Below are 56,662 nucleotides of genomic sequence, written 5' to 3'. Positions count from 1 at the left end.
GTTGCCAGCGGTGCACGTCCCGATAGGGGTCGACGTCCTCTATCGCCAAGGTCGCGGTCAGGCCCGCGGCGGTTGCGGAACACCTGCGGTTGAGCTGTCGGCGGGCGACCGGCCGCCCGCCCGTCGACCAGTGCCGTCCGGTCAGCGCGATCCGCCCCGGGTCGCCGGCCACCCGCACCCGGCCCAGCGTGGGCAGGTGGGCCCAGCCGCCGACGGTGTGCAGTTCGACCCGGCCGGGCGGGCCGTGCTCGGGGTCGGCGCGCAGCGCGGCGGCGGCGGCGATCGCCCCCAGGTGGCCCAGGAGTCGATCCAGCTCGGCGGGCGACGCGTCGGGGTCGGCGTCACCCAGCCGCAGCAGGCAGCGCATCGCCCACGCGCCGGTGTAGGGATGCATCAGCACCGTCCTGGCCGCGTCCGGCGCGGTGCGCTGCACGTGCGCGAGCAGGTCGAGGGCGTCGGTGAGGTGCGCGGTGCGCGCGTGCGGCAACCGCTCGCGGGCGGTGGCCACCACCGCGTACACCTGGAGCAGTCGGCGGCTCTCCTGCGCCCGGGCCAGCGCGGACACCGCCTCGAAGTCGCCGTGCCCGGCGGCGAGTCGGTCGAAGGCCGCCCCACCGAGCCGATGCGTGCCGATCATCCGCGCCTCCCCGTCCCGGCCACCAGGGCCCGCACGTCGGCCCGCACCCGCGCTCCGACGTGGTCGATCAGCGCGCGCAGGTCGGCGCAGTACACGGACGGGTTGTCGAAGCCGTTGTCCGGGCGGTACCGATGCGCCCGCAGACCGCCGCCGCAGGTGCGCACCACCGGGCAGCGCCGACACGCGGCGCTCAGCCCGGCCGCACCGGCTCCCGCGCGGTCGTACGCCGGCGCGGCGAGCACCGTCGCCGGGTCGTGGTGGAAGACGTCCAGGCCGGTGGCCGCCGCACCGTCGTAGGCGGCCTTGAGCGAGTCCTCGCGCTCGAACGAGCCGTCGGTCTCGATCACCACCGAACCCGGCGGCCCCAGACCCAGGATCTCGCTCCGCACCGACCGGCCCAGGATCAGATCCACCAGGTCCTCCAGGATCCGTACGCGCGTCTCGCGCACCGGCGCCCGATACCAGCGGTCGAAGACCGCGATCAGCCAGCGCGCGTAGGGGGTTTCGTCCGCTCCGCCGCCGGGGGGTGGGAACTCCCAGGTGGCGTGCGGCAGGAGCAGGTCGATCATCGGGGGCGCGTGCGAGAGCAGTTCCTCGTAGGTGGCCACCGGATCGTTCCGCAGGTCGATCGTGCACAACAGGCCGCCGTACAGGGGCCGGTAGCGCTCGCGGCGCAGCAGGGCGACCGCCCGCACCGCCTCGGCGTGGCTGCCGCGCCCGTCGGCGTGCCGGCGGTGTCGGTCGTGGGCGCGCGCGTCGCCGTCCAACGAGACCCCGACCCGGATCCGGTGCGCCGACAACACCTCGGCGCAGCGCTCGTCCAACCGGACGCCGTTGGTCTGCATGGTGAACCGCAGTTCGGCCACGCCCGCCACCGCGGCGCGCAGGTCGCGCGCGATGGCGTCGATCCGCTCCGGCCCGGCGAGCAGCGGTTCGCCGCCGTGCAGCACGATGTCCAGGACCGGCAGGCCGAACCGCCGCGCGTGCGCGCGCAGCCGGCCGCCGAGCGCGTCCACGGTGCCGGCGGCGATCACCCGGGGGCGGTCCCGCCAACTCCGATCCCGGAGTTCGTACACGTAACAGTGATCGCACGCGAGGTCGCAGCGGGAGGCGATCTTGACCACGAATTGTCGAAACGGCGTCGCTTCGCTCATCGGCCCTCCCGTGCTCAAGCCCCGGCGGCGCCGCTCCCGCCCGCCCGGGGATCGTCGTCGCCGGCGGGCCCGCTCGCGTGGGCGGCACCGGCCGCCTCCACGGGGACGGGGTCGACCACGCTCTGGAAGCCGGCGACCACCGCCTCCGAGGGCTCCTCGGACTCGTGGATCAACCGCCGCAGCGCGGACGCGAGCACGGATGCCGGCAGGTCGTCGAGGTCGTCGAGACAGAGCCCGTCGAGGTCGGGCAGGGCCGACTCCACGTCACCGCGCTCTCCTTGCACCGCAGGTCCCCCGTTCTCCCGCGTCGCTCGGCCGTCCGATTTCCCCCCGCACGGCCGGCGTGTGCCGCTCGCGCGTGCCGTCCGGGTGAAACCCGTACATTCGAGTGCGGAACGTATCGCCACGATTACACAAGCCTTCCTATACTAGCCGGGCCGGGTCGGCCTGCGCGATGCTCTGTGTGGGCAGAGTCGTACACACGAACGGCCGGCATGGGGACGGCACTTGCCAGACCCGCCGTTCCGGCGCGTGGGTGCCACTCGGCCGTCCTTCGTACGGTGCTCGATCCCGGGGGTCGCTTGGTGGACTACGACTTCTTCACGAGTCACGTCGCCGACCGCGATCCCAAGTGGGCGGCCCGCTTTCACGACGACGTCGAGGCCGAACTGCGGCGCGGGAGGGACCGGGTGCGCGCGGCGATCCGGTTGCAGCCGACCTTCGGGCCGATCCAGGTGCCGGACGGCGACCCGCCCGCACAGGCGCGCGCGATGGTCGCGCTGTGCTCGGACGACTACTTCGAGGACCTGGACTGCGGGCGCGACTGGGCGGTGTTCACCGACCGGTTGCGTCGACACGAGTCGATCGTCGGCGTCGCGCCGCCGAATCTGATCGCCGTGCCCTGGACCACCCTCGAACAACCGCCGCCGGCCGCCGTGGGCACGATCGAGTGGCCCGCCGGGATCGCCGGACCGAGCCGCGGCCCGGGCGTGTTCGACATGCTGCGGCTGGGCGGCATCCGCGACCTGGGGTACGTGCGCGCGGTGCGCGCGGTCGCCGATCGGGTCGCCGAGGCGTTGCGCCACCGGCTGGCGCCGCTGACCGTCGTCGAGGCGGACGAGGTCGAGCCGATGTTCGGCAGCCACGAGGCCGGGACGCGCACGCTGCCCGAGGCGCCGCGCCGATTGCCGATCCTGGAGCCGGTCCCCCCGGCCCGCACCGACCTGGTGATCAGCTACGTGGGCAACGACCTGGCCTGGGCGGACTGGGTCAGCGAGGTGCTCACCTTCGAGGACTACCGGGTCTCGCTGAGCCGCTGGGACTGGAGCGCGGGCGAGAGCTTCGGCAAGGCGATGGCCCGCGCGCGCGGCCTGGGCGAACACGTGCTCGCGCTGTTCTCCGAGCACTACTTCGAGGGCAGACGGCTGGCCATGGACGAGTGGGAGGAGGCGCTGGGGGACGCGGACACCGGCGGCAGGCTGCTGCCGATCGTGATCGGTCGCACCCAGGTACCGTCGATGTTCCGCGGCGTGCGACCGGTCGACCTGACCGAGGCGGACGCGGTCCGGCAGCGTGATCTGCTCGTCGACGCGGTGCACCGGTTCGCGCCGTTGCCCGCGCGGAATCCGGGGTCCTCCTGAACGTGTCGGACCCGATACCCCCGCCACCGAGACCTGCGCGACCGCCCAGGATTCCGCCTCCGCCCCCGCCGCGCTCACCCACGGACAATCCGCCGGTGTGGCATGTCCCGGGCGCCAGAGGCCGGTTCTACGGGCGCGACGGCACCCTCGCCGACCTGCGCACGCTGATGCAGGTCGAACACCGGGTGGTGCTGCGCCCGCAGGACGACCTGCCGGGCATGGGCACCACCCACCTGGCCCGCGAGTACGCCTACCGGCACCGGCACCTGTACGACGTGGTGTGGTGGTTCGACTGTGCCGCCCGGTCCGCCGAGAGCGGCGTCGCGTTCGTGCATCGGGTGCTCGGCCAACTGGCCGACCTGGGTCGGCGGGTCGACCAGCAGGTCGGCCCCCGGCACGAACTGCACTCGCGGGAGGGCTGGTTGCTGGTCTTCGACGAGGTGGACCGGCCCGGACTGATCGGCGAGATGATCCCGACCGGTCCCGGCCACGTGCTGATCACCAGCACCGATCCGCTGGCCCGGCACCTGGGCACCACGGTCGATCTGCCGCCGCTGGACCGGGGTTCCTCGGTGCTGATGCTCTTCGACGCGCATCGCGGGTTCGAGCTGGAGATGGTCACCGCGGAGGCGATCGCCGCGTTCGTCGGCGACCGGCCGGCCGCGATCGCCCGGATCGCCGAACTGTTCGCCTCCGGCGAGGTGTCGCCGGAGGTGACGCTGGAACTGCTGCGCTTCGGCAACATGGCCAAGCTGTCCCGGACCATCCCGCAGAACCAGGTGGTCTACCTCGCCGACCTGTTCCTGGCGGTACGCGGCCTGCGCGCGCCGGACACGTGGTCGATCTGGCTGGACCTGTCCGAGGACTACCTCGAACACCAGTTGCTGCACCGGCACATGACCGACGCGCGGTCGATGCTCCTGCACATGATCCGCACCCTGGTCAACGGGCCGGAGCCGATCCATTCGCTGCAGTGCCTGTGCCGCGCGCTGCACGACGTGTTGCCCAACACCCAGGGCGTCGAGGAGGTCTGCCGGGCGATCGAGAACCTGCCCGGCTGAACGGGTGGTTCCGCCCACCCGTCCGGTCGGGGGGCCGAATCCGGCCGGCGGGTGCGCGATGCTGGTGCCCATGGCGAACGACGGGGAGCACGGGGGCGACGCGGTGCGCTACTTCATCAGCCACGCCGGTTCGGACACCGCCTGGGCGGAGTGGGTCGCGGGCCAACTCCTCCAGGACGGCCTGGAGGTCGAACTGGACGCGTGGGACTGGGCCACGGGCGAGAACCTGACCACCCTGGTCGGTCGCGCGCTGGACAACGCGGGACACATGATCGCGCTGTTCTCCCCGGCGTACTTCGTGCCGGAGCGCTGGACCACCGTCGAGTGGACCGCGATGTCGGACGCGCTGCGCGGCAGCGGTCGCCGGCTGATCCCGCTCGTGGTGCACGAGTTGGACCGCGAGGCGATCCCGTCCGTGCTGCGGCCGTTGCTGCGCAAGACGCTGTACGGCAAGTCCGAGGAGGACGCGCGCGAGGAGCTGATGGCGGCCGTCCACGGACCGTCCCGGCCGACCGCGCCACCGGCGTTCCCGGGCCCGCGCACGAGCGGCACCGGCGGCACCGGCGGCACCGGCGGCACCGGCACGGTCCCGGTGCCGCCCGAACCCCCCGCGCCGCCCGCGCCCCGGCTGCCGACCGCGCCCGTGCTCCGGCGCACGATCACGGCCGGGCGGATCCGGGCGCTGACCGACGCGATCCTGGCGGTGCCCCGGATCGCCCGCACCGACCTGTGGAACCTGTGGCTGGATCTGGCCGAGAGCTACTACGAACAGCCGTTGCCCCGCGAGCAGATCGCCGCGCCGCGGATCATGCTGCTGCGGCTGATCCACGACCTGTCCACGCTCGCCGAGCCGGCACCGGCCCGGGCGCTGGACGCGCTGGTGCGGGCGCTGGAGGACGTGCAGCCGACCGGACCGGAGATCGAACACGTCCGCGCGTTGCTGGCCGAACTGACCCGCCCGGCCGACTCGGCCGAACAGCCCTCCTGAGCAAAGGGCCGCACCCGGCCCGGGACTTGCCGGGTCGGATCCGTCGAGTCGGCGTCAATCTCCGTACGCGGCACGCCGGCGCCGCTCGTAGGCCCGCCGCCAGCCCGCCCGCCACAGCAGGGCCGCGCCGGGCGGGATCCAGCGCAGCACCCGCCGCCGCTCGGCGTCCGTGGCGTGGTGCAGGTGGAAGGCGACGAACGCGGGCAGGTCGCGGCCCCAGACCCGCACCGTGCGGGTCGGCATCCGCCCGTCGGGCGTGGCCCGTACGTGCCGGCGCATCAGCGGGAACAACTGGTGCTCCTCGGCCAGGCTGTGCCGGGCCACGAGGTCGTACAGCCGCCCGATCGCGGGCGAGCGGTCGCGCAGCGGCACGCTCACATCGGCGGCGCGGCGCATCGCGTCCTCCAGGGCCGAGTGGTCGACCTGGAACGCGGTCACGGTGCGGGCGGCGCGCGGCGAGCCGGCGCGCACCCACGGGTACAGCACGATGTGTTCCTCGCGGTGATGCGCGCGCAGGAAGCGCAGTACCAGCGCGAGATGCTCCTCGACCGCGCGCACGCGCAGGATGTCGACCGGATCGAGGTGTCGGGTCACCTCGGTCAGTCGGGCCAGTTCCTCGCGCAGGCCGCGGTGCGCGACGTAGCCGGGAGTGAGGTCGAGGGTGGGGGTGCGGGAGGGGGTTCGGGTGGGGGACGCGGGTGAAACGGTGGTCGTCGACACGGGGGCCGCCTCGGAGGCATGGAAAGGGCGAGCCTCACACCGTAAGGGCACGTGATAGGTGTTCCGCACCGATGCAAGGAGATTTCCGGCCATTCCCCTTCGACGCCCGTTTCCGGTCCGATACCGGCCGAGCCGATACCGAACCGGAACGTCGGTTGTCGTTTTTCTTGCGCCCCGTCCGCGCGCTACTTCTTCAGGTTCGGGATGGTCCAGTCGATCGGCTTGTGCCCCATGGCCTCGAGCGCGGCGTCGATCTGGGAGAACGGCTTGCTGCCGTGGAAGAGCTTCGCGGACAGCGGCGACGGGTGCGCGCCCTGCACGATGGTGTGCTTGGCGGTGTCGATCAGCGCCGCCTTCTTCTTCGCGTGCCCGCCCCACAGCACGAACACCACCGGTTCGTCCCGGTCGTTCACCGCCTTGATCACCGCGTCGGTGAACTTCTCCCAACCGCGGCCCTTGTGCGACGCGGCCTCGTGCGCACGCACGGTGAGCACGGTGTTCATCAGCAGCACGCCCTGACGCGCCCACGGCATCAGGTAACCGTTGTCCGGGATGGGCAGGCCGATGTCGGCGTGCATCTCCTTGTAGATGTTGCGCAGCGACGGCGGGATCCGCACCTCGGGCCGCACCGAGAAACACATGCCGTGCGCCTGGTTGTCGTCGTGGTACGGGTCCTGCCCGACGACGAACACCCGGACGTCCTCATACGGCGTCGCCTCCAGCGCCGCGAAGACCTCTTCGTCCGGCGGGAAGATCTGGTGTTCCTTGCGTTCCGCGTCCACGTACGCGGTCAGCTCGGCGTAGTAGGGCTTCGCCAACTCCTCCGCGAGCACGGGCTGCCAGGACTCGGGCAACGTCTGCACAGCAAGAACCTCCACACGAGGGCGCAACGCCCATGGATCCAAGTGGGATCCAACGTAGCCGCTCGCCCGGACACCCCGGCCCGCACCCAGTGGATCGGTGCGGGCCGGGCCGACCGAAGTGTGACGTGTCGACCGTCTCGTCCGCGTTGCGCTCGACGCCCACGCCCGGCGTACGGGCGGACGGCCTCGTCGCGCCTACGCCTCGACGGTCTCGTCCGGCTTCGGGTCCGGCTTGTAGCAGAGCTTCATCAGCAGCGCGGCGTTCGCGACGCCGACGCCGGCCGCGAACAGGGCCGGGCGCAGGCCCGACTTCTTGCGGCCGATCAGCGCGTCCACCGAGTACTTGCCGTTGCCCAGCGCGGCCAGCGCGACCGCGGCCCCGCCGACGACCGCGGTGTACTCCCAGCCGCCCTTGAAGACGAAGAAGCCCTTGCCCTTGTGGTCGGTCGCCGCGGCGACGCTCATCAGGCCCACCGTCGCCGCCGCCGGCAGCGGGTTGGCCACGCCGAGGGCTATGCCGACGCCGGCCGCCATCTCGGTGCCGGCCGCGAGGCGCGCGTGCACCTCGGCGGGCTTGAGCCCGAGCGATTCGAACCAACCGGTGGTGCCCGCGAGACCGCCGGGGCCGGCGACCTTGTTGTAGCCGTGCGCGAAGAGCATCGGACCGAGCGTCGCGCGCAGCACGAGCGCAGCCACATCGCGGCCCTCGGCCGCCGCCGCGACCTTATTCTTCCTGCCGAACATTGCCCACCTCATCAACTGACGCATCGTCACATTCGTGTGGGCAACCTACCCGAACACACGGCCCCGGCGAGGACCGGGCGGCCCAACGGCCGGTCGCCTCACCCGCCGGACGGACCGATCCCGGCCCGCTCGACACCCGCGACCGAAACGACCTCGGCACCGGCACCGGCACCGGCACCGGCCATCCTGGGCACCACGACGGGTGTGCCGTCGCCCGGCGCGCGCAGGATGTCCGCGTCCACGTCGTACAACGCCCGCACCAGCGCGGCGTCGACGACCTCCCGGGGCGGCCCGGAGGCGACCACCCGGCCGTCGCGCATGGCGACCAGCACGTCCGCGTACCGGGCCGCCGACGGCAGGTCGTGCAGCACCATCACCACCGTGCGCCCACCCGCGGCCACCTGCCGAACCAGGCCCAGCACCTCCACCGCGTGCCCCAGGTCCAGCGCCGAGGTCGGTTCGTCGAGGAGCATCACCGGTGCCTCCTGCGCGATCACCATGGCGACCCAGCAACGCTGCCGCTGCCCGCCGGAAAGCCGGTCCACGCGCCGATCGGCCAGGTCGAGCACCCCGGTCGCGGTCAGCGCGTCCCGGCAGACCCGCTCGTCCGCGCGCGACCACTGGCGGAACAGTCCCTGGTGCGGATGCCGGCCGTAGCGCACCAGGCCGGCCACCGTGACCGCCTCCGGCGCCGTCGGGTTCTGCGGCAACAACCCGACCCGGTGCGCGGCCTGACGCGGCTTCAGCCGCCAGATGTCGTCGCCGCCGACGGTGACCCGACCCGAATCCGGCTTGTGCAGGCGGGCGATCGAGCGCAGCAGGGTGGACTTGCCGCAACCGTTGGGCCCGACGATCGCGACGACACTGCCGGCGGCCACCGCCAGATCCACCCCCGACACGGCACGATGCCCGGGATAACCGGCGTGCAGATCTTCCACGAGCAGTTCCATGGGCGGACCTCCCGGCCGTACACAGCGAATGTAAGGCGAGGCTAACCTAAGTGATCGTGCCGTCGGCACGGCCGGCCCGGTCAGCGGGTCCCGATCTCCCGGAACCACTGGGCGCCGACCCGCCCGGTCCGGTCCGCGAACAGCAGCGCGTCCCGCCCGTGCCACGCGAGCGCGGTCACCGGCGCCGAGACGTGCCGCCGGGCCAGCGGGGTCGGCGCCTTGCGGGCCGAGCCGGCGCGCACGTCCCACACCACGAGCATGCCGTCGCCGCCCGAGGTGGCCATCAGTCCGCCGCCGCCCGGCCGCCAACTCGGCGCGCACGCGTGCGGTTGGGCGGGCAACCGGCGCGGTCGCGGGCGTACCCGGCCGCCGCGGGCGGCGAGGTCCCACACGGTCAGTCCGGCCGAGTCCTCGGCGGCGAGTCGGTGTCCGCCCGAATCCAGCGCGAGCCCGGCCACCGGCGCACTGCCGACCGCGCCGAGGTCCTCGTGCGTACCGCCCGCCCCGCGGATGTGCACACCCGGCGCGTCGCCCGCCGCGCACAACCACGCCCCGTCCGGCGCGCCCGCGAGCACCCGCACCGGGATCGGGTATGTCCACACGTTCGTCCGCCCGCGCGGCCCGTACATGTGCACCTCGCCCCCGAGCGCGACGGCGAGCCCGCCGACCGAGTCCACCCAGACCACGTCGTCCACCTGGACCGGGCCGTCCAGGGCGCGCCACGACTCGGTTCCGGTATCGCCCGCGTAGACCCGTACCGCGCCACCGAAGGACACCGCGCACCGACTGCCCGCGGACCACGCGAACCGCGCGGGCAGGCCCGGTGTGCGCATCAGCAGCGCTCCGTCGGTGACCCGCCACAGCGCGTACCCCGTGGGGCCGGCGAGCGCGACCACGGTGCCGTCGGGCGAGAATCCGGCGCGGTGCACCCCGCCGGGCAACACGATCCGGCCCTGGAGTTGCCCGGTCGCCGCGTCCAGCAGCCGAACCCCGCCGGCGGCTCCCGCGACCACGCACAATCCACCCGACAACGCGACGGCGGACGGTACGTCGTCGATCCCGTGCTCCCAGCCCAGCCCCGTACGTGTCGCCATGACAGTCATCGCGGCTCCCTTGTTCGCGGGGCGATCCTTGCGCCTTCGTGTTTCGACCAGGAAAACTCTCAGGTCGAGGCCGGTTTCCCCGGGTCCGGCGAGTCTGCTAGTAAGACGACCGGACCTGTTCGCCGATGGATCGGATCACACCGTTGAGGACCCTCGAAGGCACGGCGTCGACCGCGGCGGACATCGCGGGCGCAAGCGGGAACGAGCCGACGATCCTGGTCGCGGGCCTGATCCTGGTCGCGGCCGGCGCCCTGCTCGCGCTCGCGGGCCGCCGCCGGTTCGCGGACGACCCGGACGGGGCGGAGGACGGGTACGACGAGGACCTCGCCGACCCCGCCCCGACCCCTGCCGCGGCGGCCGCCGCCACGCCCGTGCCGATACCCGTGCCGAACGGCCGAGCGGCGGAACGACCAGCGGCGGAACCGGAGTCGACGGACACGGCCGCGGTGCGGACGGAGGGCGCTCCGCCGGCGGGATCGGCAATCGCGAAGCCGGGCACGGCGGAGGCGAGCACACCGGAGCCGGACAAGGCCGAGCCGGGTGCGGCGGCCGACGAGCCGACGGCCGCCGCGAAGCCGGAGCCGGAATCCGCACCCGAGCCCGGGTCGGAGCCGAAACCGGACCAGGACCCGGACCGGGCCCGAGGCCGGGAACCGGAGCCGGCGGCCGAGTCCGTACCGGCGCCGACGGCAAACGGCGAGTCCGTTGCCAAGACCGACCCGAAGTCCGCGCCGACGCACGCGTCCGAGCCCGACATCGACCCGAAGTCCCCATCGGCGCGGGCGTCCGAGCCCGAGGCCACCCCGAAGTCCCCACCGAGGTCCGGGACCACATCCGAGGCCGAGCCCGGGGCCGCCCCCACCGCCGAGCCGGCCTCCGCGCCCGATGCCGATCCGCGGACCGACCCCACTCCGGCGGCCGACCCCGAATCCGCGCCCGAATCCGGCCCGGACAAAGGCCCCTGACCCTTCGTCACCTCACCGCCCGGCGACCCCCGAGCGGTGAGCCGGCACGCCGCACGTCATGCCCGCGGCCCGCGCCTGTGCCCGACGCCGGGCTCGGCGACCCGCGCACCTCCCCGCCCGCGCTCACCCGCCCGCGCTCACCCGCGCGCGCTCACCCCCGCGCGACGCCGCCCGTGTGCGCCACGTCGCCCGTACGCTCCGGCGCGAGTTCGTTCCTCGGCCACTCGCGTCCCTCGACGTTCTCGACCGACCGGTTGAACCGGGTCAGCACCTCGAACAGTTCGCGCCGTTCGCCCTCGTCCCAGGACGCCAGGACACGCTCCAGACCGTGGCAGTGCGTTGCCCGCTCCCCCGCGAGCCGCTGCGCGCCGCCCTCGGTGATCCGCAGCTTGCGGGCGAGCCCGCCGTCCGGGTCCGCGATCCGCTCCGCGTCGCCGGCCCGCAGCAGCGCGGCCACCTGGCGATTCACCGTGGAGGTGTCGAGCCGAAACGCTTCCGCGAGTTGTCCGATCGACATCGGCCCCTCGACCTCCAGGCGGGTCAGCAGCAGGTAGGCGGACCGCTCCATGCCGTCACCCCGCCGCTTGCCCATGACGTGGTGCCGAGCGATCAGCATCAGCTCCCGCTCGATCCCTTCCAACACGTCCACTCCCGCCTTCACACCAATGCGCCGTCCCCACGACCCTAGCGCTCACCCCAGGCAATGTGCACGATACACATGATGTGTATCGTGCACATTCGTTGATCGCAGCAGGTCGACCACGCCGGGTCGACCACGCCGAATCGACGGCGGCAGGTCGACCCGCGGCACGTCGACCGCGACATTCACCCGGCGAACCCTGGAGGCAGTCCGTGACCGGTCCGAGCGGCATATCCGAGCCGAGCCCGGCGGGCGCTCCCGCTCACCCGCCCGGACCCGTGGACCGGGCCGGGTCGGTGGTGGCGGTGCTGGCCTTCTGCGGCGTGGTCGTGGCGCTCATGCAGACCCTGGTCGTGCCGCTGCTGCCCGAGTTGCCCGAGCTGCTCGACACCTCGCCCGCCAACGCGTCCTGGGTGGTCACCGCGACCCTGCTCTCCGGCGCGGTCTGCACCCCGGTGATGGGCAGGCTCGGCGACATGTTCGGCAAGCGCCGGATCCTGATCGTCAGCCTGGGCCTGATGGTCGTCGGCTCCGTGTTGTGCGCGCTGTCGGACTCGCTGCTCCCGATGGTGATCGGCCGCCTCCTCCAGGGCGCGTCGTTCGGCGTGATCCCGCTCGGCATCAGCATCATGCGCGACGAACTCCCGCCCGCGAAGCTGGGCTCCTCGATCGCGCTGATGAGCGCGACGCTGGGGATCGGCGGCGCGATCGGGCTGCCGGTGGCCGCGCTGATCGCGCAGCACGCCGACTGGCACATGATGTTCTGGGCGGCCGGCGCGATCGGCGCGCTGGACGTCGTGCTGGTGCTGCTCCTGGTGCCCGAGTCGCCGGTCCGCCTGCCGGGCCGCTTCGACTTCGCCGGCGCCGCGGGCCTGTCCGTCGGGTTGGTCGCGCTCCTGCTCGTGATCACCAAGGGCGCCGACTGGGGCTGGGGTGGTGCGACCACACTGGGCCTGCTCGCGGTCGCGGTCGTCGTACTGCTCGGCTGGGGATGGCTCGAACTGCGCACCGCGCAACCGCTGGTGGACCTGCGCATCTCGGTAAGGCCGCAGGTGTTGTTCACCAACCTCGCCTCGGTCGTGGTCGGCTTCGCGATGTTCGCCCAGTCGCTGGTGTTCCCGCAGGTGCTGATGAACCCGGAGAACACCGGTTACGGGTTGGGCAGGAGCATGGTCGTCGCGGGTCTGTGCATGGCGCCGTCCGGCATCGTGATGATGCTGGTGTCCCCGCTGTCAGCGCGGCTGTCCGCCGCCTACGGACCGAAGGTATCGCTGCTGGTGGGCACCCTGGTGATCGCGATCGGCTACGCGCTCTCGGTGTTCATGCTCGACGCCCTGTGGAAGATCGTCGCGATGACGGTGGTCTCGGCGCTCGGCGTCGCGCTGGCGTACGCGGCGATGCCGTCGCTGATCATGCAGGCCGTACCGATCGGCGAGACCGGCTCGGCGACCGGCCTGAACACGCTGATGCGATCGATCGGCACCTCGACCTCCAGCGCGGTGATCGGCGTCGTGCTGGCGAACATGACGATGCGCGCGGGCGGGCGCGAATTCCCCTCGCACGACGCGTTCGTGACCGCGCTGTGGTTGGGTTGCGGAGCAGCCGTCCTGGGCCTGTTCGTGGCGCTGTTCATCCCCGGACGCAAACCGGTCGAAGCCGCGCACATCCCGGCGCGGAAGCGAACGGACGACACCGAGGCGGTCCCCACGGCCGGCTGACGGCTCGGTAATTCCTCCGTCACACATGGCCAGAACCCGCCCGAGTAGCCGATGCTCGTAAGTCCTACCCCGGCGCCGACCACACCCTTGGGAGACCGCCACCCCGACTCCGCCTCTCGACAGGGAGACACGATGAGCCTTCCCACCTTCCGCGGATCACGCTCCTCCGGACCCGATCCGACCCCCGGACACGGGTGGACCAGCGAGACCGACTGGCAGCGGCAATCGTTGCCGACCGCTCTGCCCGAGGACTGGCCGGTCCTGGCCGGCGGTCTCGTGGTGGTCGCGGCGCACCCGGAGGACGCGCTCCTGGGTGTGGGCGGGCTCATCTCCCGTGCGGTGGCGGAGGGTTCGCGGGTACGGGTGGTCAGCGTGACCGACGGCGACGCGTCGCACCCGGGCAGCCGCTTACCGGGCTCCGTGCTCGCCGCCCGCCGGGTGCGCGAGTCCGACCGCGCGTTCGCCACGATCGTCGGCAATCCCGGCGGGGTGGCCCCGGTCGAGGTGATCCGACTGCGCGTCCCGGACCGTACGGTGAGCACGCACGAACGCGACGTGGTGGACCGCCTGATCCCACTCGTCGCCGACTTCGCGCTGTGCGTGGGCAACTGGCGGGAGGACGGCCTCGCCGATCACGAGAGCACCGGGCGCGCGGCCGACGTCGCGGCCCGCGAGACCGGCGTCGCGCTGCTGGAGTTCCCGCTGCGGATGTGGCAGTGGGCGCGACCGCAGGACAGCCGGGTGCCCTGGAGCCGGGCCCTGCGCGTCGACCTGACCGAGGTGCAACAGGCGCGCAAGGAACGGGCGTTGTCCTGCCTGGCCTCGCAGATAGCGCCGCTGGTCCCGGGTCGCGACGACCGGGTGCCGCTGCCCCCGGAGAAACTCGCCTACTTCCGCCGCCCCTTCGAGGTCGTCTTCCGCTGACCCGCCGGGCGCCGGGCCGAACAGCCGGCGAGTGCGGCGGGCGGGCCGCCCCGCCTCACACCGCGAAGCTCTCGCGTCCCGTCGCCAGGCCCTCCCGCAGCACCTTCAGGGTGTGCGTGAGCAGGCGCGAGACGTGCATCTGGGAGATGCCCAGGCGTTCGCCGATCTGGGCCTGGGTCAGATCGCCGGTGAACCGCAGCGCGAGGATGGTGCGCTCGCGCTGCGGGAGGCCGGCGATCAGCGGCTTGAGCGACTCGCGGTACTCGACCAGGTCGAGCGCGTGGTCGTCCCGCCCCATCCGCTCGCCGACCGTGACGGCGTCGCCGTAGGCGGACTCGTCGAGCGAGGAGGCGCTGTACGCCGAGCACGCCGCGAGTCCCTCCGCCACCTGCGCCTCGCTCAGGTCGAGCCGCCGCGCCAACTCGGCGGCGCACGGCTCTCGGCCGAGGTCGGCGGTCAGCGCGTCGTTGGCCCGCATCAGCTCGCCCCGCAGTTCGCGCAGCCGGCGCGGCACCCGCACGGCCCAGGAGGTGTCCCGGAAGAAGCGCTTGATCTCACCCGCGATGGTGGGCATCGCGTACGCCAGAAAGCCGGTCTTGCGGCCGCCGTCGTAGCCGTCGATCGCCTTGATCAGACCGATCGTGCCGACCTGGACGATGTCCTCCATCGGCTCGGCCCGGCGCCGGTAGCGTCCGGCGGCATGGCGCACGAGCGGCATGTTCAGCGCGACCAGGCACCCGCGCAGTTCGCTGTGCGTGCGGGTTCCGGGTTCGGTACGGGCCAGCCGGCGCAACATGCGCTCCCCGAGGTCGCGCGCCGCCATCGGGGCCAGGTCCTCGATCAGTATCGGCTCCAGGAGCACCTCGTCGACGCTCGGGACACCCTCCCGCGCCTCCTCGGCGACGCCGTCGTGCGCGGTCGTACGGTCGAGCCGAACGCTCATGCGCGTTCCCCTTCCCGAGTCGAGCCTACGCCTGGCGGCTTCTCGGCCCGCCGGCGAACAAACCTCTGGCTGCCACCGGGAAGGGGAACGCGCCCGGTCGTCGGACCGGGCGCGGGTGGTCAGCCCGGGATCATCAGCCGTTCGCGCAGCGACGCCAGGGTCCGGGCGAGAAGGCGGGACACGTGCATCTGCGAGATGCCGATCCGCTCACCGATCTGCGCCTGGGTCAGGTTGCCGTAGAACCGCATGACCAGGATGGCGCGCTCGCGCTGCGGCAGTTCGGCCAGCAGCGGGCGCAGTGCCTCGCGGTACTCGACCAGATCGAGCGCGTGGTCCTCGGAGCCGAGCCGGTCGCCGACCGTCTCCTGGCCGTCCGCGTCGCCGTAGGCGGTCTCGTCGAGTGAGGTCGCGGTGTACACCGTGCAGGCGTCCAGCCCTTCGAGCACCTCCTCCTCGGTGATGCACAGCCGCTCGGAGAGTTCGCGCGGCGTGGGCGTGCGGCCGTGCAGCGCGGTCAGTTCGTCGGTGGCGCGCAGCAGTTCGGTGCGCAGTTCGCGCAGCCGGCGCGGCACCCGCACGGACCACGAGGTGTCCCGGAAGAAGCGCTTGATCTCGCCGATGATGGTCGGCATCGCGTAGGCCATGAAGCTGCTGCCGCGATCCGCCTCGTAGCGGTCGATCGCCTTGATCAGGCCGATCGTGCCGACCTGGACGATGTCCTCGACCGGCTCACCCCGGCGCCGGTAGCGCCCGGCGGCGTGCCGGACCATCGGCAGGTTCAGCTCGACGAGCAGTCCGCGCAGGTACGAGTGGTCCACGGTGCCCGGTTCCAGCGTGGCGAGCCGGGCGAGCATCAGATCGCCCGCCGCCCGGGCCATCGGCGTGGGCAGCCGGGTGACCAGGTGCGGATGGGCCAGCAGGTCGTCCAGATCGACGGTCGGCGGTGGCGGTGGTGCGGCGGCGCGGGGTTCCGCGGTCGTGTCGAGGGTGCTCAGGCGCACGGCCATGCAGGGTCTCCCAATCCGGATGGATGGACACCGATAACCCCGAGCGACATCGAGTCTGTGACCTGAAGCACAGGAAGATCAAGAGCCCTCCGGGGGTACGTCCTGACGTCAGGATCGCGACATGCGGCCCCACCTCGGGAAACGACGGACCGACGAAACGGAAAAAACGAGCGAAAGCAGCCCATACGGCGCAGTGAAACCGGACATGGAGCAATCAAACGGCTGCCAAACGTGTCCGAAAAGCGCCACGAACCACCACCCGAATGCTCGGGTGGTGGTTCGTGTGGTTCGGGCCGATCGAGAAAACGATCGAGTTGGTTCGAAATCGATCGGCTCCGATCCGCTCGGATCGCTCCGACGCGGATCGGGCCGGGTCAGCCCAGTTCGAGCAGCAGGTCGCCGGCCTCGACCGAGGACACCGCGCCGATCGCCAGCCGGGCCACGGTGCCCGCGCTCTGCGCGGTGATCGACGCCTCCATCTTCATCGCCTCGATGGTCGCCACCGTGCCGCCGGCCTCGACCTCGTCGCCCACGGCCACCTGGAGGGTGACCACACCGCTGAACGGCGCGGCCACGTGCTTCGGGTTGTCCGGGTTGGCCCGCTCGCTCTCCGGACGGGCCGGCTTGACCGAGCGGTCGCGCACCGAGAGCACCCGCGGCTGGCCGTTCATCCGGCAGTACACGGTGCGGAAGCCGCGCTCGTCGGCGTCGCCGACCGCCTCGACCGCGAGGTAGAGCGAGACCCCCGTGGACAACTTGATGGCCAGTTCCTCGCCCTGGACCAGGCCGTACAGGAACGGCACGGTCGGCACCGCGGAGACGTCGCCGTACAGCCGCTCGGCCTCGTCGTAGTCCTTGGCCGGGCCGGGGAACAGCAGTCGGTTGAGCGTGTCGCGCAGTTCGTCGCCGTCCAGCGCGGCGTCCTGCTCCGGGGTCAGCTCCACCGTGCGCGCCGCGCTCGCGGTGCGGCCCGCGAGGGCACGGGTGCGGAACGGCTCGGGCCAGCCCCCGGGCGGGGTGCCCAACTCGCCCTGGAGGAAGCCGATCACCGAGTCCGGCACGTCGAACGCGCCGGGGTCGGCCTCGAACTTGGCCGGGTCGGCGCCCACCGCGCTCAGGTGCAGCGCGAGGTCGCCGACCACCTTGCTGGACGGGGTGACCTTGACGATGTTGCCCAGGATCCGGTTCGACGCCGCGTAGGCGTCCTCGATGTCCTCGAACTTGTGGCCCAGGCCCAGCGCGATGGCCTGCTGGCGCAGGTTGGAGAGCTGGCCGCCGGGGATCTCGTGCCGGTAGACCCGGCCGGTGGGCGCGGGCAGGCCGGACTCGAACGGCGCGTACGCCTCGCGCACCGCCGCCCAGTAGGGCTCCAGCGCGCACAGCGCGTCCAGGGACAGGCCGGTGGCGCGCTCGGTGTAGTCGGTCGCGGCCACGATCGCGGACAGCGGCGGCTGGCTGGTGGTCCCGGCCAGCGCGGCCGAGGCGCCGTCGATCGCGTCGACCCCGGCCTCGACGGCGGCGAGGTAGGTGGCCAACTGGCCGCCGGCGGTGTCGTGGGTGTGCAGGTGCACCGGGAGGTCGAAGCGCTCGCGCAGCGCCCCGATCAGGGTGCGGGCGGCGGGCGCCCGGAGCAGGCCGGCCATGTCCTTGACGCACAACACGTGTACGCCGGCCTCGACCAGTTGCTCGGCGAGCCGCAGGTAGTAGTCCAGCGTGTACAACTGCTCGGCCGGGTTGGACAGGTCGCCGGTGTAGCACAGCGTGCCCTCGGCGATCGCGTGCGTGCCGAGCGTGGCCTCGATCGCCGGACGCATCGCCTCGATGTCGTTGAGCGCGTCGAAGATGCGGAACACGTCGATGCCCGTGCGGGCGGCCTCCTCGACGAACCGCACGCACACCTTGTCCGGGTACGGCGTGTACCCGACGGTGTTGCGACCGCGCAGCAACATCTGGATGTTGAGGTTGGGCATGCCCTCGCGCAGCGCCGCCAGGCGGTGCCACGGATCCTCCTTGAGGAAGCGCAGCGCGACGTCGTAGGTCGCCCCGCCCCACGCCTCGACGCTGAGCAGCTCCGGCGTCAGCCGAGCGACGTAGGGCGCCGCGGCGGCCAGGTCGTAGGTGCGCACCCGGGTCGCCAGCAGCGACTGGTGCGCGTCGCGGAAGGTGGTGTCGGTGATCGCCAGCGCGGTCTGCTCGCGCAGCGCCCGGGCGAAACCGGCCGCGCCCAGCTCCAGGAGCCGGTCCCGGCTGCCCGCGGGCAGGTCGCCGGCGGGCAGCTCGGGCAGCTTGGTGCGCGGCACCGCGATGCTCGGGGTCGGGCCGTACGGGCGGTTGACCGTGACGTCGGCCAGGTAGGCCAGCAGCCGGGTGCCGCGGTCGGCACCCGGGCGGGAGCGGACCAGTTCGGGGTGCTCGTCGATGAACGACGTGGTGATCCGGCCCTGGCGGAAGGCCGGGTCGTCGAGCACGGCCTGCAGGAACGGGATGTTGGTGGCGACGCCGCGGATGCGGAACTCGGCCACCGCGCGCCGGGCCCGGTTGACCGCGTCGCCGAAGGTCCGGCCCCGGCAGGTCAGCTTGACCAGCATCGAGTCGAAGTAGGGCAGCACCTCGGCGCCGGTGTAGGTACCGCCGTCCAGGCGCACGCCCGCGCCGCCGGGCGAGCGGTAGGCGGACACGGTGCCGGTGTCGGGGCGGAAGTCGGCCGCGGGGTCCTCGGTGGTGATCCGGCACTGCAGGGCCGCGCCCTGGATCCGGATCTCGCTCTGTACCAGGCCGAGATCGGTCAGGCTCGCGCCGGCGGCGACCCGCAACTGGGCCTGCACCAGGTCGACGCCGGTGATCTCCTCGGTGACCGTGTGCTCGACCTGGATGCGCGGGTTCATCTCGATGAACACGTACCGGCCGCGCTCGTCGAGCAGGAACTCCACGGTGCCCGCGTTGCGGTAGCCCACGGCCTCCGCGAAGCGCACCGCGTCGGCGCAGATCCGGTCCCGCAGTTCGGGGTCCAGGTTGGGCGCGGGCGCGATCTCGACGACCTTCTGGTGCCGCCGCTGCATCGAGCAGTCCCGCTCGTACAGGTGCACGACGCCGCCGTCGGCGCCGGCCAGGATCTGTACCTCGATGTGGCGCGGGCGGATCACCGCCTCTTCCAGGAAGACGGTGGGGTCGCCGAAGGCGGTCTGCGCCTCGCGCATCGCGGTCTCGATCGAGGAGCGCAGGTCCTCGCGGCGGTCCACCTTGCGCAGCCCTCGGCCGCCGCCGCCGGCGGCGGCCTTGACGAAGATCGGGAAGCCGATCGTGTCCGCGGCGGCCACCAGCGCGTCCACGTCGTCCTGCGGCGGCGCGGTCTGCAGCGTGGGCAGGCCGGCGCCCTTCGCGGCCTCGAGCGCGCGCACCTTGTTTCCCGCGAGCGAGAGCACCTCGGCCGAGGGGCCGACGAAGGTGATCCCGTTGGCCTCGCACGCCTCGGCGAGCAGCGGGTTCTCGGACAGGAAGCCGTAGCCGGGGTAGATCGCGTCGGCACCGCACGCGATCGCCGCGCCGACGATCGTGTCGACGTCGAGGTAGGCGCGCAGCGGATGACCCCGCTCGCCGATCTCGTAACTCTCGTCCGCCTTCTGGCGATGCAGCGAGTGCCGGTCCTCGTACGCGTAGACGGCGACCGTGGTGATGTCGAGCTCGGTGGCGGCGCGCAGGGCGCGCACGGCGATTTCGCCTCGGTTGGCCACCAACAGCTTACGGATCACGAGCTACGTACCTCCTTGCCCGGGGTGTCCGGGTGCGGGGGAAATCGGACGGGTGCCTCGGGACGACAGGGTGCCGTGCCCTGGGTGGAGCGGCGGCATCGGGGTCGAACCTGCGTGACTTTAGGACACGTGTGCAGGTGCCCCGCAGGCCCGGTCCACATGCCGGGCACATCGGACCCGACCGAATTCCCGGTCCCACCTGCGAATTCCGGGTTCGTCGGGGGTGGTGTGAGCTTGATCGCAGCCCGCATCGCGAGACGTGGCGGCATTGTCGCGCCGGGCGGAAGCCGCGACGATCTGTGCGGGACCGCACCGCGGACCGGGAAATGTCGGATCATGCCGGGAGCCGGGAGACGTCCCGGGGGGACGAGCCGGGAATGGGGAGCGCCGTGAGGGTTCGGATGGGCGTGGTGGTCGCGGTCGCGGCCGTCGTGCTGCCGGTGGCCGCGTGCAACGACGACGGCGGTACGAAGGCGGACGGCGCGAAGAGCCCGAGCCCGACCGCGGCCGGCGCGGGCGCGGGCGCGGGCGGCGATTTGCGGGCGGTGGACGCGTGTGGGGTGCTCACCGCGGAGCAGGTCTCGCAGGCGCTGGCGATGCCGGGGCTGCGGGCCGCGCAGAATCCGCTGGGCTGCGACTACGCGGCGGCCGACGGGGCTCCGGTGATCAGCACGATCGCGACCCGCTCGAAGACCTCGGGCGGTGTGGACAAGGCAATGGACGCCTACCTGGGCACGCTGGGCGACACCCGGACCGAGAAGGTGCCGGGCGTGGCCGACGCGGCGGTGTACGTACAGCCCGACACGATCGGTGGCGTGCTGGTGATCGCGGCCCGTCGCGGCGACGAGACGGCGGTGTTCTCGCTCAACGCGGGCGGCGGCGACCCGCCGCCGACCAAGGACCAGTTGGTCACGCTGGCGAAGCTCGCGGTGGCCAAGCTGTGACACGCCCATCACCGTGAGCATAGGGCTCCGAGCCGGGCCGGGGAACATCGCGGTCGACACAGTGTGAAGGAATCCCGACGTTCCGTGATCGCGGCGGGTCCCGATCACGCTCGATCGCGCCGATCTCGCGCGCGGGTCGGTCCGCGCGCCGATTTCGCACCGATGAGGGACCAATGGCCCGGCTGTTTCCCGCATCGGCGGGAACATGATGGGCAGGGGAGATTTACATACCCGGGCGCGGTGGGGACCGACAGGCGCCGACGGGTCCGTGCAACGTGTAGCGGGAGCGACGACTTGACTGATCTCCTGACCACCCCCGGACCGCGGCGCGAACGCTTCGAGCGTGACGCCGTGCCGTTCCTGGACCCGCTCTACCCGGCCGCGCTGCGCATGACCCGCAACGCCTCGGACGCCGAGGACCTGGTCCAGGAGACGTTCACGAAGGCGTACGCGTCCTTCCATCAGTTCCGCGACGGAACGAACCTGAAGGCCTGGCTGTACCGGATCCTCACCAACACCTTCATCACCTCCTACCGCCGGAAACAGCGGCAACCGGTGGCGTCGGGCGTGCAGGAGATCGAGGACTGGCAGCTCTACCGGGCCGGAACGCACGAGTCGACCGGGCTGCGGTCGGCGGAGACCGAGGCGTTGGACCACCTGCCGGACTCGCAGGTGGTGGCCGCACTGCGGGCGTTGCCCGAGGAGTTCCGGGTCGCGGTGTACCTGGCCGATGTGGAGGGCTATCCGTACAAGGACATCGCCGCGTTCATGGGCGTCCCGCTCGGCACGGTGATGTCGCGCCTGCATCGGGGTCGGCGCCGGCTGCGCGAGGCGTTGGCGGACTACGCGCGCGAGCGCGGGCTCGTCGTCGCGGCGTAGTCCGCGGTCGCCTGCGGCGGGGTCTGCCGCCGAGGTGACGCCTACAGGTACTTCTGGACCTCGGGCAGCAGGTCGCTGAACGTGTTGCCCTTGGCCGAGCGGCCGATCGCGGTGAGCACCCAGCCGTCACCGCCGCGCGCGAGCTTGACCATGATCTGCGCGTTGTCGTGCGAGTCGGTGGTGGAGAGTTCGTAGCGCACGAGTTCACTCTCGTCGCGCTCGTCCACCAGCCGGCAGAACGCGTTGGCGACCCGGGAGAAGTCGTCGCTGGTGAACGCGCTGACCGTGAAGACCAGCGCCGTCACGCGCAGCGGCAGCGCGGCGAGGTCCACGATGATCGACTCGTCGTCACCCTCGCCGGCCCCGGTGGTGTTGTCCCCGGTGTGCGTGACCGCGCCGTCCTTGGAGACCAACTGCCTGGGCCACACGGTGTCCACGAGATGGTGATCGGCGTCGAACAGCAGGCACGACGCGTCCAGGTCGACGCCGGTGAGCGCCTGCAGCCCCGGCCGCAGCCCCTCGTGCTTGATCGGGTCCCAGCCCAGTCCCATCCGGACCCGGGCGACCGAACCGGCCTCGCCCTTGCCGATGGTGACGCGCTCCCCCTGTGCGAGAACAACCGTCATCGCAACTCCCCTCCGCGGTGGTTCCCCGATGCCGCGCCTCGTCGACGGACGCGGCGCGTTGACGCAGAGCATCCTAGGGCGTGCCCGCGCTGCGCCGTCGGGGGCTCCGAGGCCGGCGGCACACCTTTTCCGCTGCTCGCTGCCGCACGGTTGGCCGCGCACTCCGCGCGATCGGCGGCGCCAGGCCGAAGCAGCGCGATCACACGGAGCGCATCACTCGCTCCATGGGGTGATGGCGACCTTCGGCGACGGGCGGGCGGTGTCGGGCGAGCGGCGTCAGGCCGTGCTGCCCGGGCGGGGCGTGCCCGACGTGCTCGTGCGGTCGGGGATCTCGATCACGTCGGCGGCCGGCGGCACGGTCACCTTGACCGGGACGTCGAAGTCGCCGTAGCTGATCGACCCGCTGTTGGTCGAACCCTTGGACACGATCAGCACCGGGTACGGCTTGCCGCCCTGGGCCTCGATGTAGACCTTGCCGCCGGTGCTCCCGGGCGGGCCGGTGAGCGGAATCATCCTGCGGTTGTCGATCGTCTCGGTGGGCAGCTTGACGCCGTCCTCGGGGAAGTCCTTCAAGGCCGTGCCGGGATCGGCGACGGTGGTGATGCTGCGGACGCCGCGCAGTTTCTCGCTGTTGACGTCGCCCTTGAGCCATTTGCCGGCGAGCAGCTTGGCGGCGAGTTCGCCGTCCACGGTGCCGACCAGCGAGCGGTACGCCCGCTCGTCGCCCTTGACGTACATGTCGGAGCCGACCCGGCGCACGTCCAGCCGGACGTCGTTCTCCTGGATGGTGCCCTGGAAGTCCTCGCTGCCGCGGTCCACGCGCAGGTCGAGCCGCATCGCCTTGCCGCCGGAGACGATGTCCGCCACCACGTGCACGGTCTTGAGGTTGGTCGCGGACTGCTTTGCCCGGCGCGCCAGTTCGCCCGCGTCGAGGTCCTCGTTGCGGACGTTCTCGTCCAGTCCGGAGCCCGCCGGCTCGGTCACCGGAGCGGTCGGCGACGTCTTCTCGATGGTCGACAGCGGGCTCTCGGCGCTCGCGCACGCGGTCAGCGCGCCGAGCGATACGCACACCGCCGCAACGGCCGAGATCCTCAGTGTCCTCGCGCGATTTCGACGCACAACCACTCCTTGCTCCACCGATTGTCCTGCCCCTGGGACGGGCCGACCCCCCAGCCGGTTCCCCCGCCCCACTCACCCCCACGCTATGCGCCGACCCACCCGTTGTCCCGGGGGAATCCCTTGGCGCGCGACGACGCGCGACGCGGGATCGCCCGCCGTCGCGGGTGCCGCGCGGCGCGCGGACGCCGGGCCGGGGCGCGGGTTCGGTCGACGGCGCCTGACGCGGCCCCGCGCGCACTAGCATCGGCGGGTCGGTTGTCGTGGCTGGAGGTTGGTTCGTGTCTGCTCTCGTCTCGCTTGACTCACCCGTGCCGGATCGGTTCGACGCGGTCACGGTGGCCGGGGAGGCGATGTCACGCGAGGCGCTGTTCGGGGCCGCGACGGCGTTGGCGGATCGCATCGCGGGCGCGCCGGCCGTCGCGCTGCGCGCGGACGCGAGTTCGGCCACCGTGGTGGCCACGCTGGCCGGCCTGATCGCGGGCGTCCCGGTGGTCCCGGTCCCGCCCGACTCGGGTCCGCTGGAGCGCGCGCACATCCTGTCCGACTCGGGCGCGGTACTGCTGCTCGCGCCGGGCCCGTGGACCGACACCGGGTTGGCGACCATGCCGGTGGACGTCACCGCGCGCTCGGCGAGCACACACCGGGAGCCGGCGCCGGACACCACCGCGCTGATCCTGTACACGAGCGGCACCACGGGTCCGCCGAAGGGCGTGCTGATCCCGCACGCGGCGATCGCGGCCGGCCTGGACGGCCTCACCGAAGCGTGGGTGTGGACGCCGGACGACGTCCTGGTCCACGGCCTGCCGCTGTTCCACGTGCACGGCCTCGTGCTGGGCGTACTCGGCGCGCTGCGCGTCGGCTCGCGGGTGGTGCACACCGGCCGGCCCACGCCGGAGGCGTACGCGCGGGCCGGCGGGAGCATGTACTTCGGCGTGCCCACGGTGTGGTCGCGGGTCACGCGGGACGAGGACTCGGCACGCGCGCTCGCGGGCGCGCGGTTGCTGGTGTCCGGGAGCGCGCCGCTGCCCGTCCCGGTGTTCGAGCGGCTGACCGAACTCACCGGGCACCGGCCGATCGAGCGGTACGGCATGACCGAGACGCTGATCACGATCAGCACTCGGGCGGACGGCGAGCGCCGACCCGGCTTCGTCGGATCGCCGATCGCGGGCGTACGCACCCGACTGGTCGGCGAGGACGGGTCCGCGTGTCCGTACGACGGCGAAACGGTCGGCGAGTTGCAGATCGATTCGCCGACCCTGTTCCAGGGCTACCTGAACCGCCCCGACGCGACCGCCGAGACGCTGACCCCGGACGGCTGGTTCCGCACCGGCGACGTCGCGGTGATCGACGCCGAGGGCCGGCATCGCATCGTCGGCCGGGCGAGCACCGACCTGATCAAGACCGGCGGCTACCGGGTCGGCGCGGGCGAGGTGGAGGCTTCGCTACTGGCCCACCCGGCCGTCCGGGAGGCGGCGGTGATCGGCGTCGCGCACCCCGATCTGGGCCAGGAAATCGTCGCCTTCGTGGTTTCCGGCGCCGAGGTGACGGAGCGTCAGCTCATCGACCACGTCGCGACGACCCTGTCCGCCCACAAACGCCCCCGGCGCGTCCTGTTCGTCCCCACGCTCCCCCGCAACGCCATGGGCAAGGTGCAGAAGAAACAACTGACCCCCTGACCCACGCACGATGCGTGCCGAGGCCTCGGTCGCGGCGGGGGATCGAAGACGGCCACGCACCGGGCGTACCGAGGCCTCGGTCGCGGCGGGGGATCGAAGCGGCCACGCACCGGGCGTGCCGAGGCCTCGGTCGCGGCGGGCAAGCGAGGCCGGCCGTGCGCCGGGTGACACGGGGCGTCAGTCGCGGCGGGCGATGAGGCTCGTTTCCGGGAGGCGGACCAAGGGAATCCGGCGGTCGGTGCGGGTCTGGTAGTTGTTGTAGTACTCGCGGTCGGTGGTGAGCGCGGCCCAGGTCTTGGTGTACTCGTCGCCGTCGAGGATCTCGGCGGTGCTCCAGTACGTGGCGTGCTGGACGCGGACCAGCAGTTGCGGGTTGGCCGTGCGGTCGGACAGGTTCACGTACCAGGACGGGTGCTTGGCGGCGCCGGCGAAGGAACCGACCACGACGCGGTGGCCGTTCTCGTCCGCCCAGAACGGGAGCGCGACCTTGTGCAGCTTGCCGCTCTTGCGGCCGACCGTGTGCACGAGGACGTGGTTCATCCCGGCCAGGAGCCAGACGTCGTCGCCGTCCGACTGCTCCATCTGCGAGACGTGCTCCTTGGTGAAGAGAACGATCTCCTCGGGCGAGGGCTCGATGAACTCGTCGTTCTTCTGTTCCACCATGATCGTTTTCGCTCCCGGGAAGGCACGCGCGGCAGTTCGGTTGCGCGACTCTAGTCGGGCCCCCGCCAACCATCAATGGCCGTTCGGGCATCCCGCGACGTGGGCCGCGTCACGACGCGACGGCCCCCCGCTCGGCCACCGACGCGGCCGTTCGAACGAGACTCGCCACGGCCGCCGAGCGCGATTGCCCGGGCCAGGCGATGGCCAGAACCGCGGGTGGGACGTCCGCGACCGGCCGGTAGACCACGCCCGGACGGGGATAGCGGGCGGCGACGGAGACGGGTAGCAGCGGGATCCGGCCGCCCAGTGCCACGAGCGCGAGCACCTGGGCGAGGTCACGGCCCTGACGGCGGCTCTCGTCGATGAACCCGTCCACGTCGCCGGGGCGCAGGCCGAGGTCGGCGAGGGTCAACTCCTCCCGCCCGGCGTGCGGGTGGCCGGCGGCGAGGGCGGCCACCCGCGGTTCGGCGACCAAGACCTCCGCGTCCAGGCCGGTGCGGTCGAACGGCTCGTACACCAGGGCCACATCGGCCTCGCCCCGGCGCAGGAGCCCCGGCTGTTCGTGCCAGGCGCACAGTCGGACGACGACCGGCACGGCCCCCGTCTCGGCCCCGTACCGCGCCAGGATCGGCTCCAACAATCCCCCGTCCCCGTCGGCCTTGACCGCGAGCACCAGTTTCGGCTCGGTATCGGCCGCGCGCCGAGCGCGCCGCCCGGCCGCGTCCAAGGCGTCCAGCGCGGGCCTCGCCTCCGCGAGCAGCACCGCTCCGGCCGGGGTCAGCGCCACACTGTGCGTGGTCCGCTCGAACAAGGTCACACCCAGTTCCGTCTCCAACCCCCGGATCGCGCGGGACAGCGGCGGCGGGGAGATCCCCAACCGCTCGGCGGCGCGGGCGAAGTTCAGTTCCTCGGCGACGGCGACGAAGTAGCGCAGCGGGCGGGATTCCAAGTCCTCCCCCTCCGTTCGGTATTGCCCCGAGGGTAACAAGCGGGAGCGGATCGGTCCTTCAGTTCGGGCGCTCCACCCGGCAGGCTCGAGGACATCCCCTCGAACACCTCTCCTGGAGTTTTCGTGATCGTCGTCACCACCCCGACCGGACAAATCGGCGGCGGGCTCCTGGCCCGCCTCCTCGACGCCCCGAACGACATCCCGGCGATCCGGGTGATCGCCCGTGACCCCGCCCGCCTCTCCCCACGCGTCCGCGAACAGGTCGAGGTGGTGACGGGTTCGCACGCGGACCCCGCCGTGCTGAAGCAGGCGTGCGCGGGTGCCGACCGAATCTTTTGGCTGGTGCCGCCGACGCCCGGAGCGGGGAGCGTCGAAGGCCACTTTCGCGACTTCACCGAGCCGCTGCGCGAGGTGGTGGGCGGCCACGGCATCCGCCGGGTCGTCGGCGTCTCCACCCTCGGGCGCGGCGTGGCGAAGAACGCCGGACAGATCTCCGCCTCGCTCGCCATGGACGAGACGATCACCGCCATGGATGTGCACTACCGGGCGCTGTGTCCGCCCTTCCTGATGGAGAACCTGCTGGGCCAGGTCGAGGCGATCCGGCACACGGGGACATTCTTCCTGGCCGCCCACCAGGACCGCGTCCTGCGCACCTGCGCCACCCGGGACATCGCCGACGCGGCGGCCCGACTGCTCCTCGACGACTCCTGGACCGGGGCGCGGGACGTGCCGCTGGTCGGCCCCGACGACTTGTCCCCCGAGGGCATGGCGAGGGTCGCGTCCGAGGTGCTGGGCCGGCCGGTACGTGCGCAACGGACGAGCAGCGCGGACTACAAGGCGGCCATGCTCGGCCACGGGGTGGGCGAGGCCTGGGCGCAGGGACTCGCCGACATGGCCGAGTCGCTGGACGCCCAGGGCTACTACGGCGCCGACGCGCCGACCACTCCCGACGACGCGCCGACCACATTCCGCCGATGGTGCGAGGAGGTGCTGCGGCCGGCCGTGGCGTCCTGAGGTCGAGGGGCGACTCCCCTTTGCCCGCGCTCGGTCCGGCGCGCCGCCGGGGCGCTGATGCCTGCCGACGACCACCGGCGACCGTCGACGGCGGCCGAGCCGATCGAGGAGGGTTCGGCGGTGGACGAGGCGGCTACGGCCGGGTGAACGCCGGGCTGTTGCTGTCCGCGGGGAGGTCGGCCAGGGGCTCGGCGAGTTCCGCGTGGGTCGGGCCGACCTCGGCCGCCAGCGCGTCCAGCGCGGGCAGGTCGAAGCCGTACAGCGTCGCCGCGTTGCCGGCCAGGATCGCGCGCAACTCGGTCGGCGAGGCGTCGTGGAAGGACCGGCGCAGCGCCTCCCGCGTGTACGGATAGGTGCCCTCGTCGTGCGGGTAGTCCGCGCCCCACATGTAGCGGTCGATGCCCAACTCGTGCCGCGCCAGCGCCTCCGTCGGCGACGGGAAGCTCGCGCCCACCCAGCAGTTGCGGGCGAAGTACGCGCTGGGCGGCTCCGGCAGCCGATCGGCCTCGGTGTACTTGAGTTCACCGATGCGACCGGTGGCCATCTGCGCGTGGTAGCCGTCCAACTGCCGCAGCAGCGGCGGAATCCAGGCCGCGCCCTGCTCGGTGACGGCGAACTTGAGCCCGGGGAAGCGCGCGAACGCCCCGGACAGCAGCATGTGGGTCAGCGGCCGACGGGAGAACAGCGTCGCCTCGGCGATCCACAGGAACGTCGCGGCGGGGTGGTCGCCGTAGTCCGGGCTGCCCGACCCGCCGTGGTTGACCACCGCCAACTCCAGGTCCTGGCACACCTCCCAGAGCCGGTCCCACTCCGGCGCGTACAGCGGCAGGATGCCGCTCACGTCCGGTGGTGTGGTCGGGATCAGGATGCCCGCGAGCCCCTGCTCCTTGGCCCACACCGCCTCGGCGACCGCGTCCTCGACGTCGTTCAGGAACACCTGGGCCAGCCCGGCCCGACGCACCGCGTTCGCCCCGCCGCACCACTGGGCGAGCCACCGGTTGTGCGCCCGGATCCCGGCCAGCCGGCGGGCGTAGGAGCGTGCCGACGGCGGACGGGCGAGCAGTTGCCCGGTCGGGAAGAACGGCGGCACCGTGTTGGGGAACACCACCTCGGCGACGATGCCGTCCGCGGCCAACTCGGCGATCCGCCGGTCGTCGTCCCAGTTGCGGGTGCGGCCGTCGCCCTGGAGGTCTCGGAACGGGTTGCGGTAGCGCTCCCGCCAGTCGTCGAACTCCGCGCGCCAGGACGGGTCCAGGAATTCGCGATAGGTGTCCATCCCGGCGCCGGCGTGCCCGTCCGCCGAGATGATCGTGTGCCGATCCGACACGGCCCTCACCCCTTTCCGTCCAGCTTGAACACCCGCATCGCGTTCTCCCGCAGGAACTTCGCCCGCACCTCGGGCTTGAACGGCACCTGCGGCAGTTCCCGGAAGATCCGCTCCAGGGACAGGCCCATCGGGTAGTAGCCCGCGTACATCACCTTGTCCGCGCCGCGCGTGTTGGCGTAGTCGACGATCGCCTTGGGGTAGTACTTCGGCGCGAACGCCGACGTCATGTAGTACAGCCCCGGCCACTTGAGCATCAGCTTGACCGCGAGGTCCTCCCACGGCTCCGCGCCGTGGCGCATCACGATGCGCAACTCCGGAAAGTCGTAACAGACCTGGTCGAAGTGCATGACGTCCTGACACGCGGACGGCACGCGCGGGCCGGCGATGCCCGCGTTGGAGACGATCGGCAGGTCCAGGTCGATGCAGGTCTGGTAGATCGGGTAGTAGCGCCGATCGCTCACCGGCACCTGCGGGTTGCAGCCGGCCGGGAACGTGGTCACCGCGACGATGTGGTGCTCCTCGTACGCCCGGCGGATCCGGCGGACCGCGGTGGTGATGTCGTTCGGGTCCACCTCCAGCGTGGGCCGGAACCGGTCGGGGTGCTCGGCGATCGCCCGCAGCGCGGTCTCGCTCATCCCGACCAGGCCGATCTCGACGCCGCAGGCGTCCATCTGCCCGAGCGTCACCGCGATCGGGTCGACGCCCTCGTCCAGGTGGTTCGGCACCCCCTTGAACATGTACTCGGCGGGGAACTCCATCTCGCCGCTCTCCGCGTCGCGCAGTTGCGGCTTCAGGAAGTCGTAGTGGCTCTTGGCCTGTGCGCTGGGGAAACCGATCATCAAGTCGATCGCCCCCGCCCCGGCCGTGGACCCGACTGCGGACATGGCAAAACCCCCTGCGCCATCAAGTTGATTGACTCCATCAACTTAACAGCAGCAGGGGGTATCGGCCATAGCCATCGAGGGCGTCAGCGGTTGCTCATCGCCTGCTTGATCAGGGTCCGCCCGAAGTCCCACATCAAACCGGTGCCCTTGTGCGCGTCGTCCATCACGTCCACGAACCCGGCGACGAAGTGCTCCACGTCCTCGGGCCCCACGACGTACGGCGGCAGCAGCTTGATCACGTCCATGTGATCGCCCGCGACCTGGGTCAGCACCCGGTGCCGCTGGAAGAGCGGTACCACCACCATCTGCGCGAACAACCCGTGCCGGGCCGCCTGCAACGCCGTCCACCCGGCGCGCAGCTTGAGCGAGCGCGGCTTCCCGAACTCCAGGCCGATCATCAGGCCCCGCCCGCGCACCTCGGCGAACAGCTCGTACTTGTCGATCAGCGGGGCCAGCCCGGCCACGAACGCGTCGCCCATCCGCGCGCTGTTGCCGATCAGGTCCTCGTCGTCGAGCACCGCCAGGGTGGCCAGACCCGCCGCCATCGCCTGGTTGTTGCCGCCGAACGTGCAGTCGTGTACGAGCACGCGGTCCATCGTCGAGTAGACCTTCTTGAACACCCAGTCCCGGGTCAGCGTCGCGCCGATCGGCACGTATCCACCCGACAGCGCCTTGGCGACCGTGACGATGTCCGGCTCGACGCCGTCCTCCCACTGGTACGCGAAGAACTTGCCGGTGCGGCCCATCCCGGTCTGCACCTCGTCGGCGATCAACAACGCGCCGTGTTCGCGCAACAACCGCTGCGCGGCGGCCAGCCAGCCCGGCGGCGGCGCCAGCACGCCCTTGCCCAGGATCGGCTCGATGATCAGCGCCGCGACGTCGCCGCGCTTCAACTCCCGGGCCAGCGCGTCCAGATCACCCAGCGCGATGCCCACGTCCGGCAGCAGCGGCTCGAAGCCCTTGCGGAACTCGGCCGCGCCGTTGACCGAGAGCGCGCCCGTGGTCAGCCCGTGGAAGGCGTGGTCGATGTAGACGATCCGCCGCCGCCCGGTGGCGAAACGGGCGAACTTCAGCGCCGCCTCGACCGCCTCCGTCCCGCTGTTGCAGAAGTACACCCGGTCCATCCCCGGCGCCCGGGCCAACAGCCGGTCGGCCAGCGCGGCGGCCAGCGGCGGGGTGTGGAAGTGCACGATGTCCGGCAGGTCGAGCGCGATCACGTCCTGCATCGCCTTGCGCACGACGGGGTGGTGCCGGCCCACGCCGTAGGTGCCGAACCCGGACAGGAAGTCCAGGTACCGGTCGCCCCTGTCGTCGTACAGGTACGGCCCCTCGGCCCGGACGTAATCGCGGTCCATGCCGATCGTCCGCAGCACGCGCGGGAGTTGCGGGTTGAGGTGCTTCGCGTGCAGCTCGAAGCCGCGGTCCGCGTACGCCTCGTACGTCTCACCCAGGTCGAACGTCATCGCCCGCCGTACCTCCTGACTTGGTTCGCTCGTCGTTGGCCCAGTCAAGCAGGGCCGGGGTCGCGTGGCGCAACGTTCGGAAGGCCTTGAAACCGTCCACCAGCAGGCGGGGCCGCAGCAGTTCCCGCTCCGGGGTGTCGGTGATCACCCGAACCACCCCGGCCGGCCGATCGCCCGCCGCCGCGAGCAGGTACGCCGACTCCATGTCTGCCGCCAGCACGCCGCGCTCGCGCAGCGCCTGCCGGGCCCGGCCCTTGACCAGACGGTCCACCGTCTCGATCGGACCGTGATGCAGTCTCAGCTTCGGCGAGACCCGCCGCATCCACTCCAACAACACTTCGGAGCCCGGCAGTTCGATCACCGTGCCATCCGAGCCGCGCACCTCGGAGGCGATCACCACGTCGCCCACCGCGACCTGCTCCCCCACGCCCGCGCCGAATCCCGCGACCGCGAGCGAGCCGTACTCGGCGGCCGGGAGCGCGGACAGGGCTCGCGCCCGGGCGCGAGCCTTGTCCGGTCCCATCCCCGCGCGCACCACGCGCACGTTGAAGGCGCCCATCAGCCCCGCCTCGACCGCGCGCATCTCGATGCGCAGCGGGGTGACCACCATCAGGGGCATGTTCAGTCCGTCGTCCTGGCGTACCGGCCGAGCGCCATCACGGGGAAGACGAGCCGGTACATGTGGTACTTGATGTAGAAGTCGCCGGGGAAGCCGGTGCCGGTGAACTGCGGCTCGTCCCACCCGCCCAGCTCGTTCTGATGCTCGGTCAGCCAGGAGATGCCGCGCTGCGCGACCTTGCCGAACTCGCCCGCCGCGTGCAGCGCGAGCAGCGCCCACGCGGTCTGCGACGCGGTGGATTCACCGCGCCCGGACCAGGTCTTCGGCTGATCGTAACTGCGCAGGTTCTCGCCCCAGCCGCCGTCCGGGTTCTGCCGCGCCTCCAGCCAGCGCACCGCGCGCCGGATCGCCGCGTGCCGGGGGTCGACGCCGGCGGTCACCAGCGCCGGCAGCACCGCGCCGGTGCCGTAGATGTAGTTCGCGCCCCAGCGACCGAACCAGGAGCCGTCCGCCTCCTGATGGTCCATCAACCACTTGACGCCGTCGGCGACATAGGAGCTGTAGCGGGCGCCGCCGTCGGCGAGCATCTCCACGATGTGCGCGGTGACGTCGGCCGAGGGCGGGTCGGTGACCGCGCCGAAATCGCAGAACGGCAGCTTCAGCGGCAGGATGCTGACGTTGTCCGCGTCGAACGCGCCCCACCCGCCGTCCTTGCTGCGCATCCCGGCCGTCCACCGCTCGGCCCGGTCCAGGACCGCGTCCTTGCGCGCGCCGTCCGGGTGGTCGGTGTAGCGCAGGGCCATCACGATCTCGGCCGTGTCGTCGGTGTCCGGGTAGTAGTCGTTGGCGAACTCGAAGGCCCAGCCGCCCGGTTCCAGGTCCGGCCGGCGCACCGCCCAGTCGCCGACCTCGCGGATCTCCTCGTCCATCAGCCACCCGGCCGCCTTGACCACCCTGGGGTCGGCGGCCGGAACTCCCGCGTCCCGCAGCGCGACCAGGGTCAGCCCGGTGTCCCACACCGGCGACTGGCACGCCTCGAACCGGCGGCGCAGCTCGCCGTCCTCGTCGGTGTCCACGATGGTGAACCCGTCCAGGCCCTTGATGCCCTGCGCCATCACCGGGTGGTTGAGCGGGTAGCCCATCAGCCGCAGCGCGATCAGCGAGTAGACCCACGGCGGCTGGATGCCGCCCCATCCGCCGTCCGCCTCCTGGCGCTGGACGATCCACTGCTCGGCCTTGCGCATCGCGGCCTGCCGGATCGGCTTGATCGGCCGCTTCTGGTACTGGTGCAGCCCGGCGTCCAGCGCGCGGAACACCCGCGACCACGGGTCGTCGGCGGCGGGCCGGCTCCGGACCGCGCCGGTGGGGCGCAGTTCGGCGAGCTCGAACGGCGCGGGCCGGACCGGGCGCAGCGAGCTGACGATGGTCAGCGGCACGATGGTCTGCCGGGCCCAGCAGGCGAAGTCGTAGACGTTGAGCGGGAACCACTTGGGCAGGTAGATGATCTCCGGTGGCAACACCGGCAGGTCGTCCCACGACCACCAGCCGAAGAAGGCCAGCCAGAACCGGGTGAACACCCGGGTGTTGGCGATGCCGCCGCCGTCGCGGATGAAGGCGGCCGCAGCGGCCATGTGCTTGGCGTCCGGGTCGTCACCGGCCAGCTTGAGCGCGACGTACGCCTCGACGGTCACCGACAGGTCGGCGGGACCGCCGAAGAAGGTCGCCCAGGTGCCGTCCGAGCGCTGGTTGGCGCGGATCCAGCGCGCACTGGCCAGGGTCTGCTCCTCGGTGCGGATGCCGAGGAACTCGCGGAAGAGCAGATCCTCCGCGTCCATCGTGACGTTGGTCTCCAGCTCCCCCTTCCACCAGCCCGCGTCGTCCTGAAGCTCCATCAGATGGGCGACGGCCTTGTCGAGTGCGCCCCTGACCCCGTCGTCGTCGACGTCGCCGATTCCCGGCTGGACGGTCACTGTCATCTCTTCACAACTCCCGAGTGGTGGTGAAGGCCGCGAGTGAGGTCAGGTCCGTGTAGGTACCTTGCGGGACGTCCAGGGAGTCCAGGCAGGCCATGGCCTGCTCCAGGCGCCGTGCCGCCTCGGTCTCGGTGCGGGCACGTCCGCCCGCCTCCTCGACCAGGCGTGCGGCCAGGGCGAGTCCCTCCTCGTTGCGCGGTCCTTCGTCCGTGTAGATGCGCGCCAGCTCGCGTCCGGCGGTCGTGTCGCTCGAGAGGGCGGCGACGACCGGCACGGACTTCTTGCGTCGGCGCAGGTCGTTCCAGGCGGGTTTGCCGGTGACCTCGGGTCGCCCCCAGATCCCCAGCAGGTCGTCCACCGCCTGGAAGGCGACGCCGAGGTGGTGCCCGAAGCCGTACAGCGCCTGCACGGTGCGCTCGTCGGCGCCCGCGAGGGCCGCCCCGATCGCCGACGCGCAGGCCAGCAGGGCCCCGGTCTTGTTGCCCGCCATGGTCAGGCACTCCTCGACGCTGACGTCGAGTCGGGCCTCGAAGGACAGGTCCTGGGACTGTCCGTCGATCAACCGGGCGGTGGCCTCGGTGAGCAGTCGGGCGGCACGATCGCCGTCCGCGTCGTCGGCGTCCATCAGGACCTGTTCGGCCAGCACGAGCAGACCGTCACCGGCCAGGACGGCGAGTCCCGGGCCGAAGACCTTCCACGCGGTGGGCCGATGCCGACGTTCCTCGTCGCCGTCCATGAGGTCGTCGTGGATCAGCGAGAAGTTGTGCACGAGTTCGACCGCGACGGCGCCGGGCACGCCCACGCCGGTCGGCGCGCCGACCGCCTCGGCGGAGAGCAGCGCGAGCGCGGGGCGCAGCGCCTTGCCGCCGTTGCCGGGCAGTTCGCGACCGGCCTCGTCGGCCCACCCCATGTGATACGCGGCCACGCGGGCCAGGGGCGGTTCGAGTCGGGCCGTCGCGACCCGCAGCGCGGGGCGGCTCGCCTCGCGCGCGCGATCGAGCACGGCGGGGGCGATCGATGCGTCGGCGAGCGTCATAGCGGCGTCGTCCTCTCCGGGATGGCACGGGTGCGGCCGAGATGCGGGAGGGCCTCGCGGGCGGCGGAAAGGCCGCTGCGAACGGCGCCCTCCATCGTCGCGGGCCATCCGGTGGCGGTCCACGCCCCGGCCAGGGCGAGACCGGGGACCGCGGTCCGGGGCCCGGGACGAAGCCGGCCCGAACCGGGAGCGGGACGGAAGGTCGCGGCCCGCTCCTTGGTGACCACGAACCGCTCGACCCGGGCGTTTCGGGCCGAGGGCAGCACGCGGGCCAGCTCCGGGACGAACCTATCCCGGAGCTGTGCGCTCGTCAGGTCGATTTCCCGACCCGCCGCGGACAGCGACACGGCCACGTAGCGGCCGGCCGCCAGTCCGTGGCCGGCGCTGCGGTCGAACATCCACTGGACCGGGCTCCCGATGCCCGCGGCGAGCGGGACGTCCAGGACCGGGCGGTCGTAGAGCACGTGCAGGTTGACGATCGGCGAGGTGCCCAGGCCGGCGAGCAGGGTCGGGTCGGCGGGCATGTCGCCGAGCAGCAGGGCGCCCGCGGGCAGCAGTCGGGCCGCGTCGTAGTGCGGTACGGCCAGCACCACCGCGTCCGCCTCGATCCGCTCGCCGCCGGCGTGTATCGCGAACCCGCCGGCGCCGGCGTCGAGCGCGTCCACCCGGGTGCGCAGGTGCACCCGCACGCCCGCGCGCTCCAGCGCGCGGCTCGCCGCGTCGCCGTGCAGTTCCTGGAGCGGGACCAGGCTCCAGCCGATGTCGGCGCCGTCGTTGCGGTCGAGCACGCCGGTGCGGAAGACCTTGACGGCCATGCCGAGGGATGCCTCGGTGGCGGGCAGGTTGAGCGTGGCGATGCCGATCAGGTCCCACATCGCCTCGCGCTCGCGGGCGGTGACGCCGAAGCGGTCCAGCCACGCGGCGAAGGTGAGTTCGTCCAGGGCCGCATCGGCCGGTTCCAGGCGGCGCAGGGCGAGTGCGGCCAGGCCGACCCGGGCCCGGCCGGCCATGGTCAGCAGGGGGTAGCGGGCCAGCGCCGAGGACAGGTGCAGCGGGGCGGGCAGGGCGGAGCGGCGCAGCCGGGTGCGGGTGCCCCAGGGGGTGCGGACCGGGACGTCCATCCGGGGCTGGAGGTAGACCTTGTCGGCGCTGCCGATGCGCTCCAGGAAGGAGATGTACTCGGTGCAGCAGCGCAGGAACACGTGTTGCCCGTTGTCGAGCCACATGTCGTCGCGGCGCAGCGAGAACGTCGCGCCGCCCAGCCGGGGCCGGCCCTCCAGGAGGGTGACCCGGACGCCGGCGTCGGCGGCGGCCAGCGCGGCGGTGATGCCCGCCAGACCGCCCCCGATCACCACCATGCGTGCGCTCATGCCTTGCTCCGTACCCACGTGATCAATCCCTGTACCGGCCCCTGCGACCGGCTTCCCGCTCCGGCCCGGGGCCGGTCATCGATCGACGTTCACCGTCTGCGCGCGAGCAGCGAGCGTGCGCCGACCGGCAGGCCGGCCAGTGCGCGTGCGGCGATCTCGGCCTTCTCCCAGTTCGGGAGCGAGAGCCGACCTATCAGCACCTGGCCCGGCTCCTCCATGATCCTGGTCAGCAGCCGGCGGTAGATGCCCGCCATCGCGCCGGTGCTGGCGGCGCTGCGCCGGTCGAGCAGCGGGAGCAGGGTCAGACCCCGCTCGAAGAGCTGCTCGGCGCGGTTGCCCTCGAACCGGACCAGGTCCTCGAAGGCCGCGCTCTGGGTGAACCGGCCGCCCTTGTGCCACGCGTCCTCGAGACCGAACTTGGCCAGGTCCTCGCGGGGCAGGTAGACCCGGCCGTTGTCCTTGTCCTCCTTGATGTCGCGGAGGATGTTGGTGATCTGGAGCGCGATGCCGAGGGTGTCCGCGAGATCGGGCGCGTGCAGCGAGTCGCGGGAGCCGAAGATGCCCAGCGAGAGCCGACCCACGGTGCCCGCGACGCAGCGGCAGTAGACCCGCAGCTCGTCGAAGGTCTCGTACTCGGTCTCGCGCACGTCCATCTCGACGCCGTCGATCAGCTCGTCGAGCGCGGGCAGCGGGATCGGGAATCGGGTCGCGGCGTCGGCGAGCGCGACCGCGACCGGGTCGCGATCCGCGCTCAGGTCCTTGAGTTGTTTGCGCATCCGGGCCAGCTCCGCGACCTTGCGGTCGGCCGGCAGGTCGCCGTCGCCGATGTCGTCGATCTCTCGCGCGAAGGCGTACACGGCGCTGAGCGCGAGGCGCTTGGGCTCGGGCAGCAGCCGGATGCCGTAGTAGAAGTTGCGTGCCTGATTGCGGGTCAGGCGCTCGCAATACGCATACGAAGCGTCGACGTCCATGGTTCCCCTTTTACCTCTTTCGTACCAGTACGCCGGACAGCTCGCGCAGCAGGGTGGCCTTGCCGGGCTTCGCCCGGTGGGCCAGGACGTCGAAGCCGACGTCCTTGATCGCGGCCACGGCCGCTCGTCCACCGGCCACGAACCCGGCGATCGCGAGGCGATCGCGCCCTCGCAGTGTCCCCGCGAGCGGTGCGCCGAGGCGCAGCAACTGCGTCGCGCGGTGTGTCTCGTAGGCGATCAGTCGTCGCACCGAGGGTGCGGCCGCGGGCGCCGCGAGGTCGGCCTCGGCGACGCCGAACCGGTCCAGGTCCTCCTTGGGCAGGTAGATCCGGTCGCGTTCGAGGTCCTCGGCGACGTCCTGGAGGTGTTCGACGATCTGGAGCGCGGTGCAGATCTCGTCGGAGCGCGCGACGCGTTCCTCGCTCGCGCGACCGAACACGTGCAGCACGATCCGACCGACCGGGTTCGCGGACAGCGCGCAGTAGGCGACCAGATCCTCGTACGTCGCGTAGCGGCGCACCACCTGATCCTGCCGGTTGGCCTCGATCAGGCCCAGGAACGGCTCGATCGGCAGGTCGAGTTCGCGCACGCTCGGCTGCAGGCGACGCAGCACCTCGAGCTTCGGGGTGCCGGTGTAGACGCGGCGCAGGTCGCCCTCGAAGGCGTCGAGCTGGGCGACCCGGTCGCCCTCGGCCTCGTCGCCGATGTCGTCCACCAGGCGGGCGAAGCCGTAGACGGCCAGCAGGTGGCGCCGGTGGTCGGGGCGCAGGATCCCCATCGCCACGGGAAAGTTCTCGTGGCCGGCCTGGCGCATCACCACGTCCGGGTCGACGACCGCGGCGTCGATGCCCGCCGAGTCGTCGTCGCTCGCGCCGGGCGCGCGCTCAAGACCGCGGGAATCACTCCCCATATCTCTCCCTGGGCCCCCGAAAACATCCCCAACATTACAGTTGGCCAGGAATTCGTGCCGTCCCGGTCGGTCTGACGGTTCAGCTTGCCCGATCGAAGTCGGATCGATCAAGCACCGAGAACACGCGTGTCATAGCTCACCCGGACTTTTCCTTCGCGAAACACTTTTGTTATCACCGCGAACCTCTCGGGTGCCGCCGACGATCCCCGTACCACTCAGGACGTCCGGCATCCCCCGGTGGTTTCCGGGCACCTGAGGAGGTTTCGTCGCGCGATCCCCTCCTTGCGGAGTAGTGCGGAGTTCCGCCTTCCGCATGAGGAGTACGGCGATTATCCGTGCGCAATGGACCAAGCGGGGTCGATAAAGCGAGTGGCCGGCGAAATGTTGATCAACTTTCCGGATTTGCGGAATACCCGGAGGATAGCGGTGCGCGCCGACACGCCGCCGTACACCGAATCGATACCCGAATGCGCTGCCCGGGTCGAACCGCGGTCGCGTTACGGTCCGCGCGCTACCGGCCCGGGGTCCCGCTCGGGCCCGAGTGGGGATGGTGACAGGCGACCTCGACGTCGGCGAGCGACTCCAGTGGCGGTCGCCGTTCGAGGCACACCTCGGTCGCGAACGGGCAGCGCGGGTGGTACGCGCAGCCGGCCGGCGGGGCGAGCGCCGAGGGCACCTCGCCGACGATTCCCTCGCCCAGCGCCGCCGCGTTCGCCCGGCCGATCCGCTCGGGGTCGGGCACCGGCACACTGGCCAGCAGCATCCGCGGGTAGGGGTGCCGTGGATCGCCCAACACCCGCTCGACCGGGCCGAGTTCGACGATCCGACCCAGGTACGTCACCGCCACGCGATCGGCGAGCCGTCGGGCGATGTCGATCTCGTGGGTGATCACCACGATCGCCAGGTCGAGTTCGGTGCGCAGCCGCAGCAGCAGGTTGACCACCGTCGCCTTGACGCTCGCGTCCAGACTCGCGGTCGGCTCGTCCAGGACCAGCACGCGCGGGCGCACGAGCAACGCGCGGGCGAGCACCAGGCGGGCGAGTTCGCCGCCGCTGACCTCGGCGGGCAACCGGTCCAGGTGATCCGCCGTCAGGCCGACCCGCTCGACCATCGCCAGGACCAGTTCCTCGCGCTCGGCCCGGTTCGCGCCCAGCCCGTGCACACGCAACGGCTGATGCAGCGCGTGCCGCAGCGAACGGCGCCGGTTGAACGCGGCCCGCGGGTTCTGCGTGACGAGTTGCACCAGGCGCTGATCGTCCGGTCCGCGATCGCCGGACAGGGTGCGGCCCGCCAACGCGACCGTGCCCGAGGTCGCGGTGTCCAGGCCCGCGAGCACACGCGCGATGGTGGTCTTGCCGGAGCCGGACTCGCCGACGACGGCCAGCACCTCGCCGGCCGCGACCTCGAAGGAGACGTCCTCGACGGCGCGCACGACCCGCGGCTCGGCCCGCCGGCCGAACGGTTTGGGCAGGACGTACCGACGGGTCAGCCCGTCCACCGTCAACAGCGCGCTCACCGGCCCGCCTCCTCGTCCACCCAGTGGCAGCACACCTCGCTCGCGCCGTGCCGGACCGCGGCCGGCATGCGCTCGCGGCACACGTCGAACACGTGCGGGCAGCGCGGTGCGAACGGGCATCCGGGCAGCAGGTTCGCGCCGTCCGCACTGCCCTCGACCGCGCGCAGCGGCCGATCCGCCGGCGTCGTCGCGGGCATCGCGGCGATCAGCGCCCGGGTGTACGGGTGCCTGGGCGCGGCGAAGATCTCCCGGACCGGCGCGGTCTCCACCAGGCGCCCGCCGTACATCACACCGACCCGGTCGCAGATCGTGGACACCACCGCGAGATCGTGCGAGACGTAGACCAGGGCGAGTCCGAGCTTGTCCCGCAGGGTCAACAACAGCCGCAACACCTGTGCCTGCACGGTGGCGTCCAAGGTGGTGGTCGGCTCGTCGGCGAGCAGCAGCGCGGGCTCGTGCGCGAGCGCGGCGATCGCGATCACCACGCGCTGGAGCTGACCGCCGGAGAAGCCGCCGGGCAGATCGCGCGGGCGCTCCAGGACCGGCCCCAGGCCGATCCCGATCAGCGTCTCGCGGACCTCCACGTCGTCCAACCGATCGCCCAGGTACCAGCGCAGTTGGCGCAGCACCGGCGTGGTCGGCGCGAGCGAGGTCATCGGCTGCTGCGGTACGAACGCCAGCCTGCGCCCCCGGATCCGGCGCAGGTCCCGCTCGCGCATGCGGGCCAGGTCCTCGCCCTGGAACTCGATGCCGCCCGCACGCCGCGCGCCGTCCGGCAGCAGCCCCATCAGCGCGGCGCACACGCTGCTCTTGCCGCTGCCCGACTCGCCGACCAGGCCCAGGATCTCGCCGGGCGCCACGTCGAAGGAGACCCCACGCACCGCGGGCACCGGCCCGGCCGGGCCCCGGTAGTCGACGTCGAGGTCGCGCACCCGCAGCAGCGGCACCTCGGTCGCGGCCGTGCCGTCCATCACACGAACCGCAGGTGGTGCGGGTCCAGCCGGCTGATCCGCAACATCGTCGGGTCCAGCGGGGACAGTTCGGCGCGCTGGGCGAGGGCGAGCTTGGGATAGGCGGGCGGGGTGATCACCGCGTCCTCGGCGAGCAGTTTGTCCACCCGGCCGAGCGCGGCCACCCGCTCGGCGTCGTCCGAGGTCTGCCAGACGGTGTCGATCAGCTTGTCCACCTCGGGGTTGGCGTAGCCGCAGGAGAGCACGTTGGTGGAGCCGGCGGGCGCGAGGGTGAGGTAGTTCGCCGGGCCGGAGGTGAACCCGGACGAGAAGGTGTTCATCAGCATGTCGTAGTCGCGCGAGAGCCACTTGTTCGACCACGGCCCGCCCGCGAGCTGCTCGATGGTGACGTCGAGGCCGATCTGCTTCCAGCCCGCCACCAGCACCTGGGCGATGTCGCGGATCCCCTGGTTGGTGCCGATGGTCACGGTGAACGAGCGCTTGGCCGTCTTCGCCCGGGCCAGCAGCGCGCGGGCCCGCTCCGGGTCCGGCGCGGGCGTGAACGGCTTGAAGGTGGGATCCCAACCGAGTTCGGCGGGCCCGATCGGGCCCTGGCCCACCGTGCCCTCGCCGCCGTACACCCGTTGCAGTACCCCCTGGCGGTCCATCGACAGCGCGACCGCCTTGCGGAAGTCGGGGTCGTTGAACGGCTCCTTCCGCATCATCACGTAGCTCAGCACGTCCAACGGCGCCTCGGTGAGCACCAGCGCGAGCGACTTGTCCTTGCGGATCATCTCGAAGGTGGCGAAGGACGGTGCGGTGATCAGGTCGACCTTGCCCTGGCGCAGGCTCAGCACCCGCGTGTTGGCGTCGGCGAAGACCGTGTACTCCATGCCGGCGAACGCGGGCGCGGCGCCGGCGGGGTACTGGCCGCCGTGGTAGCGGTCGAAGCGGGCGAGGGTGAAGCTCTGACCGGCCACGAACCGGTCCAGCCGGTACGGCCCGGTGCCCATCATCGTGTCCTTGCGGGCCACGTAGTCGCGGTGCGTGATCGGCAGATTGGTCAGGTGCGAGCGCAGCAGGCCGTACGGCTTGCTCAGCACGATCCGCACGGTGTGCTCGTCGACCCGCTCGAACCGGGAGAGATAGCCGAGCATGTAGGTGATCCACTCGCTGCCGGCCGAGAGGTCGAGCATGTGCGCGAGGGTGGCCACCACGTCGTCGGCGGTGAACGGCGTGCCGTCGTGCCACACCACGCCCTTGCGCAGCCGGATCGTCCAGGCCAGCTTGTCGTCGCTGATGTGCGGTTCGCCGTCCGCGAGCAGCGGCACCGAGGCGAGCTTGGCGTCGTAGCCGTACAGGCTCTCCATGATCGGCTCGGCGATCCACCGGGTGATCTCCGAGCCGGAGTCGAGCGGGTTCAGGCTGCCGGGCGCGGAGGCGACGCCGATCCGCAGGATGCCGTCCTTGTGCCGGTCGGCGACCCGCTTGGCCCCGGAGGAGCTCGAACACGCGGTGAGCACGCCCGTACCGCCGGCCGCCGCGAGCGCCGCGAGGCCGAGAAAGCCTCGACGGTTCAGGCCGACTGTGCGCACCGGGGTCACGGGATCTCCTTGGGAGTCTGTTCGAGGGTCGGGGTCTGCTTGACGGCCAGCGTCTGCTGTGCGGCCCGAGTCTGCTTCGGGATCCGGCGTGCGGTCGGACCGGCCGCCGCGGGACGTGGGCGGGCGCCGCCGGACGTGTCGCCGAGCAGGTTGAAGCCCAGGATCCCGAGCACCAGGACGGTGCCGGGCAGCGTCGCGTACCACCAGTCGCCGCCGATGATCTGCCCGCCGGCGTCGGCGATCAGGTTGCCCAGCGTGGCCTGCGGCGGCGCCACGCCCAGGCCCAGGAAGCTCAGGCCGCCCTCGGCGAAGACCGCGATGGCCATCGCCAGGCAGGCCTGGCCGAGCACCGGCGGCCAGACGTTGACCAGCACCTCGCGGAAGAGGATCTCCCGGGTGGGCACGCCCAGTCCGCGCAGGTTGGTGACGTAGTCCTCGCGCATCTCCACCACCGTCGCCCCGCGCGCGACCCGGGCGAAGTAGGGCACGAAGCCCAGCCCGATGGCCAGCGCCACCCGCGGCCCGTTGCCCACGGTGATCGGCCCGAAGTGCATGTCCGCGGTGCCCATCAGACCGATCAGGAACATCACGAAGACGAACTGCGGCAGGGCCTGGAGGGTTTCCACCGAGCGCATCAGCAGACCGTCCAGGCGACCGCCGTGCCGGTATCCGGCGAGCACGCCCAACGGCATGCCGACCGCGACCGCGAAACCGATCGAGGTCAGGCAGATCCACAGCGAGGTCCAGGCGCCCTCGGCGGTCCGGGCCAGCAGGTCGCGGCCGAGGTGGTCGGTGCCGAAGGGGTGCGCGAGCGAGGGCGCCTCCGGGCCCGCGGTCACCAGCGCGGTGGGATCGCCGTGCAGCCGGCCGACGGTGGCCACCAGGAGGTAGAGCAGGACGCACGCCAGGCCGATCCACCCGGCCATGCCCCAGCGCGGCAGGCGCGGTCGGGCCCTCACGCGGCCCGTCCGAGCTTGTCCCGGGTGACGCCCGCCGCGGTGCGCGGATCCAGCAGCGGGTAGAGCAGGTCGACCACCAGGTTCAACAGCAGGAAGATGGCCGAGGTCGCGACGCACGCGCCGAGCGCGAGCGGGTAGTCCTGCCGCTGGAACGCGGTGACCATCAGTTGGCCGATCCCGGGGATCTGGAAGACGTTCTCGATGAGTACGGTGCCCGACAACAATCCGCCGAGCAGTACGCCGGCCACGGTCAGCGTCGGCAGCAGCGCGCCGCGCAGCGCCACCCGACGCAGCGTGAGCAGCCGCGAACCGCCCATCGCGCGGGCGAACAACACATGGTCCGAGGCCATCGCGTCGGCCAGCCCGCCGCGCAACGAGCGGGTGAGCATCGCGAAGGTGGCCAGGCCGAGCACGATCGCGGGCAGCACGAGCACCTTGAGGTTGGTCGCGGGATCCTCGCCGAAGGTGACGAAGCCACCCGCGTTGGGCAGCAGATCGGGATGGCTGTCGCCGACCACCACGAGCGCGATCACGGCCAGCCAGTAGCCCGGCAACGACATCGCCACCACGCTCAGCACCCGCGTGCCGTGATCGACCACCCCACCGCGGCGCAGCACCGACCACACGCCCAGCAGCACCGCCGGGATCACCGCGAACACGCACGCGAGCAGCCCGAGTTCGAGCGAGATCGGCAGCGCGCGGCCGAGTTGCCCGGCGACCGAGGTGCCGTCGTAGAGCGAGGTGCCGAAGTCGCCGCGCAGCGCGTCGCCGACGTAGTCGAGGTACTGGGTCGCCAACGGCCGGTCCAGACCCATCCGGTGCTCGACCGCGGCACGGGCCACCGGATCGGCCGCGACCTGCGGCGCGAGCTGGTTGACCGGGCTCACCGGGGACGCGTGCAGCAGCAGGAACAGGCCGGTCACGACGGCGAACATCACCACGACGACGCCCAGGACCCGCCGCACCAGGTAGTTCGTCATCACTCTCCCTGCCGATCCGATGCGCCATCCATTGTCGGACGGCGCATCGGACGGTGGGCCCCCGGGTCGTGCGGTGCGGGCGGAACGTGACGTTCCGCCGTCGTTCGGACGGTCTCGGTCGCTCGGACGGTCCGGGTCGTTTCGGTGGTCCCGGTCGTTCGGACCGCGTCGGTGGCGCCGGTGGTCCCGGTCGTTCGGACCGTCCCGGTCGCTCGGACCGTCCCGGTCGTTCAGGCGGTCTTGCGGAACCGCTCCAGGTCCCGACCCAGCTCACGCAGCACGGCGCTGTTGATGTCGTACGCGAACAGCACCTCCTGGATCACCAGTTCCTGCTCCTCGGCGTCCCACGGCGCGTTGTTCATCGCCGCGCGGTAGGCGTCCTTCCACACGGTCAGGTCGCCGAGCCCGTCGAACACGTAGAAGTCGCTGCCCTGGGTGCCGGGCAGGTCGTAGTGCTTGCGCATCTGCTTGGCGATGAACTGGCCGCCGGACATGTCGCCGAGGTAACGGGTGTAGTGGTGCGCGACGAAGCCGCCGGCCCAGTCGTAGCACTTCTCCCGCATCCGGTCGGCGTAGCGCACGGTGGCCTCGTTCGCGGGCCACTCCTGCTTCCAGTTCTCGCCGGCCAGGAAGAGCATGTCGGCCTCGAGGACGGCCCGGCGGTCCAGTCGCGGGTCGGCGAACGGGGCCCCGATCGGGTCGTTGCGCATGGTGTCCGCGGCGTCGTCGAGCACGACGTAGGCCCAGTAGTGCTGGGCCACCATCGCGGTGTACGCGTCCCGGGTCAGCTCGCCCTTCATCAGCGCCTCCAGGAAGCCCGAACCCTCGGCCTCCTGGTGGAAGGCCCACGAGCGCTTGCGCAGCGACTCGGCGAAGGTCGGGGTGGCACCGGCGGTTTCGGCGGTCTCGGTCGTGGTCATGAGGTTTCCCCTAGGTGCGACAAGATCTACCGAACGCGCACAGTTGAGTGCGTACGGTGCGAACTATGACGGATCAGGCGGCTTCGCCCGTGCGGATTCGGCGTTTCGCCCATGACGAAGCGCTCGCGGGGATTCGGGTTGCCGCCCGTTTCCGCCGGTCCTCGCAGTCTGTGTGGCGCCATGCGGTGCCGTCAATAAGTTACCGACAACTTGTCGGCACGTTGTCGGCGGGGGCGCCGACGGGGGTGCGGCGGGGCCTCGGTCACCCCGGGGCGGCGAACCCGGCCGGCCCGGCCGGGCTTCGCACGGCGGGCCGGACACTCGATCGGGCCGCCTCGGCGCCACCGTCACGCGGTCCCGCCGCGTTCGAGCACGGCGTTGTGCGTGGTTTCGCGCCGTTCGCGTACGGCGTTGTGCCGCGGTCTCGCGCCGTTCGAGTACGGCGTTGCCACGCGGTTTTCGCACCCTTCTCGTACGGCCTTGCGGGCAACCCCCGGAAGTCCGGGCGATCCGGCCCGGTCTTAGGATAGCCTCACCTCCAATCATTCCGTACGCAGTCGTACGGTCGGCCCAGAGGAAACAACGTGAGCCCAGCCCGCACCGGACGCCTCGGCGGCACCGTCGCCGCCATCGCGACCCTCCTTCTCGCGTGGGCGCTCGTCGGCCTCGCGAGCCCCGCGCACGCGAGCGGCACCCCGGCGGCGGGCAAGGCCACGCTGACCGCGGAGAAGACCACCGGGCTGAACCCGGCGGGCGACGTGGTCAAGCTGGTCGGCAAGGGCTTCACGCCGGGCGTGCGGCTGTTCATCCTGCCGTGCGACCCCGCCCAGGGCGCGGGCCGCGCGTGCGACATGGGCTCGTTCAGCGGCCCCACCGAGGCGGACGCGACCGGCTCGTTCAGCACCGACGTCAAGGTCGCCGCCAAGTTCGGCACCGTCGACTGCCTCAAGACCCGGTGCGCCATCGCGACGTCCAACTCGGCCAACGGCAAGGACCGTACGCAGGAGGTCTACCTCCCGATCGGCTTCACGGGTGAGGCCCCCGGCCTGCCCGCGAGCCCCGGGCCGGCCACCGCGGCTCCGCAGGCCGGCGCTCCCGGCGCGGGCGGCGCGCCGCAGTCCTCGGCCGCCGCGCCCGCCGCCTCGCCCGGCACCGACACCGCGAAGACCTCGGCGCAGGACGAGGACGACGACAGCAGCAACACCGGCCTGATCATCGGGGTGGTCGCCGCGGTCGTGGTGGTCCTGGTGGCCGTCGGCGTGGTGGTCAAGCGCCGGCGCCAGGGCGCCTGACCCGCTCTCCCCCGACCCACCGAGCTCGTTCCCAGCTTCCGGAGTCCACATATGCGCAAGTCCCGTACCGCCGCGGCCGTCGCCGCCGGCGCGATCGCCGGCCTCGGCCTCACCACCTTCGCCGCCGCCCCCGCGTCGGCCGCCGACGCCCCCACCATCACCCTGTCCAAGTCGACCGGCCTGGCCGCCGGCGGCGAGGAGATCACCGTCACCGGCAAGGGCTACAAGCCGGGCAAGGGCGTGTACATCGCGCAGACCGTGGCCAAGCCGGCCGGCGGCGTGCCGACGCAGTACGGCAACGCGGGCTACGTCCCGCAGGTCGGCGCGGACGGCACCTTCTCGGTCAAGATCAAGCCCGCGCAGAGCTTCGAGGGCAAGGACAAGAAGAAGGTGGACTGCGCCGCCACCGCGTGCTTCGTGGCCACCTTCAACGACCACACCGACCTGGCCAACCGCGACCAGGACGTGTGGGTCCCGGTGACCTTCGGCGCCGCCGCTCCTGCCGCGCCCGCGGCGCCTGCCACGACGACGCCGCAGACCGGCGCCACCACCGAGGCGGGCGAGCCGAAGTTGCCCAAGACCGGATCGTCGAGCACGCAGCTCGCCTATGTCGGCGCGGGCATGCTGGTGGTCGGCGTGGGTGCCGTCGCCGCGTCTCGTCGACGCCGCGACTCCGCACGCGCCTGACCTCATCCCTACCGCTGGAGGCGACCCGCATGAGCGAGGCGACCGTCAACCCGTTCGGAGCGGACGCGATCACCGCCGTCTGCAAGCACATGAACGACGACCACCCCGACGACTGCCTGCTGATCTCGCGCGGCCTGGGCGGGCAGCCGAAAGCCACCTCGGCCACGATGACCGGCCTGGACGGCGACGCGGCGTACTACTCGGCGATCGTGGCCGGCGAACCGGTCGCGGTGCGGGTGCCGTGGAGTCGTTCGATCACCGAGCGCCGGGACGTGCGAATCGAGGTCGTCACGCAATACAACGACGCGTGCAAGGCACTCGGCGTGCCGGCTCGCGGCGAGGGCGAGCACTGAGCGCGGTCGGCCGGTGAGGGCGAGCGTCGATCGGGTCGACCGGTAAGGAACCGGCGGGCCGACCGGGCCGACCACCTGTAAGAAGCGTCACGCCGACGGCCCGGGAGGAAGCTCTCCCGGGCCGTCGGCGTTGGTGTGGTGGGGAAAAACCTGTCGTATGCACGTGTACGAAAAGATATAGTGAGCTTCGCTCAGTATTTGCTTCGCATTCCACGCTCCGCCCTCGCCTCCCCCTCCCGCCCTCCACGCACCCTCCCCGAATGAAGGCCTCCGCCGTATGCCGCCCATATCCGCGTCACGCCTCAGCCAGAAGGTCGTGGTCGGCGCCGTCTTCGTCGCCGCGATGTTCGTCAACATCCTCGACATCACCATCATCAACGTCGCGCTGCCGGCGATCGGCAAGGACCTCGGCGCCTCCCAGGCGAGCCTGGCCACGGTCGCGGTCGGCTACCTGGTCAGCCTCGCGGTGTTCATCCCCGCGTCCGGCTGGCTCGGCGACCGCTTCGGCACCAAGCGGATCTTCCTGATCGCGCTGGCCCTGTTCACCGGCGCGTCCGCGCTGTGCGGGCTGGCGCAGAGCATCGACCAACTGGTGCTGTTCCGCATCCTCCAGGGCGCGGGCGGCGGCATGCTGACGCCGGTCGGCATGGCGATGATGTTCCGGGTCTTCCCGCCCGAGGAGCGTGTACGCGCGTCCCGCATCCTGATGGTCCCCACCGCCCTGGCGCCCGCGCTCGGCCCGGTGCTCGGCGGCCTGCTCGTGGACAAGGCGTCCTGGCACTGGGTCTTCTACATCAACCTGCCGGTGGGCGTGGCCGCGTTCGTGTTCGGCCTGATCTTCCTGGAGGAGTACAAGAACCCCAAGGCCGGTCGCTTCGACCTGCCCGGCTTCGTGCTCTCCGGGGCCGGCTTCGCGCTGCTGATGTACGCGTTGAGCGAGGGCGCGACCAAGGGCTGGGGCTCGCCGATCATCCTGTCCACCGGGATCTCCGGGCTGATCCTGTGTATCGCGATGGTCTTCGTCGAACTGCGGGTCAAGGAGCCGATGCTGCACCTGCGTCTGCTCCGCGACCGGCTGTTCGTGAGCACCAACGTGGTGTCGATGGTCAACTCCGCGGCGTTCCTGGGCGTGCTGTACGTCTTCCCGCTGATGCAGCAGCAGGCGTTCGGCAAGAGTGCCCTGGAGACCGGTCTGCTCACCTTCCCCGAGGCGTTCGGTGTGGTGATCGCCACCCAGTGGGTCTCGCGCCTGTACCCGGTGGTCGGTCCGCGCCGACTGATGGCCGGCGGCCTGCTCGGCATCGGCGCGTGCGCGGCATTGCTCGCCCTGGTCGACGGCGACACCTCGGCCGTGCTGATCGTGGTGCTGATGTTCTGCACGGGTGCCTCGATGGCGCACGTGATGATCCCGATGCAGGCGGCGGCGTTCGCGCGTACCGCGCCCGCCGACAACGGCCGCGCCTCGACCCTCTTCAACGTGCAGCGCCAACTCGGCTCGGCCCTCGGCGTCGCGCTGCTGGCGAGCGTGCTCGCCGGAATCGGCACGATGACGATCCACTCCGGCGGCGCCCCGAGCCCGAACCTGCACGCCTACCACGTGGCCTTCCTGGTCGCGGCCGGCCTCGCGGTCCTCGGCGCGATCGCCGCCCTGACCATCCGCGACTCGGACGCCGCCTCCACGCTCCGCAAGAAGACCGAGGTCGTCCCCGCCGCGAAGCCGGAGACGGAGAGCGCGATGGTCTGAGGTTCGGGCCGTCGGCTGCCTAGACTCGGGCCATGGACCGGATCGACCGTGCGAGTCGGGTGATCGCGGCATCACCGGCGACCGTCTACGACGCCCTCCTGGACCGGGAATCCCTGGAGGCCTGGTTGCCGCCGGAGGGCATGCGCGGGCGGATCGAGCGGTGGGATCCGCGGCCCGGTGGCGGCTTCCGGATGGTCCTCACCTACCTCGACCCCACCGACAGCCCCGGCAAGACCTCGGACGCGACGGATGTCGTCGACGTCGAATTCGGTGAACTGGTGCCGGCGGAGCGCGTGGTGCAGCGGGCGGTCTTCGAGGCCGACGACCCGTCGTACGCGGGGACCATGACGATGACCTGGCACCTGGCTGCCGACGCCGGCGGTGACGGTGGCGGTGGCAGTGGCAGTGACGGTGACGGTGACGGTGACGCGACCAGGGTGACCGTCACCGCCAAGGATGTGCCGCCCGGCATCGACCAGGCGGCACACGAGGTCGGGATCGCCTCCTCGCTCGCCAACCTGGCGGCGTACGTGGAAGGGACCGGCTGACGCAGGTCGACGCCGAGCCGGGATGGGGCAGGTCCGTGCCCGGGTCGATCCCGGCCTCGATCCCGGCCTCGATCTCGGCGTCAGGCCCGGAAGCGCCACGAGACGTGCGCGGAGCGCCTTCGCATCGTCTCGCGGCGTTCCGGTTCGTCGACCGTGCGGGTGGTCGGGACGAGATGGTCGCGGACCTCGTGGCGGGGGACCACCATGGCCCGGACGGTGGGTTGTTCGCGGGGGTCGAGCCAGCGGTGCGTCGCGAAGACCTCCGTTCGGCCCTCGGTGTCCAGCCAGTTCGGCACGCCGGGGTCCAGCGCGCCGATCACGACCCGGATCAGCCCGTCGGGATCGCGCTCGGCCTGCACGTGGTTGAGCGAGGTCTGGCGGTTGGCGAAGTCGAGCGACTCGAACCAACCAGGGCTGTAGAGCTGGAGATCCCACTGCCCGGAGACGCGGGGGTCGGTCTCCACGATCAGTACCTGATCATCCGTCAGCCGCACCCGGGCAAAGCCGTACACGACCTCCTTGACCCCGCCGGCCACCGTGGCCGGCGTGCTGAACGTATTCACCGCCTGCCGGTCGCCGGTGGTGCGCACCCAGTCGTTCCACACCTCGATCGAGTTCTCCACCGACGTCGCGGCGCCGTCGAGCATGCCCGCGACCCGCTCCGGAGTCACCCGCGCGGCCGGTCGCCCCTGGGTGTCCAGGCGTTCGAGGGCGAGCATGGCGGGCTGTTCCGGCTTCCAGTCGAAGTAGTAGTCGCGTACGTGCAGGACCCGGGCGTCCGGAGTGAGGGGGACCCAGTTCCCGGGCTGCTCGGTGGCGCTGAGGATGATCTCGACGGTGTCGCCTGGCCCGACGCCCAGCGCGGTCGAGGAGGTCTCGGCGACGATGTCGGTCCGCCCGGAGTGCATGTCCCCCGGTTTGACCTGGAGTACGAACTTCTCGCACGCGTTCATCGTCACGGTGAGCCGGTACACGCCGTCCCCCGCGATCGGCGCGCGGCGCGCGTTCTGGTCCACGTTCGGCCCGCCCCAGCGGTAGGCGAGGTCGTTGTGGGTGAAGAAGGCCGGGTTCTGCGGGTCGGTCGCGGCGAGTTGGTAGGTCAGCCAGCAGGCGACCTGATTGGCCAGGTGCCGAATGCCCTCGGCCCGGTCGGCGTCGGTCGCGCCGGGGAAGTCGGCCTCCAGGATGCGGTCGCCGAGCGCGGCCATCCGCTCGCAATAGGCGCGCCACGCAGTGCCGTTGACCACGTCGTGCGCGGGCGGGTCGTTGCGGCGCGGGTCGCGCCGGTGCGCTGCTTGCTGGTGCGCTGCCTGCCGGTGCGGGTCTTGCCGATGCGGGTCTTGCCGGTGCGGGTCGTTCGCGCGGAGTTCGTTCGACTGCACGTCAGATCTCTTCCGTCGGGACCAGGAACCGCTTCTGATAGTCCGTCAGCCGAGATCGTACGTCCTTCCGGGCCAATCCGAGGTCGTCGAACGAGTAGTTGTGCCTCCCGTGCCTGCCCTGGGGCCGTTCGGCCAGGTAGGCGCGCATCGCCGTCTCGGCCTCGGCGGTGAGGTCCAGACCGAATGTGGCGTACAACTCGCCCACCACCGCGATCGGGTCGCGCATGAAGTCGGCGTAGGCCGAGTCGTGCCAGTCGGATTCGGCGACCCGACCCGCGTCACGAAACGCGGTGAGTCGGTCGTACGCGGTGCACCACAGGTCGCTCTGGGTGCGGGCGACGTCCCGGATGTCGGACGGATTCCCGTACGCGTGGTGGATCGTGGCGATCAGGCTGCTCAACGAGGCCAGCACGGTGAGCGGATCGCGGTGGGTCACCGCGATCCGCGCGTCGGGGTACACGTCGAACAGCGCGTCCAGGGTGAGCAGGTGCGCGGGTGACTTGAGCACCCAGCGGGTCACCCCCGGTGTGCGGCGCTGGAGGATCTGCAACACGAGCCGGTGATAGGCGTAGGCGGGCCGCATGTCGCACTCGGCCAACCACGCGGCGTAGGACGGGATCGCGAACTGCCCGGTGAAGTCCTCGGATCGGAAGGCGAGCGCATGCGCGCTGATGCATTCCTTGGGCAGCGTGCCGCTCTTCTCGTGGATCGCGTCCATGGCCGGCACCGCACTCGTGATGAACCGGATCTCACGCTCGGCGAGCCCGATCCGCGGGTCGGTGTCCCGGGTCGCGGGCTCCGGCGGCGGAACCGGGCGCAGGAACTCCCAGGTGGTCGGCACCCGGTTCGCCGGATCCCGGGCGAGCAGCGCATGCAGGATCGAAGTCCCGGTCCGGGGACCGCCGGTGACGAAGATCGGCCGGTGGATCGGCTCGTCGAGCACGCCGGGATCGTCCCGGACGTAGCGGGCGACCTGGAGCCGCACGTCCAGCAGCCGGGCCACCCACGTGTGCGCCCACCAACGGCCCACCCGGTCCAGGTTCGCCTCGTGCTCCAGCGCGTGGAGCAGCCGGTCCAACCCCTCGCGAAAGCCGGGGTCGTCCTCCGCGCCGAGGTCGGTCAGTCCGGTCCTGGCCCGGGCCTCGCCGATCAGCGCGTCGGCGGCGAACGGCCGGTCCAGGTCGTCGGTGAGCGGCGGGATGTCGCCGGCGGCAAGGGTCTCGGTCCAGGCGGCGCGGTGCGGTGGTGTCCAGGCCATGGCGGTACGGCCTCCCTCACGTCGTTCCAGTTCGCGGGCGGACGCCGAGCGGGCGCGGCCCCGCCGCAGATTAGCTCTTTGTGAAGGTAAATCTGAAGAGGCGTCAGATACTGATCGGCGATGCGGTTGTGGGGTTCGGAGGTGGCTCGGGTTGCGGGTGGCTTGCGGCTCGGGTTGCGATGTGGGGTGCGGCCCCGGTTCAGGGGTGGGTTGCGGCTCGGGTCAGGTGTGGGGTGCGGCCCGGGTTCAGGTGTGGGTTGCGGCTCGGGCTCGGGTTCGGGCTGCGGCCCGGGTTCAGGCTCGGGGCAGAGTGGTCCGGGTGGCGGACCGGATCCGGGAGGGTGAGGGGCGCCCCGTACCGTACGAACCCTCGGTATCAACGCGGAATCGACGCGGAATCAACGCGGATGGAGAGTCGTGAGCGAGCGCAACGTGGTCTGGCACGAGGGCGGAGTGACGCGCGAGCAGCGTCCGGCGCTCGGGGCGACGATCTGGTTCACCGGCCTGTCGGGCTCGGGCAAGTCGACGGTCGCGGTGATCGCCGAGCGGCTCCTGGTCGAGCGCGGGACCACCGCGTACCGCCTGGACGGCGACAACGTCCGGCTCGGACTGAACGGCGACCTGGGCTTCGGGGCCGCGGACCGGACCGAGAACATCCGCCGGGTCGGCGAGGTGGCCCGCCTGTTCGCCGACGCGGGTGTGATCGCGATCGTCCCGGTGATCAGCCCGTACCGCGCCGACCGGGACCGGGTCCGCGCCCTGCACGCCCGGGACGGCCTGCCGTTCCTGGAGGTGTTCGTGGACACGCCGATCGAGGAATGCGAACGCCGCGACCCGAAGGGCCTGTACGCCAAGGCCCGACGCGGCGAGATCGGCGACTTCACCGGTATCTCGGCCCCGTACGAGGCGCCGGAGGCACCGGAACTGCGACTCACCCCGGCGGACGGCGACCCGGAGCAGCAGGCGGCGCGACTGATCGCGCTGTTGGACACGCTGAAGCTCGGGGGGTAGGCGGAGCAGGCGGGGTAGGGGCGGGACGGGAGCGGCACCGGGTCGGCGAGGCGAGAGCTGGGTCGGCGGGTCGGCGGGTCGGCGGGTCGGCGGGTCGGCGGGTCGGCGGGTCGGCGGGTCGGCGGGTCGGCGGGTCGGCGGGTCGGTCGGTGACGTGCCGTCAGGGCCCGGGTATCCCCCTCGGATACCCGGGCCCTGAGGGTGCGTCAGGCCGCCTCGGCCGGGCGTCGACCGACTCGAACGGGTCGACCCGTTCGGTCGCGGCCGGCCGCTAGTGCAGCAGGCCGCCCGTGGCGGGCTTGCGGCCGTGCTTCATCACCAGGGCGATCACGAGCGCCAGCACGCCGCACGCGATCAGGACCCAGAACCCGGTGGTGAAGGCGTCCGTGGTGTACGTGCAGCCCCGCTCGTTGCACGCGTCGTTGGTGGCCAGGCCCTGGCCGCTCGGTGCCGGGCCGGTGATCTTCAACCGGTTGTCGGTGAAGATCGGGGACAGCAGCGCGACCCCGACCGACGCGCCGAACGACTGGGCGACGACCAGCATGCTGGACGAGATGCCCTGCTGCTCCTGCGGTACCGCCTCGATGATCAGGTTCGGCGCGGCGGCGTAGTACATCCCGAAGCCGATGCCGTAGACCACGCCGCACAGCAGCATCAACTGCCACGAGTCGTGCAGGAACAGGTACATGAAGCCGGCCACGGTCAGCGTCCCGACGCCGACGATCATCGGCATCCGCAACCCTCGACGCTGGCCCCACAGGCCGGCCAGCGGGCCGGCGATCATGCTGGACATCGACTGCCAGATCAGCACGTGCAGGGCGAGCCCGAGCAGGGTGAAGCCGAGCGCGTAGTCGAGCGAGTCGTTGAACGAGACGGCCGCCTTGACCTGGTCGGCGATTCCGGCCCACATCGCCTCGGGCGCGCCCATGGCCTTGGCGCCCTGGACGGCGCCGTCGGCGTACTGGTCGAGGGCGCCCTGCTTGACGTTGTCCGGGGTCAGGCCCATGTAGCTGGTGAGGTAGTTCTGGATGCCGATGATCATGTTCGCCAGGAACGCGATCCCGAGCACGAGTGCCACACGCGGAGCGGTGAGCAGCTTCAGGTCGATGATCGGGTTCTCCACCCGCTTCTCCCACAGTGCCCACAGCGCGATCACGAGCACGCCCAGGAGCGCGTATCCGAACGCGGAGGGCTTGCTCCAGCCCCAGGACTGCCCCTGGCTGATGTAGAGCAGGATCAGCGCGAGCCCGACGCCGAGGATGACACCGCCGACGTAGTCCACCTTCTGCGGAACGCGCAGCTTGGACTCCGGCACCACGACCAGCAGCAGCGGAATCAGCACGAGCATGTAGACGACCAGGAACCAGAACAGCGAGCGCCACGAGTAGTGCTCGGTGAGCAGCCCGCCGACCACCGGCGCGAGCGCGGCCGACAGGCCGAGGCCGGTGGCCGAGATGCCGATCGCGACCGGGATGAACTTGCGCGGCATCAGGTCGCGGATGAGCCCGTACACGACGGCGGTCATCCCGAACGCGACCGCCTGGAGCGCGCGGCCGACCAGGAACAACGTCCACGAACTGGTGAGCGCACAGACCAGCGAGCCGACCAGGAACGAGACGCTGGTCGCGAGCAGCAGTCGCTTCTTGCCGTAGACGTCGGAGAGCTTCCCGATCAGCGGGCTCACCGCGCCGCCGACCAGGCCCAGGATCACCACCATCCACGAGATGCTCTCGCCGACGGACCGGAACGATGGGGCGATCTCGGGCACGGCCGAGGAGATCATCGCGTACTGGAGCGGCACGACCTCGGAGAACATGACCACGACGGCCAGAACTGCGAAGACCCGGCCCTTGGACACCCCTTCGAGTCGACCGGTGTCGACCGAGGACGGGTCCGATTCGGGCTCCGGCGGCTTCGCGGGTACTTCAACGGTCGCAGACATACCGGTACTTTCCGTTCTGTGCAGAGGCGCGCGCCGGACACGTGTCACCACTGCGACACGTCCGGTTTTGTACGGAATCTTTGGGGGCAAAGCGCCGCTCGGCCTCGATGGGGCGGGCGCGTCTCGTGGACGGTGCCAACCGGATCGGTGTACTCCAGCCGAACTGATTGACAGTGTTTAGCACGGCATACGGGCACGGGGAAGAGTGATCGCCGGGCGAAGGTACGTTTTGATTCGGTTTGGGATATAAATTCCCTGACGACCCGTCAGCTAACTGTCGCGGTCGAGGGGTTGGCCCGAGTCGGGGGTCGGGGCCGGGGGTGGGGGTCGGGGGTGGGGGTCGGGGGTCGGGGCGGGTCGGGGTCGTCACGGGGGTTGGCTGCCCGGCGAGGCGGAGACGTTGGTCGGCAGAAACAACGCCAGGCGAGTGGCGGGAAGGGGCGGGACTTCGGCCGGGCCTGCCGAGGAGCCTCCCGAGTGACTAGTGCTCTTCACAGAGAGCACTGCTCACGGCACGCACTGCGAAATGGCGGAACCGGGGGTTGGTGACCTTGCGCTCACGAGCTGACGTTGACTGGTGTCGATCGGCCCCGTTCCAGGTCACCGGCGGTCTGGAACCTGAGTTTTCCGGCGAGACGCGGGCTTTGATCGCCGGGAGACCCCGCCAACGACGGGCTGGGGTGGGTGGTCCGGCGAGGTTCGCCGGGGCGCTTTCCCGCGCATGTCGGCACTTCGCGAGAGCACTGCTCTCGGTGTGCGTTGCGCGATGGCGGGGTCGGGCACGGGTGGCCTTGTGCCTACCGGTTCGCATTGACCGGTGTCGGTCGGCTCGGCGTCAGGTCGTCGGCGGCCGGGAGCGCTGGACTCTCCGACGAGATGCGGGGCTTGCCCGGCAGGAAACGCGCCGGCAACGGCGGTCGGGTAACCGTCCGGCGAGGCCGACCGAGCCGCTTCCCCGAGCGGCTCGGCTCTTTGCGAGAGCACTGCTCTCGGTGTGCGTTGCGCGATCGCGGGGTCGGGCGCCGGCGGCCTTGTGCTCACCGGTCGGCTTTGGCGCTGGCCGTCGGGCCAGTCTCGAGTCGCCGACGGCCAGGAACCCCGACCCTCCGGCGAGACCCAGGCTTTGCTTGCCGGAAAAAGCACCTGCAACGGCGGAGAGGGCGGGCCTCGCCCGCCGGGGCCGGCCGGGACGCCTTCCCGAGCGGGTCGACTCCTTGCGAGAGCACTGCTCTCGGTACGCGTTGCGCGATGACGGGACTGGGCGCGGGTGGCCCTCTGCCCACCGGTCGGCGTCGGCGTTGGCGGTCGGGCCGGTCCCAGGTCGCCGACGGTCAGGAGCGTTGGGCC

General features: G+C 71.7%; 50 protein-coding genes (1 of these 50 cut by a window edge). 16 read left to right on the top strand and 34 right to left on the bottom strand.

Features of this window, described 5'->3' with window-relative positions:
* The 3 genes in view from ACWCPW_RS42815 to fxsA are tightly spaced (at most 14 nt apart) and all read right to left on the bottom strand, a layout consistent with a single transcriptional unit that may run on beyond the window.
* Window positions 1–637, bottom strand: the 5' end (the start) of a protein-coding gene (locus ACWCPW_RS42815; RefSeq protein ID WP_449767038.1) for an HEXXH motif domain-containing protein. The gene continues 740 nt to the left of window position 1, outside the view; 637 of the gene's 1,377 nt are visible here — the first part of the coding sequence; its start codon is at window positions 635–637; its stop codon lies off the left edge, out of view.
* Window positions 634–1,791: an FxsB family cyclophane-forming radical SAM/SPASM peptide maturase gene (locus tag ACWCPW_RS42810; protein WP_449767037.1), complete on the bottom strand. Its 1,158-nt coding sequence runs from the start codon at window positions 1,789–1,791 to the stop codon at window positions 634–636. Before ACWCPW_RS42810 ends, ACWCPW_RS42815 begins: the two co-directional genes overlap by 4 nt.
* Window positions 1,792–1,805: 14 nt before the next feature.
* Window positions 1,806–2,054 carry an FxSxx-COOH cyclophane-containing RiPP peptide gene (gene fxsA, locus ACWCPW_RS42805; protein ID WP_449767036.1) on the bottom strand — a complete coding sequence of 83 codons (249 nt, stop codon included), beginning with the start codon at window positions 2,052–2,054 and terminating at the stop codon, window positions 1,806–1,808.
* Window positions 2,055–2,351: 297 nt separating this feature from the next.
* On the opposite strand from fxsA, the gene ACWCPW_RS42800 reads away from it, so the two are divergent.
* From ACWCPW_RS42800 to ACWCPW_RS42790, 3 genes are all read left to right on the top strand, one after another.
* The gene (locus ACWCPW_RS42800; RefSeq protein ID WP_449767035.1) at window positions 2,352–3,431 is read left to right on the top strand and encodes a TIR domain-containing protein; all 1,080 of its coding nucleotides are present in this window, start codon (window positions 2,352–2,354) and stop codon (window positions 3,429–3,431) included.
* Window positions 3,432–3,526: 95 nt separating this feature from the next.
* A complete protein-coding gene (locus ACWCPW_RS42795; protein WP_449767034.1) occupies window positions 3,527–4,492 on the top strand; it encodes an effector-associated domain 2-containing protein in 966 nt (321 codons plus the stop codon).
* Window positions 4,493–4,562: 70 nt separating this feature from the next.
* The gene (locus ACWCPW_RS42790; protein WP_449767033.1) at window positions 4,563–5,480 is read left to right on the top strand and encodes a TIR domain-containing protein; all 918 of its coding nucleotides are present in this window, start codon (window positions 4,563–4,565) and stop codon (window positions 5,478–5,480) included.
* A 54-nt stretch (window positions 5,481–5,534) separates the two neighbouring features.
* Here ACWCPW_RS42790 and ACWCPW_RS42785 read toward each other — a convergent pair whose 3' ends face one another.
* The 5 genes from ACWCPW_RS42785 to ACWCPW_RS42765 all read right to left on the bottom strand — a co-directional run bounded on the left by ACWCPW_RS42785 (window position 5,535) and on the right by ACWCPW_RS42765 (window position 9,860).
* Window positions 5,535–6,200, bottom strand: coding sequence for a hemerythrin domain-containing protein (locus ACWCPW_RS42785; protein ID WP_449767032.1), 666 nt, complete (start codon window positions 6,198–6,200; stop codon window positions 5,535–5,537).
* A 185-nt stretch (window positions 6,201–6,385) separates the two neighbouring features.
* Complete coding sequence (locus tag ACWCPW_RS42780; protein ID WP_449767031.1) at window positions 6,386–7,063, bottom strand: uracil-DNA glycosylase; 678 nt, start codon at window positions 7,061–7,063, stop codon at window positions 6,386–6,388.
* A 195-nt stretch (window positions 7,064–7,258) separates the two neighbouring features.
* On the bottom strand, window positions 7,259–7,807 hold the full coding sequence (locus ACWCPW_RS42775) for a DoxX family protein (RefSeq protein WP_449767030.1): 549 nt from the start codon (window positions 7,805–7,807) through the stop codon (window positions 7,259–7,261).
* A gap of 98 nt (window positions 7,808–7,905) precedes the next feature.
* Window positions 7,906–8,757: an ABC transporter ATP-binding protein gene (locus ACWCPW_RS42770; protein WP_449767029.1), complete on the bottom strand. Its 852-nt coding sequence runs from the start codon at window positions 8,755–8,757 to the stop codon at window positions 7,906–7,908.
* A gap of 80 nt (window positions 8,758–8,837) precedes the next feature.
* Window positions 8,838–9,860 (bottom strand): WD40 repeat domain-containing protein, encoded by a 1,023-nt coding sequence (locus tag ACWCPW_RS42765; protein WP_449767028.1) that lies wholly within the window; start codon window positions 9,858–9,860, stop codon window positions 8,838–8,840.
* Between the two features lie 143 nt (window positions 9,861–10,003).
* On the opposite strand from ACWCPW_RS42765, the gene ACWCPW_RS42760 reads away from it, so the two are divergent.
* On the top strand, window positions 10,004–10,825 hold the full coding sequence (locus ACWCPW_RS42760) for a hypothetical protein (protein ID WP_449767027.1): 822 nt from the start codon (window positions 10,004–10,006) through the stop codon (window positions 10,823–10,825).
* A 151-nt stretch (window positions 10,826–10,976) separates the two neighbouring features.
* Here the strand turns inward: ACWCPW_RS42760 and ACWCPW_RS42755 are convergent, their stop codons facing one another.
* Window positions 10,977–11,441 (bottom strand): MarR family winged helix-turn-helix transcriptional regulator, encoded by a 465-nt coding sequence (locus ACWCPW_RS42755; RefSeq protein WP_449767055.1) that lies wholly within the window; start codon window positions 11,439–11,441, stop codon window positions 10,977–10,979.
* Window positions 11,442–11,803: 362 nt separating this feature from the next.
* Between ACWCPW_RS42755 and ACWCPW_RS42750 the strand changes: the two genes are divergently transcribed.
* Together ACWCPW_RS42750 and ACWCPW_RS42745 are read left to right on the top strand one after the other, a co-directional pair.
* Complete coding sequence (locus ACWCPW_RS42750) at window positions 11,804–13,183, top strand: MFS transporter (RefSeq protein WP_449767054.1); 1,380 nt, start codon at window positions 11,804–11,806, stop codon at window positions 13,181–13,183.
* A gap of 132 nt (window positions 13,184–13,315) precedes the next feature.
* Window positions 13,316–14,107 carry a PIG-L deacetylase family protein gene (locus tag ACWCPW_RS42745; protein WP_449767026.1) on the top strand — a complete coding sequence of 264 codons (792 nt, stop codon included), beginning with the start codon at window positions 13,316–13,318 and terminating at the stop codon, window positions 14,105–14,107.
* Window positions 14,108–14,162: 55 nt separating this feature from the next.
* On the opposite strand, the gene ACWCPW_RS42740 is transcribed toward ACWCPW_RS42745, so the two are convergent.
* The 3 genes from ACWCPW_RS42740 to ACWCPW_RS42730 all read right to left on the bottom strand — a co-directional run bounded on the left by ACWCPW_RS42740 (window position 14,163) and on the right by ACWCPW_RS42730 (window position 19,806).
* The gene (locus tag ACWCPW_RS42740) at window positions 14,163–15,050 is read right to left on the bottom strand and encodes a SigB/SigF/SigG family RNA polymerase sigma factor (RefSeq protein WP_449767025.1); all 888 of its coding nucleotides are present in this window, start codon (window positions 15,048–15,050) and stop codon (window positions 14,163–14,165) included.
* Window positions 15,051–15,169: 119 nt separating this feature from the next.
* A complete protein-coding gene (locus ACWCPW_RS42735; protein WP_395859658.1) occupies window positions 15,170–16,057 on the bottom strand; it encodes an RNA polymerase sigma factor SigF in 888 nt (295 codons plus the stop codon).
* A 374-nt stretch (window positions 16,058–16,431) separates the two neighbouring features.
* Complete coding sequence (locus tag ACWCPW_RS42730) at window positions 16,432–19,806, bottom strand: pyruvate carboxylase (protein WP_449767024.1); 3,375 nt, start codon at window positions 19,804–19,806, stop codon at window positions 16,432–16,434.
* Between the two features lie 389 nt (window positions 19,807–20,195).
* Between ACWCPW_RS42730 and ACWCPW_RS42725 the strand changes: the two genes are divergently transcribed.
* A complete protein-coding gene (locus ACWCPW_RS42725) occupies window positions 20,196–20,750 on the top strand; it encodes a DUF3558 family protein (protein WP_449767023.1) in 555 nt (184 codons plus the stop codon).
* Window positions 20,751–21,044: 294 nt separating this feature from the next.
* The gene (locus tag ACWCPW_RS42720) at window positions 21,045–21,629 is read left to right on the top strand and encodes a sigma-70 family RNA polymerase sigma factor (protein ID WP_449767022.1); all 585 of its coding nucleotides are present in this window, start codon (window positions 21,045–21,047) and stop codon (window positions 21,627–21,629) included.
* Between the two features lie 41 nt (window positions 21,630–21,670).
* Here ACWCPW_RS42720 and ACWCPW_RS42715 read toward each other — a convergent pair whose 3' ends face one another.
* Entirely contained in the window at window positions 21,671–22,255 is a 585-nt protein-coding gene (locus tag ACWCPW_RS42715) for a TerD family protein (protein ID WP_449767021.1), read from the bottom strand.
* Window positions 22,256–22,531: 276 nt separating this feature from the next.
* A complete protein-coding gene (locus ACWCPW_RS42710) occupies window positions 22,532–23,374 on the bottom strand; it encodes a hypothetical protein (protein WP_449767020.1) in 843 nt (280 codons plus the stop codon).
* A gap of 278 nt (window positions 23,375–23,652) precedes the next feature.
* Here ACWCPW_RS42710 and ACWCPW_RS42705 point away from each other — a divergent pair, with 278 nt between their 5' ends.
* On the top strand, window positions 23,653–25,050 hold the full coding sequence (locus tag ACWCPW_RS42705) for an acyl-CoA synthetase (RefSeq protein WP_449767019.1): 1,398 nt from the start codon (window positions 23,653–23,655) through the stop codon (window positions 25,048–25,050).
* Window positions 25,051–25,227: 177 nt separating this feature from the next.
* On the opposite strand, the gene ACWCPW_RS42700 is transcribed toward ACWCPW_RS42705, so the two are convergent.
* Entirely contained in the window at window positions 25,228–25,713 is a 486-nt protein-coding gene (locus ACWCPW_RS42700) for a nitroreductase/quinone reductase family protein (RefSeq protein WP_449767018.1), read from the bottom strand.
* Between the two features lie 109 nt (window positions 25,714–25,822).
* Window positions 25,823–26,662, bottom strand: a complete 840-nt coding sequence (locus tag ACWCPW_RS42695; protein WP_449767017.1) for a LysR family transcriptional regulator — start codon at window positions 26,660–26,662, stop codon at window positions 25,823–25,825.
* Between the two features lie 123 nt (window positions 26,663–26,785).
* Between ACWCPW_RS42695 and ACWCPW_RS42690 the strand changes: the two genes are divergently transcribed.
* Entirely contained in the window at window positions 26,786–27,676 is an 891-nt protein-coding gene (locus tag ACWCPW_RS42690) for an NAD(P)H-binding protein (RefSeq protein ID WP_449767016.1), read from the top strand.
* Between the two features lie 133 nt (window positions 27,677–27,809).
* Here ACWCPW_RS42690 and ACWCPW_RS42685 read toward each other — a convergent pair whose 3' ends face one another.
* The 15 genes from ACWCPW_RS42685 to ACWCPW_RS42615 form a co-directional block, all read right to left on the bottom strand.
* Complete coding sequence (locus tag ACWCPW_RS42685) at window positions 27,810–29,003, bottom strand: amidohydrolase family protein (protein WP_449767015.1); 1,194 nt, start codon at window positions 29,001–29,003, stop codon at window positions 27,810–27,812.
* A gap of 5 nt (window positions 29,004–29,008) precedes the next feature.
* Complete coding sequence (locus tag ACWCPW_RS42680) at window positions 29,009–29,887, bottom strand: amidohydrolase family protein (protein WP_449767014.1); 879 nt, start codon at window positions 29,885–29,887, stop codon at window positions 29,009–29,011.
* 83 nt (window positions 29,888–29,970) lie between these two features.
* Window positions 29,971–31,350, bottom strand: a complete 1,380-nt coding sequence (locus tag ACWCPW_RS42675) for an aspartate aminotransferase family protein (protein ID WP_449767013.1) — start codon at window positions 31,348–31,350, stop codon at window positions 29,971–29,973.
* Window positions 31,331–31,969: a phosphorylase family protein gene (locus ACWCPW_RS42670; RefSeq protein ID WP_449767012.1), complete on the bottom strand. Its 639-nt coding sequence runs from the start codon at window positions 31,967–31,969 to the stop codon at window positions 31,331–31,333. The genes ACWCPW_RS42675 and ACWCPW_RS42670 overlap by 20 nt, the downstream gene beginning before the upstream one ends.
* Window positions 31,970–31,971: 2 nt before the next feature.
* Entirely contained in the window at window positions 31,972–33,885 is a 1,914-nt protein-coding gene (gene shc / locus ACWCPW_RS42665; protein ID WP_449767011.1) for a squalene--hopene cyclase, read from the bottom strand.
* Window positions 33,886–33,889: 4 nt separating this feature from the next.
* Window positions 33,890–34,918, bottom strand: coding sequence for a polyprenyl synthetase family protein (locus ACWCPW_RS42660; protein WP_395859672.1), 1,029 nt, complete (start codon window positions 34,916–34,918; stop codon window positions 33,890–33,892).
* Entirely contained in the window at window positions 34,915–36,288 is a 1,374-nt protein-coding gene (gene hpnE / locus ACWCPW_RS42655) for a hydroxysqualene dehydroxylase HpnE (RefSeq protein WP_449767010.1), read from the bottom strand. The genes ACWCPW_RS42660 and hpnE overlap by 4 nt, the downstream gene beginning before the upstream one ends.
* Window positions 36,289–36,377: 89 nt before the next feature.
* The gene (gene hpnD, locus ACWCPW_RS42650; protein ID WP_449767009.1) at window positions 36,378–37,259 is read right to left on the bottom strand and encodes a presqualene diphosphate synthase HpnD; all 882 of its coding nucleotides are present in this window, start codon (window positions 37,257–37,259) and stop codon (window positions 36,378–36,380) included.
* 10 nt (window positions 37,260–37,269) lie between these two features.
* A complete protein-coding gene (gene hpnC, locus ACWCPW_RS42645; protein ID WP_449767008.1) occupies window positions 37,270–38,169 on the bottom strand; it encodes a squalene synthase HpnC in 900 nt (299 codons plus the stop codon).
* Window positions 38,170–38,680: 511 nt separating this feature from the next.
* Window positions 38,681–39,685, bottom strand: a complete 1,005-nt coding sequence (locus ACWCPW_RS42640) for an oligopeptide/dipeptide ABC transporter ATP-binding protein (protein WP_449767007.1) — start codon at window positions 39,683–39,685, stop codon at window positions 38,681–38,683.
* Window positions 39,682–40,656, bottom strand: a complete 975-nt coding sequence (locus ACWCPW_RS42635) for an ABC transporter ATP-binding protein (protein ID WP_449767006.1) — start codon at window positions 40,654–40,656, stop codon at window positions 39,682–39,684. Before ACWCPW_RS42635 ends, ACWCPW_RS42640 begins: the two co-directional genes overlap by 4 nt.
* The gene (locus ACWCPW_RS42630) at window positions 40,656–42,239 is read right to left on the bottom strand and encodes an ABC transporter substrate-binding protein (protein ID WP_449767005.1); all 1,584 of its coding nucleotides are present in this window, start codon (window positions 42,237–42,239) and stop codon (window positions 40,656–40,658) included. The genes ACWCPW_RS42635 and ACWCPW_RS42630 overlap by 1 nt, the downstream gene beginning before the upstream one ends.
* Window positions 42,236–43,198, bottom strand: a complete 963-nt coding sequence (locus ACWCPW_RS42625; RefSeq protein ID WP_449767004.1) for an ABC transporter permease — start codon at window positions 43,196–43,198, stop codon at window positions 42,236–42,238. The genes ACWCPW_RS42630 and ACWCPW_RS42625 overlap by 4 nt, the downstream gene beginning before the upstream one ends.
* A complete protein-coding gene (locus ACWCPW_RS42620) occupies window positions 43,195–44,178 on the bottom strand; it encodes an ABC transporter permease (protein ID WP_449767003.1) in 984 nt (327 codons plus the stop codon). The genes ACWCPW_RS42625 and ACWCPW_RS42620 overlap by 4 nt, the downstream gene beginning before the upstream one ends.
* Before the next feature lie 230 nt (window positions 44,179–44,408).
* On the bottom strand, window positions 44,409–45,098 hold the full coding sequence (locus tag ACWCPW_RS42615) for a biliverdin-producing heme oxygenase (protein ID WP_449767002.1): 690 nt from the start codon (window positions 45,096–45,098) through the stop codon (window positions 44,409–44,411).
* A 584-nt stretch (window positions 45,099–45,682) separates the two neighbouring features.
* Here ACWCPW_RS42615 and ACWCPW_RS42610 point away from each other — a divergent pair.
* The 5 genes from ACWCPW_RS42610 to ACWCPW_RS42590 all read left to right on the top strand — a co-directional run bounded on the left by ACWCPW_RS42610 (window position 45,683) and on the right by ACWCPW_RS42590 (window position 49,722).
* Window positions 45,683–46,390, top strand: a complete 708-nt coding sequence (locus tag ACWCPW_RS42610; protein ID WP_449767001.1) for a neocarzinostatin apoprotein domain-containing protein — start codon at window positions 45,683–45,685, stop codon at window positions 46,388–46,390.
* A gap of 51 nt (window positions 46,391–46,441) precedes the next feature.
* Window positions 46,442–47,077, top strand: a complete 636-nt coding sequence (locus ACWCPW_RS42605) for a neocarzinostatin apoprotein domain-containing protein (protein WP_449767000.1) — start codon at window positions 46,442–46,444, stop codon at window positions 47,075–47,077.
* Between the two features lie 29 nt (window positions 47,078–47,106).
* The gene (locus ACWCPW_RS42600) at window positions 47,107–47,430 is read left to right on the top strand and encodes a DUF2470 domain-containing protein (RefSeq protein WP_449766999.1); all 324 of its coding nucleotides are present in this window, start codon (window positions 47,107–47,109) and stop codon (window positions 47,428–47,430) included.
* Window positions 47,431–47,707: 277 nt separating this feature from the next.
* Complete coding sequence (locus ACWCPW_RS42595; RefSeq protein WP_449766998.1) at window positions 47,708–49,174, top strand: MDR family MFS transporter; 1,467 nt, start codon at window positions 47,708–47,710, stop codon at window positions 49,172–49,174.
* Window positions 49,175–49,206: 32 nt separating this feature from the next.
* The gene (locus ACWCPW_RS42590) at window positions 49,207–49,722 is read left to right on the top strand and encodes an SRPBCC family protein (protein WP_449766997.1); all 516 of its coding nucleotides are present in this window, start codon (window positions 49,207–49,209) and stop codon (window positions 49,720–49,722) included.
* A gap of 80 nt (window positions 49,723–49,802) precedes the next feature.
* Here the strand turns inward: ACWCPW_RS42590 and ACWCPW_RS42585 are convergent, their stop codons facing one another.
* Both ACWCPW_RS42585 and ACWCPW_RS42580 read right to left on the bottom strand, forming a co-directional pair.
* Entirely contained in the window at window positions 49,803–51,104 is a 1,302-nt protein-coding gene (locus ACWCPW_RS42585; RefSeq protein ID WP_449766996.1) for a DUF1214 domain-containing protein, read from the bottom strand.
* Window position 51,105: 1 nt separating this feature from the next.
* Window positions 51,106–52,362 (bottom strand): sulfotransferase family protein, encoded by a 1,257-nt coding sequence (locus ACWCPW_RS42580; protein ID WP_449766995.1) that lies wholly within the window; start codon window positions 52,360–52,362, stop codon window positions 51,106–51,108.
* Between the two features lie 417 nt (window positions 52,363–52,779).
* On the opposite strand from ACWCPW_RS42580, the gene cysC reads away from it, so the two are divergent.
* Window positions 52,780–53,373 carry an adenylyl-sulfate kinase gene (gene cysC, locus ACWCPW_RS42575; RefSeq protein ID WP_449766994.1) on the top strand — a complete coding sequence of 198 codons (594 nt, stop codon included), beginning with the start codon at window positions 52,780–52,782 and terminating at the stop codon, window positions 53,371–53,373.
* A 271-nt stretch (window positions 53,374–53,644) separates the two neighbouring features.
* Here the strand turns inward: cysC and ACWCPW_RS42570 are convergent, their stop codons facing one another.
* On the bottom strand, window positions 53,645–55,315 hold the full coding sequence (locus ACWCPW_RS42570) for an MFS transporter (protein WP_449766993.1): 1,671 nt from the start codon (window positions 55,313–55,315) through the stop codon (window positions 53,645–53,647).
* Between the last annotated feature and the right edge of the window lie 1,347 nt (window positions 55,316–56,662).

Source organism: Embleya sp. NPDC001921 (assembly GCF_053594475.1).
Note: the sequence above shows the minus strand (reverse complement) of the source record. Positions and strands in the feature narration are given on the sequence as shown.

What these genes read in the sequence shown, in the direction of transcription:
- ACWCPW_RS42750 (WP_449767054.1), top strand. Translation starts at nt 11,804, where the DNA reads ATGCAGACCCTGGTCGTGCCGCTGCTGCCCGAGTTGCCCGAGCTGCTC.
- ACWCPW_RS42600 (WP_449766999.1), top strand. Translation starts at nt 47,107, where the DNA reads ATGAGCGAGGCGACCGTCAACCCGTTCGGAGCGGACGCGATCACCGCC.
- ACWCPW_RS42715 (WP_449767021.1), bottom strand. Translation starts at nt 22,255, where the DNA reads ATGACGGTTGTTCTCGCACAGGGGGAGCGCGTCACCATCGGCAAGGGC.
- ACWCPW_RS42605 (WP_449767000.1), top strand. Translation starts at nt 46,442, where the DNA reads ATGCGCAAGTCCCGTACCGCCGCGGCCGTCGCCGCCGGCGCGATCGCC.
- ACWCPW_RS42670 (WP_449767012.1), bottom strand. Translation starts at nt 31,969, where the DNA reads ATGCCCCTGATGGTGGTCACCCCGCTGCGCATCGAGATGCGCGCGGTC.
- ACWCPW_RS42740 (WP_449767025.1), bottom strand. Translation starts at nt 15,050, where the DNA reads ATGAGCGTTCGGCTCGACCGTACGACCGCGCACGACGGCGTCGCCGAG.
- ACWCPW_RS42615 (WP_449767002.1), bottom strand. Translation starts at nt 45,098, where the DNA reads ATGACCACGACCGAGACCGCCGAAACCGCCGGTGCCACCCCGACCTTC.
- ACWCPW_RS42580 (WP_449766995.1), bottom strand. Translation starts at nt 52,362, where the DNA reads ATGGCCTGGACACCACCGCACCGCGCCGCCTGGACCGAGACCCTTGCC.
- hpnE (WP_449767010.1), bottom strand. Translation starts at nt 36,288, where the DNA reads ATGAGCGCACGCATGGTGGTGATCGGGGGCGGTCTGGCGGGCATCACC.
- ACWCPW_RS42770 (WP_449767029.1), bottom strand. Translation starts at nt 8,757, where the DNA reads ATGGAACTGCTCGTGGAAGATCTGCACGCCGGTTATCCCGGGCATCGT.
- ACWCPW_RS42680 (WP_449767014.1), bottom strand. Translation starts at nt 29,887, where the DNA reads ATGTCCGCAGTCGGGTCCACGGCCGGGGCGGGGGCGATCGACTTGATG.
- ACWCPW_RS42660 (WP_395859672.1), bottom strand. Translation starts at nt 34,918, where the DNA reads ATGACGCTCGCCGACGCATCGATCGCCCCCGCCGTGCTCGATCGCGCG.
- ACWCPW_RS42765 (WP_449767028.1), bottom strand. Translation starts at nt 9,860, where the DNA reads ATGACTGTCATGGCGACACGTACGGGGCTGGGCTGGGAGCACGGGATC.
- ACWCPW_RS42790 (WP_449767033.1), top strand. Translation starts at nt 4,563, where the DNA reads ATGGCGAACGACGGGGAGCACGGGGGCGACGCGGTGCGCTACTTCATC.
- ACWCPW_RS42620 (WP_449767003.1), bottom strand. Translation starts at nt 44,178, where the DNA reads ATGACGAACTACCTGGTGCGGCGGGTCCTGGGCGTCGTCGTGGTGATG.
- shc (WP_449767011.1), bottom strand. Translation starts at nt 33,885, where the DNA reads ATGACAGTGACCGTCCAGCCGGGAATCGGCGACGTCGACGACGACGGG.
- ACWCPW_RS42700 (WP_449767018.1), bottom strand. Translation starts at nt 25,713, where the DNA reads ATGGTGGAACAGAAGAACGACGAGTTCATCGAGCCCTCGCCCGAGGAG.
- ACWCPW_RS42810 (WP_449767037.1), bottom strand. Translation starts at nt 1,791, where the DNA reads ATGAGCGAAGCGACGCCGTTTCGACAATTCGTGGTCAAGATCGCCTCC.
- ACWCPW_RS42570 (WP_449766993.1), bottom strand. Translation starts at nt 55,315, where the DNA reads ATGTCTGCGACCGTTGAAGTACCCGCGAAGCCGCCGGAGCCCGAATCG.
- ACWCPW_RS42775 (WP_449767030.1), bottom strand. Translation starts at nt 7,807, where the DNA reads ATGTTCGGCAGGAAGAATAAGGTCGCGGCGGCGGCCGAGGGCCGCGAT.
- hpnD (WP_449767009.1), bottom strand. Translation starts at nt 37,259, where the DNA reads ATGGACGTCGACGCTTCGTATGCGTATTGCGAGCGCCTGACCCGCAAT.
- ACWCPW_RS42590 (WP_449766997.1), top strand. Translation starts at nt 49,207, where the DNA reads ATGGACCGGATCGACCGTGCGAGTCGGGTGATCGCGGCATCACCGGCG.
- ACWCPW_RS42675 (WP_449767013.1), bottom strand. Translation starts at nt 31,350, where the DNA reads ATGACGTTCGACCTGGGTGAGACGTACGAGGCGTACGCGGACCGCGGC.
- ACWCPW_RS42735 (WP_395859658.1), bottom strand. Translation starts at nt 16,057, where the DNA reads ATGGCCGTGCGCCTGAGCACCCTCGACACGACCGCGGAACCCCGCGCC.
- hpnC (WP_449767008.1), bottom strand. Translation starts at nt 38,169, where the DNA reads ATGGGGAGTGATTCCCGCGGTCTTGAGCGCGCGCCCGGCGCGAGCGAC.
- ACWCPW_RS42755 (WP_449767055.1), bottom strand. Translation starts at nt 11,441, where the DNA reads ATGCTGATCGCTCGGCACCACGTCATGGGCAAGCGGCGGGGTGACGGC.
- ACWCPW_RS42635 (WP_449767006.1), bottom strand. Translation starts at nt 40,656, where the DNA reads ATGGACGGCACGGCCGCGACCGAGGTGCCGCTGCTGCGGGTGCGCGAC.
- ACWCPW_RS42745 (WP_449767026.1), top strand. Translation starts at nt 13,316, where the DNA reads ATGAGCCTTCCCACCTTCCGCGGATCACGCTCCTCCGGACCCGATCCG.
- ACWCPW_RS42595 (WP_449766998.1), top strand. Translation starts at nt 47,708, where the DNA reads ATGCCGCCCATATCCGCGTCACGCCTCAGCCAGAAGGTCGTGGTCGGC.